Here is a 54,553-nt window from a genome sequence, read left to right as displayed (position 1 = left end):
GCCTGCGGCGCCTTGCCGCTGGACGCGGGGGGCCACTGGTTGCTGATGTTCTTGTCGCCGGTTCGGGGGCGCCCCGGCCGCGCGGCGGGACCCGCCGCGCGCCGGGCGCCGGCCCCCAGGGCACCTGGTGCTTAGGAAACCAGTCCCATGTGCGCCAGGGCCTGTCGCATCAGCACGCTGTGCCCGCCGGGCATCTCGCTCAGCACGCCGGGCGACAGCGCCTCCTGCGGGGTGAGCCACACCAGGTCCAGTGCGTCCTGCCGGGGCCGGCAGTCACCGGCCACCGGCACGATGTACGCCAGCGACACCGCGTGCTGCCGCGGGTCGTGGTACGGCGTGACGCCCGGCGTCGGGAAGTACTCCGCGACCGTGAACGGCTGGAGCGCGGCCGGCACCCGGGGCAGTGCCACCGGGCCCAGGTCCTTCTCCAGGTGCCGCAGCAGCGCGTCCCGGACCCGTTCGTGGTGCAGGACGCGGCCGGAGACCAGGGTCCGGCTGACCGTCCCGTCCGGGCCGATGCGCAGCAGCAGGCCGATGCTGGTGACTTCGCCGTTGTCGTCGACCCGTACGGGCACGGCCTCGACGTACAGGATCGGCATCCGTTCGCGGGCCAGCTCCAGCTCGTCGCGACTGAGCCAGCCGGGCGTGGTTTCCGTCATGTCAGACATCGTTGGATCATACTTTCAGGAGATGGCGGAAAGGCGGTCCTGTGCCCGGCCGGGCCGCGCGGCCCCGGGCGGCGGGTCAGGGTTTCACGGCCACCGCGCCCAGCTGAGGCACCACGGCGGCACCGTCCGCGGCGCGCCACTGCGAGCAGGGCACCAGGCCGGGCTCCAGCAGCTCGAGACCGTCCAGGAAGGCGGCGATCTCGTCACGGGTGCGGGCGGTGATCGGCGGGGTGGCGTTCTCGTTCCAGAACCTCATCGCCGCCGCGTTGCCCTCGCCGCCGTACTCGGCGTCGACGGTGGGGTGGGTCAGCACCAGATGGCTGCCGGACGGCATCGCCGCCATGATCCGGCGCACGATGTCCAGGGCCTCGTCCCGGTCCAGGACGAAGTTGAGGATGCCCAGCATCATCACGGCGACCGGCCGGTCCAGGTCCAGGGTCCTGCCGGCCCGCTCCACGATGGCGCCGGGATCGCGCACATCGGCGTCGATGTAGTCGGTGACGCCCTCCCGGGTGCTGGTCAGCAGGGAGCGGGCGTGCGCGAGGACGATCGGGTCGTTGTCGACGTACACGATCCGCGCGTCGGGGGCGATCCGCTGGGCGATCTCGTGCGTGTTGTCCACGGTCGGCAGCCCGGTGCCGACGTCGAGGAACTGCCGCACCCCGAGGCCGTCCGCCAGCAGCGTCACCGCCCGGCCGAGGAAGTCGCGGTCGGCGCGGGCCACGTCCCTGATCACCGGGAACATCGTCGCCACGTGCTCGCCGACCTGCTGGTCGACCTCGTAGTTGTCCTTGCCGCCGATCCAGTAGTTCCACACGCGCGCGTTGTGCGCCACGGAGGTGTTCAGTCTCGGCGAACCGCCCGCCGGGGAGTGGCTGTCCGTCATGTCGTCGCCCTTCGTCGCGTCCGGGGCCCGTTCGGCCTCATTGTGCCCAAAGATGATCAGCGCTGTCCGGTGAACGGGCGCGCCGAGCCGGGTCGGACCGGCGGCCGCCGGTGGCGTGCGGTGGTGTCCGGTGGGCGGACATGCGGAACACATACGGAAGAATGGTGTGCGCAACCACCCCCTACCGGAAGCAGGACATGCCGTACTCCTCCGCGCCCGGCCCGGTCACGGCCGACGCCTCCGCCGCACCCGGGACACCCGGGGAACCCGCCGACATACGCCTGATCGTCAGCGACATGGACGGCACGCTCCTGGACGACGACAAGCGGATCCCGCCCGGCCTGTGGGACACCCTCGCCCTGCTGGGCGAGCGGGGCGTCGTGTTCAGCCCGGCCAGCGGACGTCAATATCACACGCTGGTAAGGCAGTTCGCCGAGGCCGCGGACGGCATGGCGTTCATCGCGGAGAACGGCGCCTACGTCATGCGCGACGGCGTGGAACTCCACTCCGACCCGCTCGACCCCGCCGTCGCCGCCGGGATCGTCCGGACCGTACGGCGGCTCGTCGCGGACGGGGCCCGGGTGGGCGCCGTCGTCTGCGGCAAGCGGGCAGCGTACGTCGAGAGCGACGACGAGGAGTTCCTCGCCCAGGTGCGCCGGTACTACGCCGAGAACCGGGTCGTCGAGGACGCCGCCGCCGTGGCCGACGAGATGCTCAAGGTCGCGCTGTACGACTTCGGGTCCGCCGAGCACGGCGTCGCCCGGGCGTCCCTCGCCGATCTCGCCCGCACCCACCAGGTCGTCGTCTCGGGCGAGCACTGGATCGACGTGATGAACGCGGGCGCGAACAAGGGGTCCGCCCTGCGCGGCCTCCAGCGGGACCTGGGCGTCACCCCCGCGCAGACCCTGGTGTTCGGCGACTACCTCAACGACCTGGAGATGCTGGACGCCGCCGACTGGTCCTTCGCCATGGCCAACGCCCACCCGGCGGTGCGCGCCCGCGCCCGCCACCTCGCGCCCGCCAACAACGACAACGGTGTCCTGCGCACCATCGCCCGGCTGCTGCACCTGCCGTCCGCGGCGGACGGCCGCTGAACCGTCGCCCGACCGCGCCCGCGCCCGGCCGGACCACGCGGGCGGCGGGCGGCGGTCGGCGGGCGGTGGGCGGTGGGCGCGTTCGGGGCAGGGGCAGGGCAGGGCCGGGCCGGCGGAGCGTCGTGTGCGGGCTCCGGGGCGCGGGCGGACGCCTCCGGCAGCGGCTTCGCGCCGGCGGTCCGGACTGTTCTGCTCCCGCGCAGCGGTTCGGTTCGGATCGGTTCGCCGGGATCTTCCCAGAGTGACCCGGGGCGGTCTATAGTCCAAAACTAGCAGTGCTAATTAAATGTTCACCGTGCCCGCGTCCCGGTCAGGAGTCCTCCACGTGCGTCCCGTCCACTTCGCCGCCGCCCGCCGCACCCCCATCGGCAAGCTGCGCGGAGCCCTGTCCGCCGTGCGGCCCGACGACCTCGCCGCGAGCGTGATCCGCGCCCTGCTGGCCGACGCACCCGCCCTCGACCCGGCCAGGATCGACGACGTCTACTGGGGCGCCGCGAACCAGTCCGGCGAGGACAACCGCAACGTCGCCCGGATGGCCGTCCTGCTCGCCGGGCTGCCCGAATCGGTGCCCGGAGCCACCGTCAACCGGCTGTGCGCCTCCGGCCTCGAGGCGGTCACCACCGCGGCCCGGGCCATCGCGTCCGGCGAGGCGGACATCGTGCTCGCGGGCGGCTCCGAGTCGATGAGCCGCGCCCCCTTCGTGCTGCCCCGGCCCGACGAGGCGCTGCCGCACCGCATCGAGACCGCCGACACCCGGCTCGGCTGGCGCCTGGTCAACCCGGCCATGAAGGACCTGCACGGCGTGCTGTCCATGGGCGAGACCGCCGAGGAGGTCGCCGCGCGGTACGGCGTCTCGCGCGAACGGCAGGACGAGTTCGCGCTGCGCAGCCACCGCAACGCCGCCGAGGCCCGCAAGAACGGCCACTTCGACGGGGAACTGCTGCCCGTGGAGCGCGCGGACGGCGTCGTCGTGGACGCCGACGAATGCGTCCGGGAGGACACCTCGCTGGAGAAGCTGGCCCGGCTCAAGCCGGTCTTCCGGCAAGGCGGCACGGTCACCGCGGGCAACGCCTCCCCGATGAACGACGGCGCGGCGGGACTGCTGCTGGTCAGCGAGGAGGCCCTGAACGAGCTGGGGCTCGAGTCCCTCGGCCGCTACGCCGCCGGGGCCTCGGCGGGCGTGAGCCCCGATGTCATGGGCATCGGCCCCGTCCCCGCCACCCGCAGGGCGCTGAGCCGCGCCGGATGGAGCATCGGCGACCTCGAGGAGGCCGAGTTCAACGAGGCGTTCGCCGCCCAGGCCCTCGCCTGCGTCGACCAGCTCGGCATCGACCCCGGCCTGGTCAACCCCAGCGGCGGCGCCATCGCCCTCGGCCACCCGCTCGGCTGCTCGGGCGCCCGTATCCTCACCACCCTGCTGCACCGCATGCGCCGCACCGGCGCCGGACGCGGCCTGGCCACCATGTGCGTGGGCGTGGGACAGGGCACGGCGGTGCTGGTCGAGCGGCACTGAGCGGTTCCCCGAGCAGTTCCCCGAGCGGTCCCGCCGGAGGACGAGCGGCGGCAGACGGCGGTGGCCGACTGGCGAGACGCGCCTTACGCGGCCCGATGCGTGCGCATAGCATCGGTCTCCGCATGAACACGACGACGCTCTGGCACCTCACCGGCTGGGAGTTCGCGGCGCTCGCCTCCGCCGCGCTCCTCGTCGGCTTCTCGAAGACCGCGGTGAGCGGCGCCAACACCATCAGCCTCGCGATCTTCGCGGCCGTACTGCCCGCCCGGGCCAGCACCGGGGTACTGCTCCCGCTGCTGATCTGCGGTGACGTGCTGGCCGTCGCCACCTACCGGCGGCACGCCCACTGGCCCACCCTGTGGCGGCTGTTCCCGGCGGTCGCGGCCGGAGTGGTGGCCGGGACGCTGTTCCTGGTGTGGGCCGACGACGGCGCCGTCCGCACCTCGATCGGCGCGATCCTGCTGCTGATGGCCGCCGTCACCGTGTGGCGCCGCCGCACCGCCGAGCGGGAACCCGACCCCGACGAGGTCACCAGTCGCTCGGGCCGCGTGAAAGCCGGCTCCTACGGGGTGCTCGGCGGCTTCACCACCATGGTCGCCAACGCCGGCGGCCCCGTGATGTCGATGTATCTCCTCTCGGCGGGCTTCCGGAAACTCGGTTTCCTCGGCACCTCGGCCTTCTTCTTCCTCATCGTCAACCTCTCCAAGGTGCCGTTCAGCGCGGGCCTCGGCCTGATCGACGGCCGCTCGCTGCTGCTCGACGCCGCGCTCGCCGTGTTCGTCGTGCCGGGAGCGCTGATCGGCAGATGGGCCGTGCACCGCATCAACCAGCGGCTGTTCGAACAGCTGGTGATCGCGGCGACGGTGGTGGGCGGCCTGCAACTGCTGCTGCGGTAGCCGCGCGCCGACCGGTCCCGCCCCGATACGCCTCGTACGCCCTTGTACGGCAGCCGCCGCCCGCCGCCCGCGGCCCGGTGCCGCCGCCGTAGGCTCGGCCCATGTCTTCCGACGGTCCCGGCGGCCTCTTTCCGCACGTCCTGGTGCTCGGCGGCACCGCCGAGGCGCGCGTGCTCGCCGCCGGGCTGGCCACCCGACCCGGAGTCCGGGTGACCACCTCGCTCGCGGGCCGCGTGGCCCGGCCCGGCCCGCTCGACGGGGACGTCCGCGTCGGAGGCTTCGGCGGGGCGGACGGCCTCACCGCCTGGCTGCGCGAGCGGCGGGTGACGGCGGTCGTCGACGCCACGCACCCCTTCGCCGCGGCCATCACCGCGCACGCCGCCCGCGCCGCCACGGCGACCGGACTGCCCCTGGTGGTGCTGCGCCGCCCCGGCTGGCGGCCCGGCCCCGGCGACCGCTGGCACCCGGCGGAGTCCCTCACCGCCGCCGCGGACCTCCTGGGCGCGCTCACCGCCCGCCGGGTGTTCCTCACCACCGGCCGCCTCGGCCTCGCCGCCTTCGCCCACCTCACCGGCCGCCACTTCGTCGTACGGTCCGTCGAACCCCCCGAGCCGCCCCTGCCGCCGGACCACACCGTGCTCCTCGCCCGGGGCCCGTTCACCGTCCCCGGCGAGACGGCGCTGCTGCGCGAGCACCGCATCGACACCCTCGTCACCAAGGACAGCGGGGGAGCGGCGACGGCGGCGAAACTCACCGCGGCCAGGGACCTGGGCCTGCCCGTCGTCATGGTCCGCAGGCCCCCGCTCCCGGCGGGCGTCACGGCCGTACCGGATGCCGCCTCCGCACTGCGCCTGCTGGGCCTGACCGGCCCGGCCGCATCCCTCAGCCCGCCGTACCCGGACCCCGGTCCCCCGCACCCGGCCCCCGGTCCGCCGGACGTCTCCGCAGCAGATACGTGTCCATGATCCACCCCTTGCGCTCCCGCGCCTCGGCCCGCAGCCGCTCGATCCGCGGACCGGCCTCCCCGATCGGACCGGAGACCAGCAACTCGTCCGGCGTGCCGAGGTAGGCGCCCCAGTAGATGTCGATGTCCTGGTCCGCGTACCGCGTGAACGCCTGGTGCGCGTCCAGCATCACCACCACGTCGTCCACCCCCTCCGGCAGCCCCTCGGCCAGCCGCCGCCCGGTGGTGATCTGCACCGGCCGGCCCACCCGGTTCAGCCCGGTCCGGTGCCGTGCGACCAGCGTGGAGACACTGCTGATGCCCGGCACGACGTCGTACTCGAACGCGACCCGGCCCCGCTCCAGGACCTCCTCCAGCACCCCGATCGTGCTGTCGTACAGCGCGGGATCGCCCCACACCAGGAACGCCCCGCACCCGTCGGGACCGAGTTCCTCCGCCATCAGCCGCTCACAGACACCGGCGCGCGCACTGCGCCAGTCCCCGACGGCCGGCGGGTACGCCGCCCCGTCCGCGCCCCGGTCCCGCTCCGGGTCGCGTGCCTCGACCAGCCGGTACGACCCCGGCGGCAGATGCGTGTCGAGCAGGTCACGGCGCAGCCGCGTCAGATCGGACTTCACCTCGCCCTTGTCCAGGACGAAGAACACGTCCGTGCCGCGCATCGCCCCGACCGCCTGCAGGGTCAACTGCTCGGGGTCGCCCGCGCCGATACCGATGACATGAATCTTTCGCACGCCCCGAGTCTGACGCATGCCACCGACAACGCCCCCACCGCACCCGCCCCCCGCACCCGTCGGGGCGTCGTCAGACGCCCTCGCCGTCCAGCCGGGGGGCACACCGCGCCGCGTCCACGGCCTCCCCGCGCTCCACCCGCGCCGCCAGCGCCCCGGCCCAGTCCGCCAGCCCGGCGAGATCCATCCCGTACGGCCGCTCCCGCCCGTTCCCCGCGGCCCACTCCGTCACCCCGCCCGCCCCGCGCCGCAGCAGCCGGGCCCCGCCGGTGCGGTTGCCGCGCGCTGCGTGGGTCAGCCCCACCGCCAGCTGCGCCAGCGCACGCCACAGGCCCCGCTCGGCGTCCGGACGGGACTTCCAGGCGTCCTCGAACACCTCGTGCGCGTGGAACGGCCGCCCCGCCGCCAGCAGCTCCTGCGCCTCCGCCACGGTCCGCTCCGGGGCGCGCACCACCCCCTCGGGCTGCCGCGCCACCCCCTGCGCCCCGTACGGCAGGGGCCGCCCGAGGCCGTCCCTCGGCCGGGCACTGCGGGCCCGTCCCGCACCGTCCCGGTCCCGTCCGCCACCGCCGTCCCGGCCCTGCCCGCCCGTGATCACGTCGCCCATACCCCCGATTGTCCCGCCCCGCCACCGGCTTCGGCGCACCCGGGCAGGTGCGGTAAAGTGCTGTCCGCGCGTTCCGGGAGTTCACCCGCGGGCCGCGCACCGGGACGTGGCGCAGCTTGGTAGCGCACTTGACTGGGGGTCAAGGGGTCGCAGGTTCAAATCCTGTCGTCCCGACTTTACGAAGTCGCAGGTCAGAGGTCGTTTCAGAGAGGATCTGGAGCGGCCTTTCGATCGTTTTCGGGGACCGGTCGGGCACCGCCCTGCTCGAACACGGCCGAAGCCACCTTGATTCAGTCAAGGTGGCTCAATGGATACGAGAGGCAGGGCTGGAAGGCGTCCGATCTTCGCATCGCGGCGCTTCGCCCGGTCCGGCAGCGGCCCTGCATCTGCCTCGAGTCGGGTTTCGGCCGCCTGCGCGCGAGGCTCCTGGGGACCGGGGTGCCCGGCCTCTGCCGATGCCGACATGCCGTAGCGGGTTCGTTCGTCGCCTTGGGCGTCGAGAACGGGCGAGGAGGCTTCGGCAACGACACCGTCTGAGGTCATGGGGCGGCCCGCATATGCGGACCGCCCCCAGCGGCGTTGTCAGGTAGTCAGGTTCAGGGGATGCTTTGGTACAGCGCAGTGACCTGATTGGCCGTCAGGGCGTAGTCGTACGCCTGGACGCTGCTCAAGGAACCGTTCACCCAGTCGTTCTGGCTGCCGTTGTACAGGCCCTGGCCGAGGGCCAGGTTTCCGGTGGCCGCCCACGGGGTGACGCCGGTGGCGGTGCCGGCCAGGGTGCCGTTCACGTACAGCTGGGCTGTCTTGGTGGCGGCGTTGTAGACGCCGACCAGGTGGGTCCAGGTGTTGGCCGAGGCACCCGCGGCGTAGGCGTAGGAGAAGGCCGGGGTCGGGGTGTCGGTGCTGGTGAAGCCGAGGGCCCAGCCGGGGCTGCCGGTGTGGGAGTGGTTGTATTGCAGGTAGAACGGGCTGTTCTGGGTGCCCTCCTCCGAGAGGACGGTCTGGTTGGCGGTGCCGACGGCGTTGAGTTTTACCCACGCGGAGAGGGTGAAACTACCGGTGGTGTTCACCACTTGGGGGTTGGGGCTGACGGCGTAGCCGGTGCTGCCGTCCAGGCTCAGCACGGTGCCCCGGGTTGCGTCGGTGGCCCAGGTCGCGCCGCCGGTCAGGGTGAGCGGGTTGTTGCCGAGGTTCGGGTTGGCGCCCGCCGCGTTGAGGGTGTTGAGGGTGTCGGTGGCGGCGGTGTCGGTGGCCACCGGCATGCTGTCGCCGTCGTTCAGGTTCCAGGTGTCGATGGGGGAGAGCAGGGCTGTGGTGAGTGAGCCGAAGGCGGGGTTGGACAGGTTGACGTGGTCGCCGCTGTCGGCTGCCGTCGCCAGTTTCTCCTCACCGGTGGCCGAGTCCGTCACGGCCACGGCAGCGTCGAGGTCGGCGAAGTAGACGGCCGGGGTGGCCCAGGGGTTGCCCAGGTTCATGCCGCCGAGGAAGGCGTTGGCGTCGGTTCGGTTGGTGTCCGTGGTGCTGGTGCAGGGGTCGTTGGGCGTGGCGCCGTCACCGGTGAAGCCCTCGCAGGGCGTCAGTGAGGTGAGCACTACGTTGATGCCCCAGCCCTGGAGCTGCTGCACGAGCGCGGTGTAGCCGTTGGCGTCCAGGTCGTCGCTGGTGGCCCCGGCCAGCAGGTCTTCGAGGCCGTCGTCCACGATGACGGTGGAGATGCCGGGCTGGTCCAGGATGTCGCGGTCGAGGCGGGAGAGCACCGACGGCCCTCCGATGACACTGCCGTTGTACGTCTCCGGGTTGTCGGCCATGAGCTGGTTGGACTCGATGCCCTCGGCGATCACGCCGTAGGGGGTAGGCGTCGAGGGCTCGGCGGCGGTCAGTCCGTCGGCCACCCGGTACCCATTGGAGTTGGGCAGCGTGGTGCCGGGCTGGAACGGGTCGATGAGGTGGTCGCCCAGCACGGCCTCGGTGGGCATGCTCGCCGACTGCACGTCCAGGTCGGTGACCAGGTCGGTGAAGTTGCCGTAGGCGACCGCGTTGGTGGTGAACGGCGTGGCGCTGGTGCTCGTGGTCAGGTCGCCGGTGCCGCTGGCGGTGATGTACTCGTAGGAACCGCCCGCGTAGGTCATGCAGCGCACCAACTGGGCCCAGGCAGCCCTCGGAGTCGGTGAGCTGATCCTGGGCGCGGCTGCCGACACGGGCGGCACGGCGCTCATGGCGACGGGCATCGGCGCTCCGCTCGGCGCGGCGCTCGACGTCGCGGGCACGGGGCTGGCCGTCGCCGGGGCCGCGACCGTCGTCGGGGCGGTGGCGGCCCCGAACATCGCGTACGCGGTGCAGAACGGCGACGGCGGGGGCGGTGGCGATCCGACATCCGAGGGTGCGTCGAGTGCACGGGACGCGGGCGCCGAGAAACTCCGCAGGGAACACCTGGGCTCTAAGAAGCAGCAGTTGCTGACCGAGGAGAACTCGTACAAGTCGCTGGAGGGTGGCCCGGACGGCACGACGGCCGAGGTCAACCCGGAGGCGAACGGAAAGAACGAGCAGGGCGAGACGAATCCGGACATCAAGCTTCTGGACCGTCAGGGGAACGTGGTCGGCTATCGCGAGGTCAAGACGATCGAGAACTCCAATCAGAACGCCTTCATGAGGCAGTTGTCGAAAGCCACCCGGCAACTCAGGGCAAAGGGAACGAAGATCAATGAGATCTTCTTCCAGGTGCCCAAGACATCGGATGCCTACGAATGGCTGAAGGCATGGCAAAAGCAGCCTGAACGCGACGTCTCCCACTGGCGTGGGTACACGGTTCGCATCGTGGACGACACCGGCGAGGAACTCGGCACCTACGACCTGGGGGATCCCGACCCCCAAAACGGGGGCAAGGGCGGCGGCGGAGGCGGCTCGGGGGACGATGCGATGAGGCAGGGGATGCTGAGCAAGGAGAGGGCGATGGAAAGGGAGGGTTTCTGAGTGTCCTCCCCGGCAGGAGGCGCGGTGCGGTGCCTCCTGCCGGGCTGTTTCACCAGCCAAGCAGAAACCATGTCGGACTCCGCGAGCCTCATCGGCTGGGATTGTCCCCTGATGCTGAACCCAGGCAAGTTCCGGCGATCCGCCGCCCGGGGGAATCGTTACGGAGTCCGTTCCTGCCGAGTCCGATCCGGGCGCGCCGTGGCGGTCTCCGCCACAGACGGAACGGCGATGGCGTGGGCTCACCCAGCCGTTACTGTGAGTGATCGATGTCGGCGGACGCAGTCCGCGCCGGCAAGACTGGAGAAAAACATGGCCGAACCCGTCGACGCGGTGTGCCACGCATGCCGAGTCGTACTGCCCCTGCTCGATTTCCCGGCCGGCCAAGCGGCCTGGTGGAGGTTCCTGGACGAGCACGCCTATCACCCCGTGGAGTTGATGTGGGAGCACTCCGAGGCCCAGGAGAGGATCGACATCGACTACATCGAGGTGGGCAGCGACATCGACAGTGACCCCTCGTTCACCGAGTACGCCGGCGACTGGCCGGGCCGCCCGCTGGCCCTGCATCCCCGGCCGATCGCCCGCGCGGTCGCCGAGATCGTCCAGAGCGCCCAGTACGCCCTGGACGCCCACGAGTGGCGAGCCTCGCCGGGCGACGCGGCCACGGGAGAACGGCTCCTGCAATTCATGGACTTCGCACCGCCGCCCGGTGAGGCCGTCGACGATGCCGCCGTACTCGCCCGGCTGGCCGCGGTGGAAGCCGCGCTGGAACAACTGCGTCTGGCAGCCGCCGAGCCCCTTGGAGAGCACCTCGCCTCGCTGCTGAACGATTTGCTGCGTGTCCTCCCCGCCAAAGCGGATCTTCCACCGGACGAACTCTGCGCCGAGAGCGGTCCCCTGGCCTCCCCCCGGCTGTGGGACACCGAGCGGGCACTACGACTGATCCGACACCTCGTCTTCTCCGTCACACTCCGCAAGCCGTCTTCCGACGCGGACTCCTGAGCGGGAACCGGCGATCCGCCAGGCTCCGTAGCCTCCGTGATCGCCTTCCGTCGGGCCGTTCCCGCGGCCTCTGGCGCCGTCACGACACGGGACGCGCCGGACCGTGGTGCCGGTGCCGGGGAAGAGGCTGTCATCGGCACCGTCGTCTCTGCCCCGGCCGACCGTGAACGGCCCGGTGGCACTCCATGACGTTCCGGGAGTCGGAAGGTGGCCTTTGCCGTCTCCGTATGCCGAGGGCGGGACGGCTCGTCGCCATGGTCAGCGGGAACGGTGGTAGACAGGCGGGTATGAGCATCGAGATCCACTTCCGCCGGCCCGCCCGGGACGTCCGATGACCGCGGGCGCCGACACCCCCGACCGCCGCGGCCGCACCGGGCTCGACCGCACCGGCCTCGAGCTGACCGGCAACCCCCGGGTCCGGGTGCGGGACGTGCGGCTGCTGTCCAGTCACTGGTACGTCGAGCGCACCACCACCTTCGACTTCCGCCACTCCGACGGCACCTGGAGCACCCAGGAGCGCGAGACGCACGACCGGGGCAACGGCGCCACGCTGCTGCTCTACGACGCCGAGCGCGAAACCGTGCTGCTCATCCGCCAGTTCCGCTACCCGGCGTACGTCAACGGCCACGCCGACGGGATGCTGGTCGAGACGCCCGGCGGGCTTCTCGACGCCGAGGACGAGCACCCCGAACTCGCCGTGCGCCGCGAGGCGGTGGAGGAGACCGGGCACACCGTGGGCGAGGTGCAGCACGTCTTCGACGTCTATATGAGTCCCGGCTCCGTCACCGAACGCATCAGCTTCTTCGCCGCCTCCTATGGTGCGTCGACCCACACCCACGAGGGCGGCGGTCTGGAGGAGGAGGGCGAGGACATCGAGGTCCTCGAACTGCCCTTCCGTACCGCCCTCGGCATGATCCGCACCGGTGAGATCAGCGACGCCAAGACCATCATGCTGCTCCAGTGGGCGGCGCTGGAGGGCCCGTTCGCGAAGTGAGCGGCCGGGGCCCTGCGGTGCCCCGCCCTCCGCCGGCCGCCCTGCGCTACGCGGCCAGGAAGCGGTCCAGCAACGCGTCGAGTCCGGCCGCCAGGGCCTCGGGGCCGCCCCGTCCGGCCAGGGACGGAACCCGCTCGCGCAGGGTGGGCAGGTCCCGGGGCGGCATCCGGTGCAGCCCGAGACGGAAGGCGGGGTCGGACTCCTCCGGGTTGTCCACCATCGGCCGCAGTTCCACCGAGACGTACCCGAGCAGCCAGGCGGTCACCGCGCGGAACAGGGCGGCGGTGCGGGCCTCGTCCGCCCCCGCACCGGACAGCAGCACGAGCAGGCGTTCGTGCTCCCGCAGCACGGCCGCCGGCCGCCGGGCCAGCGGCACCGCCAGCATGCGGGTGGACAGCAGCGGGACCACCTGGGGATGCGCGACGCAGACGTCGTACAGCGCGCGGGCCGCCCGGTGCAGCTCCGTCCGCCACGGCGGCACCGTACCCGGGTCCGCCGCGGCCGGTTCCCGCGCGAGCCGCTCGTCCAGTTCGAGGTACAGCGCCTCCACGAGGCCGTCCAGCAGGCCGTCCTTGCCGTCCGCGTAGCGGTACAGCGCCATGGCCTCCACACCCAGTTCGGCCCCCAGGCGCCGCATGCTCAACGCCGACAGACCGTCCCGGTCGACCAGTCGCAGGGCGCAGGCCAGCACACGCTCACGGCTCAGCCGGCCGTAGCGGCCGCGGTCGCTGGCCCGGCGCGCGGGACCGTCCCCGGACCCCGCCCGCTTCTCCCGTGCGGCCCGTCCGCCCGCCCCGGTCCGGTCTCCGGCCATGCCCCGCCTCCTGACGGTCGGTCCTGCCACGTCATGTCCTGCCGTTCCCCGTACTGCCCGTTCCCCGTACTGCCCGTCTGCCGTACTGCCCGTCTCCCGTTTGACTCTACGCACCCCCGGGGCGAGTGTGTACGTATACGTCGTAAATATACGCACACTAGTGCCGCGGGACGGCGACCATGGATGCACTGACCCCGCCCATCGAGGACCACGCCCTCCTCGGCGATCTGGAGACCGCCGCCCTCGTCGGCCGGGACGGCTGTGTCGACTGGCTCTGTCTGCCGCGCTTCGACTCGCCGGCCTGCCTCGCCGCGCTGCTCGGCACGCCGGACAACGGCTTCTGGCGACTCGCGCCCGTCGAGGCCCGCGACACCGGGGGCCGCCGGTGCGCAGGGCGGTCGTACCGCCCCGGCACGCTCGTCCTGGACACGCTCTGGCACACCGCCACCGGCACCGCGCGGGTCACCGACTTCATGCCGCCGCTCTCCCGACTGCCCTGTCTGGTCCGGCTGGTCGAGGGGCTGACCGGCGGGGTACGGATGCGCAGCGAACTGCGGCTGCGGTTCCAGCACGGGAAAGTCGTTCCCTGGATCCGGGCCGTGGACCACTGCACGGTCGCGGTCGCGGGGCCGGACGCCGTCTGGCTCGCCGCCGACGGCCCGCTGGGGGAGCCGTACCCGCGAGCGGCCACGGGCGCCCACGGCGTCGCCGACGTCACCGGCGGCCCGGACCTGCCGCAGTCCACGGTCCTCGACTTCACCGTCCCGGCCGGCCGCCGTCTGGCGCTGATGCTCGCGTGGGCGCCGTCGCACCTGCCCGAGCGGCCCCTGCCGCTGTGGCTGCCCGCCGAGACGATGCTCAAGGAGACGTGCGGCTTCTGGCGCCGCTGGGTGGCCGGGTGCCGTTACGACGGACCCTGGGCCGGGGCGGTCGAGCGGTCCCTGATCACCCTCAAGGCCCTCACCTCCGTCTCCACCGGGGGAATCGTCGCCGCTCCCACCGCCTCGCTGCCCGGCTGTGTCGGCGGCGTCCGTAACTGGGACCAGCGTCACTGCTGGCTGCGCGACTCCGCCCGTACCGTCCGCTGCCTGCTGCGCGCCGGACACCGCGAGGAGGCCGCCGCCTGGCTCGACTGGCTGGTGCGTGCCGTCGCGGGCGACCCCGCCGAACTGCAGGCCGTGTACGGCGTCGAGGGACGGCGGCTGCTGCCCGAGACGGAGGCGCCCTGGCTCAGCGGTCACCGCGGCTCGCGGCCCGTCCGGTTCGGCAGCCTCGCAGCCGGGCCGCCCCCGCCCGACGTCTACGGTGAGGTCATGGCCGCCGCCCACGAGGCGCTGAGAGCCGGGATCCCGCTGCCCGAGCACGCGTGGCGGCTGGTGGAGTCGTTGATGGCCCACCTCGCGCGGCACTGGCGCGAACCGGACCGGGGCCCCTGGCAGGTGCGCGGCCCGGACCGCCGGTTCACCCACTCCGGGGTGATGACCTGGGCCGCCGCCGACCGCGCCCTGGCCATGGCGCGACTGCTCGCCGCGGACGCCCCCGTCGGCGCCTGGGAGCGGCTGCGGGCGCGGGCGCACCGCGAGGTGTGCCAACGGGGCTGGGACCCGGATCAGCGCTCCTTCGTCCAGTCCTCCGGCTGCCGCGGCCTGGACGCCACCGCCCTGCTGATGCCCCGGCTGGGCTTCCTGCCCGCCCGCGACCCCCGGGTGCGCGGCACCGTCCTGGCCGTCGGGCGGGAGCTGGAGCACGGCGGCCTCCTGCACCGCTACGCGCCCGCCCGCCACGGGACGGGAACGCATCCGGTGGACGGCCTGCCGGGCCCCGAGGGCGTCCATCCGGCCTGCACCCTCTGGTACGCCGACGCCCTCGCCGCGACCGGCAGCGCCGCCGAGGCCCGGGAGGCCTTCGAGCGGGTCCTCGCGGTCCGCAACGACGTGGGCCTGCTGGCGGAGCAGTGGGACCCCGGCACCGGCCGGCAGCTGGGCAACATTCCGCACGCGGTCAGCCACGCGGCCCTGGCCGACACCGCGTTCACCCTGTCGCGGGCACCGTCCCCGGGGCGCGAGAGCCGTCATGGCCCGGCGGCGTGACGGTCCCGGGGCGGGGCCCGGCCGGCGGGACGTGCGGCCGCCGCCTCAGCCGCGGTGCCGCAGGACGCCGCGCTCGTCGAGGGCGCTCAGCGTGACGTTGAGCCGGTCGATGTCGGCGTCCGAGTTCAGCGCCGTGACCTGGACGCGGAAGCCCACCCGGTCCCGGGGGACCAGGGGGTGGGCGGCGAGGGTGACGTAGATGCCGTGCTCCCACAGCAGGGCGCCCACCGTGTCCAGGTCCTCGGGGTCGGAGAGCGGGATCTCCACGATCGGCAGCTCGTCGTGGCACGGGACGTCCAGCTCCAGACGGTGGACGTGGTCGAGCAGCCGCAGGGTCCTGCGGTGCAGCACGGCGCGGATCTCGTCGCCGCGGCGGTCGTTGACGTCCAGCCCGGCCCTCGCGGTGGCGAGCGAGGCGGTGGGGGACGGTCCGGAGTACAGGTAGGGGCCCGCGGCGGTCTTCAGCCGGTTCTTGAGCGCGGTGGGCAGCGCGAGAAAGGCGAGCAGCGAGGAGTACGCCTTGGAGAAGCCGCCCACGAGCACGATGCCGTCGTACGACTCGCCGGTGTGCCGTACGACGCTGTTGCCGCGCGAGCCGTACCGGCACGGTTCGTCCGGCCGGCGTTCACCGATGACGCCGAAGCCGTGCGCGTCGTCGACGTAGAGGGTCGCGCCGTGGCCGCGGCAGACGGCGGCCAGGGCGGGCAGATCGGGGATGTTGCCGGTCATGCTGTCGACGCCGTCCAGGCACACCAGCCGGGGGCCGCCGGACGGCGTGTCGCGCAACTGGGCGTCCAGCTGGTCGGGACGGTCGGTGTGGCAGCGGTGCAGGGCCGCGCCCTGGGCGCGGGCGGCCACGCAGCCGTCGTAGACGGTCTTGTGCGCGGTGGCGTCGACGAAGACGTGTCCCTCACCCGCCAGGACGGGGATCACCGCCGCGTGGATCAGGGTGATCGTCGGCAGCAGCAGGGTGTCCTCGGCGCCGAGCAGTCCGGTGAGCCGTTCCTCGAGGTCCGGGTAGAGCCGGGGGCTGCCCAGCAGCCGCGACCAGCTGGGGTGGGTGCCCCAGCGCCGTACCGCGGGCTCGACCGCGGCGATGACGTCGTGGTCCCAGTCCAGGCCCAGATAGTTGCAGGAGGCGAAGTCGATCAGCCAGTGGTCGCCGCAGCGGATGTGCCGCCCGCGCACCTCGTCCAGCACGGCGTCGCTCATCGGGCTGCCGCGCCGCAGCCGTTCGAGTCCGGGGCCGGCCGGGGCGGGCAGCCCGCCCGGGCGCGCGGCGGGACGGGACGGGCCGCCGGGGGCGTTCCCCGCCGCGCCCGGCCGGCCGGCCGGTTCGGAACCGCTGTCCTTCATCCGTACCTCCTCCTGACCGCCGTCCGGCCGCCGCGTGGCTCCCCGTTCCCCGTTCGCCGGGCCGGCCGTGCCGGACCGGGGGGCTTTCCGGCCACCGTCCGCGACCCGGCCCCCCTGCCCGTCCTGGCGCAGCAGGGCCTCCTCGCTCTGCCGCGCCGTCATCGGCCGTGCGAACAGATAGCCCTGGCCGAAGCCGCAGCCCATGCCGGCCAGCAGGTCCCGCTGGGCCGGTTCCTCGATGCCCTCGGCGATCACCTGGAGGCCGATGGCGTCCGCCATGTGCACGATGCCCTGGACGAGGGCCACCTGCCGGGGGTCGCCGGGCAGGCCGTCGATGAAGGACTTGTCGATCTTCAACACGTCGAGCGGGAACTCCCGCAGATACCGCAGCGACGAGTAGCCGGTGCCGAAGTCGTCCACCGCGATGCGGACCCCGAGATCCTTGAGCTCCTTGATCAGCCGGTCGAGGTGCGCGTCCCGCTCCATGAGCACCGACTCGGTGAGCTCGAGCTGGAGAGAGCTCCGCGGCAGCCCCGACACGTCGAGCGCCCGGCGCACCTCGTCCACGAACCCCGCCTCGAGCCACTGCCGGCCCGACACGTTCACGCTGACGTACGGCGGCTCGGCCTGGGCGACGTGCTGCTGGAGGCGGGCCATGTCGGCGGTGGCGCTGCGCAGCACCCATGCGCCCAGCGAGGCGATGTGGCCCGTCTCCTCGGCGAGCGGGATGAACCGGCCGGGCGGTACCGGGCCGCGCCGGGCGTGCGGCCAGCGGGCCAGTGCCTCGAAGCCCACGATGTCCGTCCCGGAGCTCCGGGTGAGGTCGACGACGGGCTGGTAGCGCACGGCGAACTCCTCCCGGGCGATCGCGCGGTCCAGCCGGGCCCGCAGATCGTGCCGTTCCACCATGCGCGAGCGCAGTCCCGGTTCGAACCGCCGCCACTGGAGCTTGCCGGCCTCCTTGGCGGCGTACAGCGCGAGATCGGCGAGGACCAGCAGCTCCTCGGGGTCCGAGCTGTCCTGCGCGGTGGCGATGCCCACGCTCGCGGTGACGTTGACGTAGGTGTCGCCGCCCAGCAGGAACGGCCGGTTGAGGCTCTGCAGCAGCTGCGCCGCCAGCAGTTCGGCGTCCACGGGCCGGTGGGCGTCCTCCATCAGCACCGCGAACTCGTCACCGCCGAGCCGGGCGGCGGTGTCGGAGCGGCGCAGCGTGTCCGACAGACGCTCGGCGACGGCCTTGAGGAGGTGGTCGCCCACGGGGTGGCCCAGCGAGTCGTTGACGATCTTGAAGTCGTCGAGGTCGATGAAGAGCAGACAGGTCAGCACGGACTCCCGCCGTCCGCGCAGCAGGGCGCGCCCGGTCCGCTCCAGCAGCAGGCTCCGGTTGGGCAGACCGGTCAGCGGGTCGTGGAAGGCCCGCTGGGTGAGCTCCTGCTCCAGCTGGCGCTGCTCGGTGACGTCCCGCAGGGTGACGACGAGACCGCCGATCGTCTCGTCGTGGCGCAGGTCGCGGCAGCGCACCTCCACCTCGATGCGCTCACCGTCCCGCAGCACCCACCAGTGGTCGTGGCTCTCCTGCCGCCGGGGCCGGCCGAGGGCGGCAAGGGTACGGTCCACCCGGTTCCGGTCGCGGGGGTCCACCAGCCTGCTCAGCGGGGTCCCGGTGAGGGCGGCGCTTCCGAAGAGGGCCCGCGCGGAGGGGCTGGCGTAGCGCACGGTGCCGTCGTCGCGGACGATCAGGATGACGTCCGAGGCGTTGCTCACCAGGGTGCGGAAGTACGCCTCGCTCTGTCTGCGGGTGACCTCCTGACGCAGTGCGATGCGGTCGCGCGCCAGACTCGCGTGGGAGGCGAGGATGTCCAGGGAGTCGCGCATCTCGGCGAGTCTGCGCTCGGGTCCTGCCGCCAGCAGCGTGCCCGAGGGGGTGCCTCCGGGATGCGGGGGCCTGCCCAGGGGGCAGACCAGCGCGGTCGGCAGGGGGCCCAGCCGGGCTCCGAGGTCCGGGCCGAGACGGACGACGGGCGTGATCAGACTGCCGGACGGCACGGTGTCGTCCGGTCCGGCGAGCCGCCGGTACAGCTGCTGGGCGTCCGGGGCCGTGAGCAGCAGGGTGCGGTGCGGGATCTCCGGGCCGAGCAGCTCGCCGACCGCGCGTGCGCAGGACCGCGTGATCTCGTCGGTGCTCACCGCGGACACCAGGGAGGCGGTCGCGGTGCCGAGCGCCTGTTCCCGGGCGAGCGCCTTGCGGTGCGCGACCATCATGGCGGCCAGCCGGAGGATGACCAGCAGGATCAGCACCGTGGAGAACACCGCGAGCACCGCCGTGTCGTGCACCGTGCCCCGGGCCTCGTCCAGGAGCAGCAGGCCCGGCGCGATCAGCGTGGCCCCGGCCAGCAGCGCCAGGCGCCGGGCCGGGGGCAGCACGGTCTGCGGGCGCGGTTCCGGACGGGTCAGGCGCACCATGTCGGGGTGCAGGGCGGCGAGTCCCCAGGCGGCGTAGAAGACGATCCAGCCCGTGTCCAGGAGGGTGCCGTGCTGCCAGGTGCCGTTCAGCTGCAGGATCCCGTAGACGATGTCGATGCCCAGCAGTGTCGCGGTGCCCAGGACGAGCAGCCGTACGGAACGGTTGCGCCCCTGGCCGGGGCTGGGGGCGAGCAGCCTGAGCAGCATGGCCAGCACCAGCACGTCACCCAGCGGGTACGCGACGCCGAGGGCACGCTGCTGCCAGGTCAGGTCGTCCGCCACGGCCAGCGGGTGCACCACGTAGACCCAGGCCGGAAGGGCGAGGGCCGTGGTCACGATCAGGGCGTCCAGGAGGCTCGGTACGTCGTGGTCCGCCCAGCGGTGCCGGACGAACCCGAACAGCCCGGCGGCGAACAGCGGGTAGACCGCGAGATAGCAGACGTCGGCGGGGGAGGGGTACGGGTTCACGGCCTGGAAGTACGACTCGGCGACGTTGTAGTAGGTGTCGCCCACGGCGAAGAGCAGCAGCCCGGCGGCGAGCGCCAGCCAGGGCCAGGGGTGGTCGGGCCGGTGCACACGGATCCCGGCGAGCACGGCGGCGACGCCGCTGACCCCGATCACCGCCCACAGCGGCGTCCCCAGGACCGGGACCGTCATGTACAGAGCGGTGACGATTCCGACCGTCGCGAGAAAGGCGGCTCTCAGCCGCCGGGCGGAGGACACGGTCGAGCGCCTCCCCCTGTTTCCGGAGGAGCGCAGCCGGGCGATCGGAAGGGCCCGGCCCGGGCGTTTCATCCCCCGATCGTAGGCACACCCCGTGGGGCACGCATCCCGGCACGGGCCCGGCGGCCCGGAGCGCCGGGGTGTCCGGAGCGGTGCCGGCGGCGTCCCGCCGTTCGTCCCCTGGCCGGGGCCGTCCGCCGGCCCGTCCGCCCCGCGGACGTCGTTAACCTGGGATCATGCCGTCCCCGCGCCGTACCGCCCGCCAGTCCGATCTGCTCCAGCGCCTGGTCGCCCTGCTGACGGCGGAGGGGTTCGCCGGTCTGACGCTGGACGACCTGGCGGAACGGCTGCACTGCTCCAAGACGACGCTGTACCAGCTGGCCCGCAGCAAGCAGGGCCTGGTCGTGGAGGCCGTCAAGCACTACTTCCGCGGGGCGACCGAGGCCGTGGAGAAACGGGTCGCCGCGACCTCGGACCCCGCCGAGCGGGTGCGGTCCTATCTCACCGCCGTCGCCGAACAGCTGCGCCCGCTGTCCCGGCGGTTCCTCGACGACGTGGCGCTGTTCCCGCCCGCGCGCGAGGTCTACGAGGCGAACACCCGGATGGCCGCCGAGCGGGTGCGGCAGCTGATCGCCGAGGGGGTGTCCGGCGGTGTCTTCCGCGAGGTGCACGCCGCGTTCGTGGGGGAGGTCGCGGCGGCCACCATGCGGCAGATCCAGCAGGGGGAGCTGGGGGCGCGCACCGGGCTGAGCGACGCGGAGGCGTACGAGCAGCTCGCGTCGCTGATCGTGCACGCGGTGGCGACCTGACCCGCGGGGGATCGCCCCCGCCGCCCCTTCCCTCTCCCGTCCCCGGGGGCCGCGCCCCCGGACCCCCTTGCACGCCCTTGCCGCTCGTCCTCCGGACCCCGCCCTGGGACCCCGCCCGTGGTCCGTTGCCCCCGCGTGCCGTACGCTGAACGATACTGACGTACCTCTCTCAGTATCGTTCCGCGGAGGCCGCCATGCCTGCCACTCGCATCCTCCCGACCGAGGAAGCCGTCGACCTCGTCGAGCTCACCCGCACCCTCGCCGCCAAGGAACTCGCGCCCCGGGTCGCCGAGGCGGAGGCCGACGCCGCCTTCCCGCGCGAGGTGTTCCGCACCCTCGGCCGCAGCGGGCTGCTCGGGCTGCCCTTCGCCGAGAAGGACGGCGGCGCGGGCCAGCCGTACGAGGTCTATCTCCAGGTCCTGGAGGAGATCGCCGCCGTCTGGTCCAGCGTCGCGGTCGGCATCTCCGTGCACGCCCTGTCCTGTCTGCCGCTGGCCCGCTTCGGCACCGACGAGCAGCGCGGCGCCTGGCTGCCGGAGATGCTCGCCGGTGAGCTGCTGGGCGCCTACTGCCTCTCCGAGCCGCACGCCGGATCCGACCCGTCCGCCCTGCGCACCCGCGCGGTCCGCGACGGCGACGACTACGTCATCAACGGCACCAAGGCGTGGACCACGCACGGCGGCTACGCGGACTTCTACACCGTCATGGCCCGCACCTCCGACGACGGCGGCCACGGCATCTCCTGCTTCTTCGTGCCCGCCTGCACCCCGGGCCTGACCGCCGACCCGCCCGAGCGCAAGATGGGCCTGACCGGCTCGGCCACCGCCACCATGCGCTTCGAGGACGTCCGGGTGCCCGCCGAGCGCCGGATCGGCGCCGAGGGGCAGGGACTGAAGATCGCGCTCGCCTCCCTGGACTGCGGACGCCTCGGCATCGCCGCCGTCGCCACCGGGCTCGCCCAGGGCGCCCTCGACCACGCCGTGCGCTACGCCCGCGAGCGGGAGACCTTCGGCAAGCCGATCATCGAGCACCAGGGTCTCGCCTTCGTCCTCGCCGACATGAGCGCCGCCCTCGAGTCGGCCCGCGCCACCGCGCTGTCCGCCGCCCGGCTGAAGGACCGCGACCTGCCCTTCACACGCGAGGCGTCCATCGCCAAACTCGTCGCCACGGACAACGCCATGAAGGTGACCACGGACGCCGTCCAGGTCCTCGGCGGGTACGGGTACACGCGTGACTTCCCCGTCGAGCGCTATATGCGCGAGGCCAAGGTCATGCAGATCTTCGAAGGCACCAACCAGATCCAGCGCCTGGTCATCTCCCGGGCGCTCGACCGGAACGACGGCGGTGCGCTGACCGTCGTCGGCAAGGAGTGAGGATGCAGCTCGACAACACCGCCGCCCTCGTCACCGGCGGTGCGTCCGGCCTGGGCGCGGCCACCGCGAAGGCCCTCGCCGGGCACGGCGCCAGGGTCTTCGCCGTGGACCTCGAGGACGCCGTCGGCAAGGCGCCCGAGGTGACCGGGGTGAGCTACCTGGCCGCCGACGTCACGGACCCCGGGCAGGTGCGCGCCGCGGTGGGGGCGGCCGCCGGGGCCGGGGTGCCGCTGCGGACGGTGGTCAACTGCGCCGGGATCGGCCCCTCGATGCGGATCCTCGGCAAGAAGGGCGTGCACGACCTCGCCCTGTACGCCAAGGTCGTCCAGGTCAATCTGATCGGTACCTTCAACGTCCTCGCGCTCGCCGCCGAGGCCGTCGCGGAGACCGACGCCGACGAGCACGGGCAGCGCGGTGTCGTCGTCAACACCGCGTCCATCGCCGCCTACGACGGCCAGATCGGCCAGGCCGCCTACTCCTCCTCCAAGGGCGGCGTCGTCGGCCTGACCCTGCCGGCCGCCCGCGATCTCGCGCAGTACGGCATCCGGGTGTGCACCATCGCCCCCGGCATCGTGGAGACACCGATGCTGGCCACGGTCTCCGAGGACTTCCGCGCCTCGCTCGCCGCCGGGGTGCCCTTCCCGCAGCGCCTGGCCCGGCCCGAGGAGTACGCCCAGCTGGTCCTGACGATCGTCGGCCACGACTACCTCAACGGCGAGACGATCCGCATGGACGGCGCCCTGCGGATGGCCCCCCGCTGAGCCCGGCGCGGCTCACGACCGGATCACGACCGGATCATGACCGGCACTCATGGCCTGACCAGCAGCTGGAAGTCGAACGCGTACCGGGACGCACGGTAGAGGTGCGTCCCGTACTCGACCGGGCGGCCCGAGTCGTCGTAGGCGGTGCGCTGCATGGTCAGCAGTGCCGCGCCCTCCTTCTCGTCGAGCAGCGCCGCCTCCTCGGCGGTGGCGTTGCGCGCGCCGACGCTCTGCCGCGCGCTGTGCAGGGTGATCCCGGCCCCGCGCATCAGCCGGTACAGACCCGCCGACTCCAGCCGGTCGGTGGCCGGTTCGAGCAGGGCCGCCGGGAGGTAGTTGGTCAGGAACGCCACCGGCCGGCCGTGTGCCGAGCGCAGCCGCTCCAGCACCGTCACCTCCGCGCCCTCCGCGAGACAGAGCGCGGCGGCCACCTCGGCGGGGGGCACCGCGCGTTCGTTGCGCAGCACCCGGGTCGCCGGGTCCTGCCCGGCCGCTTCCAGGTCGTCGTGGAGGCTGCTGAGTTCCAGCGGCCGCCGGACCTGGCTGTGCACGACCTGGGTGCCCACCCCGCGGCGGCGCACCAGCAGCCCCTTGTCGACCAGGGACCGGATCGCCTGCCGCACCGTGGGGCGGGACAGCCCGAGCCGGTCCGACAGATCGACCTCGTTGCCCAGCAGGTCGCCCGGAGCAAGCACACCGTGCTCGATCGCCGCCTCCAGTTGCAGGGCGAGCTGGTGGTACAGCGGCACCGGACTGCCCCGGTCCAGCGTGAACCGGACCGGGTCCAGGGCCGCGACGGCCGCGGCACGGGTCCGGCCTCCCGGGGTTCTCGCCACCGGGCACCTCCTTCCGATCGGCAACGACGTTGCCGCGCAAGCGATATGACGGCCTGTCAATGTCCTTCTGTCATCAGGGTGTTCACAGGTGGCGGCGGCGTGCGGTGACGCTCCGGTCGTAGCGTTCGCGCGCCGCGACGGCGGCCTCGCGGGAGGCGGTCTCGGCGACCGGGACGTCCCACCAGGCCTCGGCCGGGGGAGCCGTCGGGGCCGGGTCGGTCTCGACGTAGACGCAGGTCGGCCGGTTCGAGGCGCGTGCCGCGGCGAGCGCCTCGCGCAGTTCCCGCACCGTCCCGGCGCGCAGTACGTCCATGCCGAGGCTGCCGGCGTTGGCGGCGAGGTCGACGGGCAGCGGGGCGCCGGTGAAGGTGCCGTCGGCGGCCCGGTAGCGGTAGGCGGTGCCGAACCGCTCGCCGCCCACCGACTCCGACAGGCCGCCGATGGAGGCGTACCCGTGGTTCTGGAGGAGGACCAGGTTGACGGGCAGGCCCTCCTGGACGGCGGTGACGATCTCGGTCGGCATCATCAGATAGGTGCCGTCGCCGACCAGCGCCCACACGGCGGTGTCCGGTGCGGCCTGCTGGACGCCGACCGCGGCCGGGATCTCGTAGCCCATGCAGGAGTAGCCGTACTCCAGGTGGTACTGGCGCGGGGAGCGCGCCCGCCACAGTTTGTGCAGGTCACCGGGGAGCGAACCGGCCGCGTTGATGACGACGTCGGTGTCCTGGACGACGGCGTCGAGCGCGCCGAGCACCTGCGTCTGGGTGGGTACGGCGTTCTCGTCGGCGGCCCGGTAGGCGGCCTCGACGACCTGCTCCCAGCGCTCCTTCCCGGCCCGGTACTCCGCCTCGTAGGCCGCGTCCACCCGGTGCCCGGCCAGCGCCCCGGTGAGCGCCGTGAGTCCGGCGCGGGCGTCGGCGACGACGGTGCGCGCGGACAGCTTGTGGGCGTCGAAGGCGGTGATGTTGAGGTTGACGAACCGGACGTCCGGATGCTGGAAGAGGGTGCCGGAGGCGGTGGTGAAGTCGCTGTAGCGGGTGCCGACGCCGATCACCAGGTCGGCGGTGCGGGCGAGTTCGTCGGCGACGGCGGTACCGGTGTGGCCGATGCCGCCGAGGTCGGCGGGGTGGTCGTGGCGCAGGGCGCCCTTGCCCGCCTGGGTGGAGGCGACCGGGATGCCGGTGGCGTCGGCCAGCGCCCGCAGGGCGTCCTCGGCCTCGCTGTGGTGCACCCCGCCGCCCGCGACGATCAGCGGGCGGGCGGCGGCCCGGACCGCGCGGGCGGCCTCCTCCAGCTCGCAGGGGTCGGGCACGGGCCGCCGGACGTGCCAGACGCGCTCGGCGAAGAACTCCCCGGGCCAGTCGTACGCCTCCGCCTGCACGTCCTGCGGCAGGGCGAGGGTGACGGCGCCGGTCTCGGCGGGGTCGGCCAGTACCCGCATCGCGTGCAGCGCGGACGGGATCAGCTGCTCGGGGCGGGTGACGCGGTCGAAGTACCGGGAGACCGGGCGCAGGGTGTCGTTGACCGACACGTCGGCCTCGACGGGGTGCTCCAGCTGCTGGAGCAGCGGGTCGGCCGCGTGGCCGGCGAAGTAGTCGCCGGGCAGCAGCAGCACCGGGAGGCGGTTGATCGTGGCGAGGGCGGCACCGGTGACGAGGTTGGTGGCGCCCGGCCCGATGGAGGTGGTGACCGCCTGCGCGGAGAGCCGGTTGAGCTGCCGGGCGTGGCCGACCGCCGCGTGCACCATCGCCTGCTCGTTGCGCCCCTGGTGGTACGGCATCACGTCGCCGTACTCCAGGAGCGCCTGGCCGACGCCGGCGACGTTGCCGTGGCCGAAGATGCCCCAGGTGCCGGCGATCAGCCGGTGCCGTGTGCCGTCGCGTTCGGTGTACTGCGCGGCCAGGAACCGCACCAGGGCCTGGGCGACGGTCAGACGGCTCGGGGAAGGGCTCATCAGGGCGGACCTCACTGGGACGGGGCGGTGGAGAGGGGCAGGCGGGGGTCGACGGGCCGGTCCGGCCAGGTCCCCCGGATCCAGGCGTGGTCGGGGTGGTCGCGGATCAGCCAGGCGCGGTCGGGATCCGGGCCCGCCATGACGTTGAGGTAGTACATGGCGTGGCCCGGCACCGCCATGGACGGCCCGTGCCAGCCGTCGGGGATGAGGACCACGTCGCCGGAGCGGACCTCGGCGAGCACATCGGTGTCCCGGCCCGGACCGGAGGGCGTGACCCGCTGGTAGCCGAGGCCGGGCGTGCCGTCGTGGGCGGCGAACTCGAAGTAGTACACCTCCTCGAGGACGGACTCCTCGCCGGGCCGGTGCTCGTCGTGCTTGTGGGGCGGGAACGACGACCAGTTGCCGCCCGGGGTGAGCACCTCGACGGCGATCAGCCGGTCGCACTCGAAGACCCCGGCGGCGCCGAAGTTGTTGACCTGGCGCGAGCAGCCGCCGGTGCCGCGCAGTTCGACGGGTACGGCGGAGGCGGGGCCGTAGCGGGCGGGCAGCCGCCGGGTGCAGCGGGCGCCGGTGAGCGCGAACCGCCCGCCGTCCGCGGAGGTGACGGTCACGCGGGCGTCGCGGGGGACGTAGGCGAAGTCACTGACCGCGCTGAACACATCGGCGCGGCCGTGCAGGGCGAAGGTGTCCCGGCCGAAGTCGTCGGTGGACGTCACGGTGCAGGCGCCGGACAGCGGCAGCACGATCCACTCGCTCCCGTCGGTGGCGAAGGTGTGCGAGCCGCCGGCCGGCAGCTCCAGCACCCGCAGGCTCGAGAAGCCCCAGCCGGCCTTCTCGGGGGTGACGTCGACGGCGTAGGGACCGTCGGCGGCCCGGCCTGCGGGCAGGTGGTGCGTACTCAGGGGCATGGGACGCGTCTCCGTTTCACAGCGGGCACAGGTACAGGCAGTCGCGGGCCGTGGCGGGCCGTCGCGGGCGTTTCACCGCACGCTGGTCCAACGCGGGCCGTCTCACTGCGGACGGTCTCACCGCGGGCGGTCTCACAGCAGGCCGACGGCCGTGTCGACCGCCTGCGCGACGGTGCCCTCGGCCGGGTAGAGCAGGGACCGGCCGACGACCATGCCCTGCACGGTGGGGAGTCTGAGGGCCTTGCGCCAGCGCTCGTAGGCCGCCGCCTGGACGTCCGGGCCCTCGCCGATCTCGCCGCCGAGCAGGACCACGGGCAGGGTGGAGGTCCCCAGGACCTCCGCCATGTCGTCGGGGTCGTCGGTGACGGGCAGCTTCAGCCAGGTGTAGGCCGAGGTGCCGCCGAGACCTGAGGCGATGGCGACCGACCTGGTGACCGCCCCGGCGGACAGGTCGTTGCGCACCCGTCCGTCGACGCGGCGCGATACGAACGGCTCGACGAACAGCGGCAGCCGGCGGGCCGCCATGTCGTCGACGGCGCGGGCGGCCGACTCCATGGTGGTGAGGGAGCCCGGGTCGTCGTAGTCGATGCGCAGCAGCAGCTTGCCCGCGTCCAGGCGCAGCCGTTCGATGTCCCGGGCGCGGTGGCCGGTGAAGCGGTCGTCCAGCTCGAACGCGGCGCCGGCGAGGCCCCCGCGGTTCATCGAGCCCATGACGACCTTGTTCTCCAGCACGCCGAGCAGCAGCAGGTCCTCCAGGACGTCGGCGGTGGCGAGCACACCGTCGACGCCCGGCCTCGACAGCGCGACGCAGAGACGCTCCAGCAGGTCGGCGCGGTTGGCCATGGCCAGCGGGCGGTCACCCACGGCGAGTGAGCCGCGGGCCGGGTGGTCGGCGGCCACGATCATCAGACGGCCCCCGGTGCCGATCAGCGGGCGCCGGGCGCGGCGGGCCCAGGCCTCGGCGACGGCCTCGGGGTGCCTGGCCCGGAGCGCGGGGAGATCGGGGATGGTGATGGTCAAGGAAGGCTCCGGTGGTTCGGGGTGGCCGGGCGGGCCGGGCGAGCCGGTGGCCGTGCGGTGGCCGAGGCGTCCGCGGCATCTCCGGCATCTGTGGCATCTGTGATATCTGCGGCGGCCGCGGTCTGTGCAGTGTCTGTGGTGTTTGCCACATCCGTGGCGCCTGTGAGGCTTGTGACATCTGTGACGGCCGTGGCATCTGCGACAGTCGCGCCGTCTGTGACCGCCTGCGACTGTGGGACACCCGGGGCATTTGTGACGCCTGTGACGGTGTCACCTCCCGCGGCGGACCGCTCCAGCAGGGCGTCCACCTCCGCCGGGGCCGGCATCGCGGAGGAGCAGGCGAGCCGGGAGGCGACGAGGGCGCCGGCCGCGTTGGCGTACCGCATGATCCGCTCCAGGTCCCAGCCGGACAGCAGCCCGTGGCAGAGCGAGCCGCCGAACGCGTCGCCCGCGCCGAGGCCGTTGACCACCTCGACGGGCACCGGCGGCACCTCCGCCGACCGGCCGTCGCGGTGCACGGCGAGCACGCCCCGGGGCCCCTGTTTGACCACGGCCAGCTCGACACCCGCCGCGAGCAGCGCCTCCGCGCAGGCGCGCGGCTCGCGCACCCCGGTGGCGATCTCGCACTCGTCGAGGTTGCCGACGGCGACCGTGGCGTGCCGCAGGGCCGCGGCGTAGTGGGGGCGGGCGGCATCGGGATCACGCCAGAACATGGGGCGCCAGTCGAGGTCGAAGACCGTGGTCCCGGCCTTGGCGCGGGCCTGGAGGGCGGCGAGGGTGGCGGAGCGGCTGGGCTCCTCGCTGAGGCCGGTGCCGGTCATCCAGAAGATCCGGGCGGCGCGGATCGCGGCGAGGTCCAGTTCGCCGGCGTGGATCTCCAGGTCGGGAGCCTTGGGGCGGCGGTAGAAGTACAGCGGGAAGTCGTCCGGCGGGAAGATCTCGCAGAACGTCACGGGCGTCGGATACTCCGCGACGGGGGTGACCCAGCGGTCGTCGACGCCGAACTCCTTGAGCGCCTGGTGCAGATAGGCGCCGAAGGGGTCGTCGCCGGTTCGGGTGACGACGGCGGTCGCGCGGCCGAGCCGGGCGGCCGCGACGGCGACGTTGGCGGCCGATCCGCCGAGGAACTTCCCGAATGTCTCGACCTGGGCCAGCGGCACGCCGGTCTGCAGCGGGTAGAGGTCGACTCCGATGCGGCCCATGGTGATCAGGTCGAAGGGGTGGGCGGTTTCGGCCATGTGCGACGCCTCTCGAGCTGCGGGGGATGCGGGCCGTGGGGGATGCTGCGGACCGGGGACCGACCGCCGGTCCGGGGGTCCTGCCGCTCTCCAGGTGTAGGTCCCGGGAGGCGGTCGTGTCAATACTTTGTATTTACATTCGGACCTATTTCGACATGATGTCTTAACAAAGTATTGACAGCGGTTGTCTCAGGGGCTTTGATCCGGTGCCAGCACAGCAGCCGGTTCCACGGCATACGATCCGGTGGTCGAGGATCACGGATTTCCGGGATCTTCGCGTTACCGATCACTACAGCCCAAAGCACAGTGAGGTGCAGGAAAGAATGGACCGCTCTTCTCGCTCCCGCAGATTCGCCCCCGTCGTGGCTGTCGCCGCCGCGGCAGCCCTGACCCTCGCGGGCTGCTCGAGCAGTTCCGGCGGCAAGAAGTCCGAAGAGGGCGGGACCAATGCCTCCGCGGGCAAGGCCACCACGCCCCGGATGACCGTCGCCCTGGTGACGCACCAGGCACCGGGCGACACCTTCTGGGACATCGTCCGCAAGGGCGCCGAGGCCGCTGCCGCGAAGGACAACATCAAGCTCGTCTACTCCGCCGACCCCAACGCGGGCAACCAGGCCACCCTGGTCCAGAACGCGGTGGACCAGAAGGTCGACGGCATAGCCCTGACCCTGGCCAAGCCCGACGCCATGAAGGACGTCATCGGCAAGGCCACGGCGGCGAAGATACCCGTCGTCGGCCTGAACTCCGGTGTGAGCGACTGGCAGAAGCTCGGGCTCACGGAATTCTTCGGCCAGGACGAGTCCGTCGCCGGTGAGGCGCTCGGCAAGAAGCTCAACGAGATCGGCGCCAAGCACACCGTGTGCGTCATCCACGAGCAGGGCAACGTCGGCCTGACCCAGCGCTGCTCCGGAGTGAAGAAGACCTTCTCCGGCAAGACCGACATCCTCTACGTCAACGGCGCGGACATGCCGTCCGTGAAGTCGACGATCACCGCCAAGCTCAAGCAGGACAGCTCCATCGACTACATCACCACCCTGGGGGCGCCCTTCGCGCTGACCGCGGTGCAGTCCGTGGGCGACGCCGGCAGCAAGGCGAAGATCGCCACCTTCGACCTCAACAAGCAGCTGACCGGCGCCATCAAGAAGGGCACCATCCAGTTCGCCGTGGACCAGCAGCCGTATCTGCAGGGCTACCTCGCGGTCGACTCGCTGTGGCTCTACAAGAACAACGGCAACTACATGGGCGGCGGTGAGCAGCCGGTGCTGACCGGTCCGGCCTTCGTCGACAAGAGCAACGTCGATGCCGTCGCGCAGTACGCGGCGAAGGGCACCCGGTGATGACGATGACCCAGCATGCCGAGCCGGCGGTGTCCACACCGCCGGCCTCCGGCCCCGAGGAAAGCGACGGCCGCACCCTCCAGCGCTCCCTGGCGCTCAGGATGCTGGCCCGCCCCGAAGTCGGCGTCTTCCTCGGCGCCGTGGCCGTGTACGTGTTCTTCCTCGTCACCGCCCCGCCGGTGCGCGACGGCAGCTCCATGGCCAACATCCTCTACCAGTCGTCGACCATCGGCATCATGGCCCTGCCGGTCGCCCTGCTGATGATCGGCGGCGAGTTCGACCTCTCGTCCGGTGTCGCCGTGATCAGCTCGGCGCTCACCGCGAGCATGCTCAGCTACCAGCTCACCATGAACGTATGGGTGGGCGTGCTGCTGTCGCTGGTCCTGTCACTGGCCGTCGGTTTCTTCAACGGCTGGATGGTCGTGAAGACCGGGCTGCCGAGCTTCCTGGTCACCCTGGCCACGTTCCTGGTCCTGCAGGGCGTCAACCTCGCCGTCACCAAGCTCGTCACCGGCAACGTCGCCACCGACGACATCAGCGACATGGACGGCTTCGACCAGGCGAAGAAGGTCTTCGCCTCGTCCTTCGACGTCGCCGGCGTCCAGGTGAAGATCACCATCGTGTGGTGGCTGGTCTTCGCGGCCCTCGCCACCTGGGTCCTGCTGCGCACCACCTACGGCAACTGGATCTTCGCCGTCGGCGGCAACCAGGACAGTGCCCGTGCCGTCGGCGTCCCGGTGGGTCTCACCAAGATCTCCCTGTTCATGACCGTCGGCTTCGGCGCCTGGTTCATCGGCATGCACCAGCTGTTCTCCTTCAACACCGTGCAGTCCGGCGAGGGGGTCGGCCAGGAGCTGATCTACATCTCCGCCGCGGTGATCGGCGGCTGCCTGCTGACCGGCGGCGCCGGCTCGGCGATCGGGCCGGTCTTCGGTGCCTTCATGTTCGGCATGGTGCAGCAGGGCATCGTCTACGCGGGCTGGAACCCCGACTGGTTCAAGGCATTCCTCGGCGTGATGCTGCTCGGCGCCGTACTGATCAATCTGTGGGTCCAGCGCGCGGCGACCCGAAGGTGACCGACATGACGAACAACGAAGCCGGAACCCACGGCGCCGTCCTCCAGGACGCCGCGCCGGGCGACGCGGACCAGCCGCTCGTCGAGCTCCGCAACGCCGGCAAGTCCTACGGCAACATACGCGCCCTGCACGGCGTCGACCTCACCGTCCACGCGGGCAGGGTCACCTGTGTGCTCGGTGACAACGGTGCCGGCAAGTCCACCCTCATCAAGATCATTTCCGGGCTCCACCAGCACACCGAGGGCGACTTCCTCGTCGACGGCGCGCCGGTGCGGTTCTCCAGCCCCCGTGAGGCCCTCGCCAAGGGCATCGCCGCGGTCTACCAGGACCTCGCCACGGTGCCGCTGATGCCGGTGTGGCGGAACTTCTTCCTCGGCTCCGAGATCACCAAGGGGCCCTGGCCCGTGCGGCATCTCGACATCCCCCGGATGAAGAAGACCGCGGACCGGGAACTGCGCAACATGGGCATCGTCCTGGACGACCTGGAGCAGCCCCTCGGCACGCTCTCCGGCGGTCAGCGCCAGTGCGTCGCCATCGCCCGCGCCGTCTACTTCGGCGCCCGCGTCCTCATCCTCGACGAGCCCACCGCCGCCCTCGGCGTCAAGCAGTCCGGAGTGGTGCTCAAGTACGTCGCCGCCGCCCGCGACCGCGGTCTCGGCGTGATCTTCATCACCCACAACCCGCACCACGCGTACATGGTCGGCGACCACTTCAGCGTGCTGCGGCTGGGCACCCTCGAACTGTCCGCATCCCGCGCCGAGGTCACCCTCGAGGAACTGACCAACCACATGGCGGGCGGCGCCGAACTGGACACGCTCCGCCACGAGCTGGCGCAGGTGCGCGGCGTGGACGTCGAGGAACTCCCCGAGAAGGGGGACCGGCCCGTCCCCGCTCCCGCCCCAGAGTCCGTCCCGTCAACGGAAGGATCCTCCTGACATGACCCCTGCCCTGGACCGCATCCGGGTCGGCTCGGCACCCGACTCCTGGGGAGTCTGGTTCCCCGACGACCCGCAGCAGGTGCCCTGGGAACGCTTCCTCGACGAGGTCGCCGAGGCCGGCTACTCCTGGATCGAGCTGGGCCCCTACGGCTACCTGCCCACCGACCCGGCACGGCTCACCGACGAGACGGACCGGCGCGGCCTCAGGGTCTCCGCGGGCACGGTCTTCACCGGCCTGCACCGCGGCCCGGCGGTCTGGGAGTCCACCTGGGAGCACGTCGGCCAGGTCGCGGAGCTCACCAGGGCGATGGGCGCGACGCATCTCGTGGTGATCCCCTCCTTCTGGCGCGACGACAAGACCGCCGAGATCATCGAGCCGCCGGAGCTCACCACCGAGCAGTGGGGTCATCTCACCCAGGGCATGGAGCGGCTCGGCCGCCGGGTGAAGGAGACGTACGGGCTGGACATCGTCGTCCACCCGCACGCCGACACCCACATCGACACCGAGGTCCACGTCGAGCGCTTCCTCGACTCGACCGACCCCGACCTGGTCAGCCTGTGCCTCGACACCGGGCACTACGCCTACTGCGGCGGCGACAGCGTCAAGCTGATCGAGACCTACGGCGAGCGCATCGGCTATCTGCACCTCAAGCAGGTCGACCCGGAGATCCTCGCGGACGTCGTCAAGAACGAGATCCCCTTCGGCCCCGCGGTCCAGCGCGGCGTGATGTGCGAACCGCCGGCCGGCGTCCCGGAACTCGGCCCGGTCCTGACGGCGGCCCAGAAACTGGGCGTGGACCTGTTCGCGATCGTGGAGCAGGACATGTACCCCTGCCCCCCGGACAAGCCCCTCCCGATCGCGGTCCGCACCCGCGCGTTCCTCCGCTCCTGCGGAGCGTGAGCGCCGCCGCGGACACGGCACGACCGACGGGGCGCGCCGACGACGCCGCGCCCCCGTCCCCCTGCCGGGCCGGGGCACGCCGTACGACCCGGCGCCGGCAGCCCACCGCCCGCACCCACCCGTGCCGCCCCGCGGCACGACTGCCCGCGGCTGAGACGGCCCGGCCCCGGCCCCTTGGCCGGGCGGAGCCGAGCCCCGCGGCTGACGCGGACCGCAACTCCCCAGGGGCGCGGGGAACTGCGCGACCGGCCACGACGCGTCCGCAGTCGAACTCGGCGACGGGCCGCGACGAACCCCTGGTCGAAGAACCACCGAGCCGCGCGCAGCGCTAAAGTCGGCGGCATGACCACACCGCGGGATCTGTTCGTCGTCACCCTGGACGTGGCGTCGAGCCACCCCGCGCCCGGCGACCTGTCGCTCGCCCTCGCCGGCGCCGAGCTGATCGACCTCCTGCGCCTGGAGGCCGCCGTGCTCGACGGCGAACGCATCGTCCCGGCGACCCCGCGGGACGTCCCCGACCCGATGCTGGCCCAGGCCGCCGCGTCCCTCAGGCCGCAGGTTCCCCACGAGACGGTGGAGGACTGGCTGTGGCGCCGCGGCCGCGGCCTGTCCGTGGCGTACCGGGACGCCTTCGAGGCGGAGGGACTGCTCACCCTGCGCCGCCGCCGCTGGCTGCCCGCCTGGATCGGGCAGACCGCCCTGGTCGACTCACCCACCCGTACCCGTGCCGGGCACCGCTGGGCCGCCGAGGATCCCGTGCTCGCCGCCCTCGCCACGGCCGCCGGCGTCTCCGACCGGCCCGCCGCCGACCTGCGCGACGTCACCGACGAGTCGGTGGTCACGATCCTCGCCGCCGTCGACGACGCCGTCACGGAACTGGTCGGCGTCCGCCACCGCAAGTCCATCGAGGACGCGGCGTTCTCCAACGTATGGCGCGGCGCCTGACGGCTCGCCCGGCCCCGCGCCGCTCTCACCGCCGCCCCGGCGTCCGGCCGCCCCCGGTCGCCCGCGCCGGGCTCAGGCGCCCCCGCCCCGTACCTCCGCGATCGTCACCGGCCGGTGCTCCCGCAGGGACAGCGTGCACGCCTCCGCGATCCAGCCGGACTCCAGGGCGTCGGCGATCGTGCAGGGGGAGGGGCGGGTGCCCGCGACGACCTCGGTGAACGCGGTCAGCTCGGCGCGGTAGGCGGCCGTGAAGCGGTCCATGAAGAAGTCGTGCGGCGTGCCCGCCGGGAAGGTCGTACCCGGCTCCACCGAACGCAGCGGCAGCTTGTCCTCCAGGCCCACCGCGATGGAGTCCGCGAAGCCGTGCAGCTCCATGCGGACGTCGTAACCCCGGGCGTTGTGGCGGCTGTTGGACACCACCGCGATCGTGCCGTCGTCCAGGGTGAGGATCGCGCCGGTGGTGTCGGCGTCGCCCGCCTCCCTGATGTAGTCGGCGCCCCGGTTGCCGCCGACCGCGTACACCTCGGTCACCTCGCGGCCGGTCACCCAGCGGATGATGTCGAAGTCGTGCACCGAGCAGTCGCGGAAGATCCCGCCCGACGACGCGATGTACGCGGCCGGCGGCGGCGCCGGGTCCAGGGTCGTCGAGCGGACCGTGTGCAGCTTGCCCAGCTCACCGCTCCGCACGGCCTCCCGGGCGGCCGTGAAGCCGGCGTCGAAGCGGCGGTTGAAGCCGATCTGGATCGGCACGTCGCTGCCCTCGACGGCCTTGAGGACCTCCGCACCCTCCGCCATCGTGCGCGCCACGGGCTTCTCGCAGAAGACCGGGACACCCGCCTCCACACCGGCCAGGATCAGCGTCGGATGGGCGTCCGTGGCCGCCGCGACGACCAGGCCGTCCACCCCTGCGGCCAGCAGCGCCTCCGGAGAGTCCGCGACCTCGGCGCCGAACCGCTCCGCGGCGGACTTGGCCGCGTCCGCGAACGGGTCGGCGACGACGAGGGACTCGACGGCGTCCAGCGCGGACAGGGTCTCGGCGTGGAAGGCGCCGATACGGCCGAGGCCGAGGATTCCGATACGCATGGGGGTACAGCTCCTTGGTGCGGTGCGGTGGAGAAGCGGGGGAAAGGGAGGATATGGCGCGGCCTAGTCCAGGCCGCCGAGTACGTTCTGGTCCCAGTCGATCACCGAGCCGGTGACCACGCCGGACCGGTCGGACAGCAGCAGGACCACGAAGTCGGCGATCTCGTCCGGCTGGCCGAGCCTGCCCATCGGCAGCCGGGCCGCGGCCTGTTCACGCCAGTCGTCCCCGGCACCGTGGAAGGTGCGCTGGGTGGCGTCCTCACCCTCGGTCTCCGTCCAGCCGATGTTCAGGCCGTTGATCCGGATCCGGTCCCAGCGGTGGGCGTGCGCCGTGTTGCGGGTCAGACCGATCAGCCCCGCCTTGGCCGCGACGTACGGCGCCAGGAACGGCTGCCCGCCGTGGGCGGAGGACGTGATGATGTTGACGATCGTGCCGGCCGCCTCCCGCGCCACCATGTCCGCCACCGCCGCCTGCATCGCGAAGAACGGCGCCCGGAGATTGATCGCGACGTGCGCGTCGAACAGCTCCGGCGTGGTGCTCAGCAGGCTGCCGCGGGAGGTGAGCCCGGCGGAGTTCACCAGGCAGTCGACCCGGCCGTACGCGGCGACCACGTCCAGTACGGCGGACTTGGCCTGCTCGGCGTCCGACAGGTCGGCCTGGACGAACATCGCTTTGCCGCCCGCCTCCGACAGCTCGGTCACCAGGGACCCGCCCGGTCCGGCCCGCCGCCCGGTGACGGCGACCACGGCGCCCTCCCGGCTGGCGGCGCGCGCGACGGCGGCACCGACGCCCAGCGTGCCGCCGTTGATGAGGACGATCTTGTCGTCGAGAAGTCCCATACTGTCCTCAGCCCTCGCTCTTCACCTGTCGCACGGCGTCCCGGAGCCCCGGCCGCGACCCACCGGTCACGTCCCCACCGCTCAGGCCCCTGCCGGTCACGCTCCTGCCGGTCACGCTCCCGCAGGTCACGTCCCCTCCGGCCGGACCCACGTCCCGCTCTCGGCGGACCGCGCCATCGCGTCCAGGACGGCGGCGGCGTGCACGGCGTCCGGCAGCGTGGCGCCGTACGGCGTGCCCTCGGCGACGGAACGCAGGAACCGGTGCGCCTCGATCACCTTCAGGTCGTCGTACCCCATGGCGTTGGCCGCGCCGGGCTGGAACGCGGCGAAGTCACCGGCGCCGGGACCGACGTACACCGTGCTGACGGGCTGGTCCTGGTACGCCGTGCCCCGGCTGACGCCCAGCTCGCCCATGCGGCGGAAGTCCCACAGCACCGCACCCCGGGTGCCGTGCACCTCGAAGCCGTAGTTGTTCTGCTCGCCGACCGACACCCGGCACGCCTCCAGGACCCCCCGGGCGCCCGAGGCGAAGCGCAGCAGACAGCTGACGTAGTCCTCGTTCTCCACGGGCCCGAGCTCGCCGCCGGCGGCCCGGGTGTGACCGGCGGTGGCGCCCGTCGGACGCGCCCGCTCCGGCACGAACACCGAGGTGTCGGCGACCAGCGCCTCGATGTCGCCCAGCAGGTACCGGGCCAGGTCGGCGCCGTGCGAGGCCAGGTCGCCCAGCACTCCGCTGCCGCCCCGCGCCCGCTCGTAGCGCCAGGTCAGCGCGCCCTCGGGATGGGCGGCGTAGTCGCTGAACAACCGGACGCGGACATGGGTGACCGTGCCGATCTCCCCGGCGGCGATCAGCTCGCGCGCGGCCTCGACGGCGGGCGCGTTGCGGTAGTTGAAGCCGACCGCGCCCTGCACACCCGCCTTGGCGACCGCGTCGGCGACGGCCCGCGCGTCCCCGGCGGCCAGACCGACCGGCTTCTCGATCCAGATGTGCTTGCCCGCCTCGGCCATGGCCACGCCGATCTCGCGGTGCAGGAAGTTCGGCGCGGTGATGCTGACCGCCCGGACACGCGGATCGGCGGCCACCGCACGCCAGTCGCGGGTCGCCGAGGCGAACCCGTACCGCTCGGCCGCCTCCTCGGCGCGCCCCGGCACCTCCTCGGCGACCGTCACCAGCCGCGGCCGCAGTCCGAGCTGCGGGAAGTGATGCGCGACCCGGGAGTACGCCTGGGTGTGCACCCGGCCCATCCAGCCGAACCCGACGACGGCGACACCGAGCGATTCCACTTTGACAGCCCTTCTTTGGACCGGTCCATCCACTGTCCGTTCTCCACTCAGGGCCACCTTGGGTGTGGTTTCCAACGATGTCAAGCCGTCGCACCCGCCCGCGGACACTCCGTCCGGCTGCCGCCTTGCCCTCTTTGTGACCTTTGACAAGCCGGAGGTCTCATGGAACGGTCCATCCCATGAGACCGCCGACGATCCGTGACGTGGCCGACCGGGCCGGGGTGTCCAAGTCGCTGGTCTCACTGGTGCTGCGCGGCTCGGACCAGGTGCGCACCGAGAAGCGGGAGGCGGTCCTGCGGGCGGTGCGTGAGCTCGGCTACCGGCCCAACGCCGTCGCCCGCAGCCTCAGCGAACAGCGCACCAGAACGGTCGGCGTCCTCCTCAACGACCTGCGCAACCCCTGGTTCGTCGACCTCCTCGACGGCCTGAACTCCCTGCTCCACGACAACGGCCTGCACATGCTGCTCGCCGACGCCCGCCTCAACCGCCGCATCGGCCACGACCTCACCGGCCCCTTCCTGGACCTCCAGGCCGACGGCCTCGTCGTGGTCGGCACCCTGCCGGACCCGGCCGCCCTCGGCACCGTGGCCGAGCGCATCCCGGTCGTCGTCGCCGGGGCCCGGGAGCCCGCGCCGCCCGGCGTGGACACCGTCGCCAACGACGACGAGCACGGCGCCCGCCTCGTCACCGAGCACCTCCTGGGACTCGGCCACCGTCGGATCGCGCACATCGCGGGCTACGGCGCGGTCGGCGAGCTGCGCAGGCGCAGCTTCGAGGCGGTGATGCGCGCGCACGGCCCGGCCGCCGAGGCGCTGGTCGAGCCGAGCGACATGACCGAGGAGGGCGGCTACCGCGCCACCGTACGGCTGCTCAGCCGCCCCGACCGGCCGACGGCCCTGTTCGCCGTCAACGACATCGCCGGGGTCGGCGCGCTGTCGGCGGCCGAGGAGCTGGGACTGCGGGTGCCGCGGGACGTCTCGGTCGCGGGGTACGACGACACGAGCATCTCCCGGCTGCGGCACGTGTGGCTGACCACCGTCGACGCGGCCGGGCACGAGGTCGGCCGCCGAGCCGCCCGCTGCCTGCTCGACCGTCTCGACCGTGCCGACAGCCGTGACGGCCCTGACAGCCTCGGCCGCCTCGGTCGTCCCGGGGGAGAGGGCCGCGTGCATCTCGCGGCACCGACGCTGGAGATCAGGGGGACGACGGGTCCGCCCCCGCGGTGAGTGGCGGCGCCGCACGCGCCGGGTGATCGTGGGCGCATGACGGATGAGCCCGGAGGTACGGTTCCGCACCCGGCGGCCGTCGGCGAGCGGACCCACCACGACACACCCGAGGCGATCCTCTTCGGCGGGGTCTACGGTGCCGTCCTCGCCAGCTCGATGGTCGCCGCGCTCAGCCAGTACGGCTACACCTCACCCGCCCGCCGCGGCTACGACGCCGTATGGGTGCTGGTCACGGCCCTCGCCTCCGCCCTGGCGCACGGTTACGCCCACTACATCGCCGAGCGCGCACCGCACCGCCGCTGGGACGTCCTGCGCACCCTGGCCGAGGAGTGGCCGCTGGTGGCGGCCGTACTGCCGACGGTGGTGGTGCTCGCGGGGGCGTACTGGGGCTGGTGGTCGGCCGAGGGCGTGGAGTATCCGGCTTTCGTGATGAACATCGTGCTGCTGTTCGGGCTCGGCGTGGTCACGTCCCGCCGGTCGGGGCGCGGCTGGGGCGTTGCCGGGCTGATCGGAACGGCGGACGCGCTGTTCGGGGTGGTGGTCGTGCTGGTCAACGCGCTCATCAAATAGCGCGTGCCCCGGGAGCCCGCCGGGTCACCGGCCGGCGGCGCGCACCCCGTCGAGGGCGATGCCCAGGACGCGGTCGCGCTGGGCGTCGTCGTCGAAGACCGTCGCGGTGATCCCGGCGACCATCCGCAGCAGATCGCTGAAGTCCATGTCCTTCCGCGCCTCTCCGGCCTCCTGCGCCCGTTCGAACAGCGGGCCGCCGGCCGCGTACAGCGAGTCCCGGCAGGCCTGGAAGATGTCCGACTCGTCGTTGAGCGCCTCGCGCACGGCGCGCTTGGTGACCATGTAGCCGGTGAACCGGCGCAGCCATGCCGACAGCGCCTCCCAGGGCTCCAGGGCGGCGACCTCGACGGCCACCTGGCACAGGGCGTTGACCTCGTCGGCGTAGACGCTCTCGAAGAGGTCGCGGCGGGTCGGGAAGTTGCGGTAGAGGGTGCCGATGCCGACGCCCGCGCGCCGGGCGATGTCCTCCAGTGACGCCTCCGCGCCGTGCTCCGCGAACGCCTCGCGTGCGGCGTCGAGGAGGGCGTCGTAGTTGCGTGCGGCGTCCTTGCGGTGCGGTCGCCGGGCGGCGGCGATCTCGCTGACGGGGTACGGCTGGGCCGTCACGTGGTGCCTCCCGGGCGGGACGAGTTGAACCGGAGGTATCCCTCCGTTACAGTGGAGGGGTACCTCCACTTTAGCAGTGCGGGGTCGACGCGCCGCGGGCAGACGTGCCCGCAGAGCCGCACCCCACTGCTGACCTCTCGCTTCTTCCCTCCTCCCTCCTCCCCCTCCTCCCTCCGCGTCCAGATTCGGAGAGGCATCCCCATGCCCCGGAAGTCCACCCGCCTCACCTTCGCGGTCCTCGCGACCGGTGCCGGCGTGTTCTCCATGCTGCAGTCGCTGATCGCACCGGCCCTGCCGACCGTCCAGCACGCGCTGCACACCTCGCAGTCCACCGCGACCTGGGTGATGACGGCGTACCTGCTGTCCGCCTCGGTCTTCACCCCGATCCTCGGCAGGGTCGGCGACCTCGTGGGCCGCAGACGCACCCTCGTCGCGGTGCTCGTCGCCGTCCTGGCCGGCTGTCTGGTCGCCGCGCTGGCGCCGGACATCGGGGTGCTGATCGTCGCCCGGGTGGTGCAGGGCGCGGGCGGTGCGCTGTTCCCGCTGTCCTTCGGCATCATCCGTGACGAGTTCGCCCCGTCCGAGGTGAGCGGCAGCATCAGCAACCTGTCCGCCGTGATCGCCGCCGGCGGTGGCGTCGGCATGGTCGCCGCCGGTCCCATCGTCAGCGCCCTCGACTACCGCTGGCTGTTCTGGATCCCGGTCGCGGTCGTCGCCGTGACCGTCCTCATCGCACTGCGCTACGTCCCCGAGTCGCGCGACCGGGCCGAGGGCAAGGTGAGCTGGCTCGGTGCCGTGCTGCTGTCCGGCTGGCTCGTGGCGCTGCTGCTGCCGCTGAGCCAGGCCACGCGCTGGGGCTGGGGCTCGGCCCGGGTGCTCGGTCTCCTCGCCGCCGCCGCCGTGCTGTTCGCCCTCTGGCTGTCCGGTGAGTCCCGCTCCCGCAACCCGCTGATCGACCTGCGCGTCATGCGGCTGCCCGTGGTGCGGACGACCAACGCCGCCGCGCTGCTGTTCGGCGCGGGCATGTACGCGATCTGGTCGTTCCTGCCCGGCTTCGTCCAGACGCCGAGCGCCGCCGGATACGGCTTCGGCGCCAGTGTCACCGCCTCCGGACTGCTCATGCTGCCGATGCTGGTGGCGATGTTCCTCTCCGGTGTGGTGGGCGGCCGTCTCGAACCCGTACTGGGCGCCAAGCCGCTGCTCGCCACGGGCGCCGCGCTCGGCGCGCTGGCCCTCGGCATCCTCGCCCTGTGGCACGACGCGCAGTGGCAGGTCGCGGTGGTGTCGGGCATCTTCGGCCTCGGTATCGGCCTCGCCTTCGCCTCCATGGCCAACCTGATCGTCGGCGCCGTCCCGCCCGAGCAGACCGGCGCCGCCACCGGCATGAACGCCAACATCCGCACCATCGGCGGCTCCGTCGGCGCCGCGGTGACCGGCGTCCTGGTGACCGGCCGGCTCCAGCCCACGGGCCTGCCGTACGAGACCGGCTACACCCACGCCTTCGCCCTGCTCGCCGTCCTCTGCCTGGCCGCCGCCCTGGCCGCCCTCCTGGTCCCGGCGCGCCGCACCGCCCTGGTTGCCGTCGCCAGCTCCGCCGCCACCGCGGACAGCGGGACGGAAGCACCCGTACGCGTACGGTAGGGTCTACGTACGCGATCACACGGCACACCATCGTGCGAACCGCGTCGGGACGTGGCGCAGCTTGGTAGCGCACTTGACTGGGGGTCAAGGGGTCGCAGGTTCAAATCCTGTCGTCCCGACTTTACGAAGTCGCAGGTCAGGGGTCGTTTCAGAGGAGATCTGAAGCGGCCCCTCGATCATTCCTGGGGACCGCTTGGGGACCTGCGCATGGTGAAGGGGTTGTGGCGCACTTTGACCCGGTCAAGGTGCGCCACGGATGGCAGGCCGCGGCGTCCGAAGCGCAGGCCGCGAGGACCGGCTCGATCAACTCCCGGCGGGCATCGGCCGGATCACTCGGATGCGGACGTCGCGTCAGCCCCGCAGCCCCGCAGCACGCGAACCAGGGAAAGACGCGGCCCTGGGGATGAAAGCGACCTTTCAGGAGCCCTCCCCGAGGACCCGCTCGACCAGTCGGAGCTGGCCCTCGGTCAGTCCGGGGTCGGTGAACTCGACCGGGGGCCGGTCGTCCACGGTCAGCCGGTAGTGGTAGGCGTCGGGCACGCCCGGCCCGGCCCGGGGCCGGGCGTCCTGCTCGGTGAGGACCTCGTGGGCGAGCCGCTCCAGCTCCGTCCCGTCGGGCCGTCCGAGGGTGTCCACGTCGGCCTCGTGGGACCTGCCGAGCAGGCCGCCGTCTCTGATCAGCCGGATGCGCATGGCGCGGGGGCTCACAGAACGCCGACGGCCCGCCAGGCGTCCTCCACCGCCGCCAGTTCACTCCCGGTGTCGTAGAGCCGTTTCGCCGTGTTCCCCGTGACATCGGCGAACTCCTGGAAGGTGCAGTTCTCGGCGAGCTGCCCGGAGGTCATCGTCTCGTACCAGATACGTCCCGCCTTCTCCCAGGCGAAGCCGCCGATGGCGGTCGCGACCAGGTAGAAGGCGTGGTTGGGGATGCCGGAGTTGGCGTGGACGCCGCCGTTGTCCGCCGAGGTGTGGATGTAGCCGCTCATGTGCTTCGGCTGGTCGTCCTTGCCGCCCAGCTGCGGGTCGTCGAACGCCGAACCCGGGTCCTTCAGGGACCGCAGGGCCTGCCCCCGCACCGCCGGGGTGAACAGGCCCGCCCCGATCAGCCAGTCGGCCTGATCGGCCGTCTGGTGCCGGTCGTACTGCTTCACGAGTGAGCCGAAGACGTCCGAGACCGACTCGTTGAGGGCGCCCGACTGATCCTGGTAGACCAGGCCGGCGGTGTACTGCGTGACTCCGTGGAAGAGTTCGTGGGCGGCGATGTCGTGGGAGATGGTGAAGTCGTTGAAGACGACTCCGTCACCGTCTCCGAAAACCATCTGGCTGCCGTTCCAGAGGGCGTTGTTGAACCGGCGACGATAGTGGGCCGTGGCGTCCAGCGGCAGGTTGGCGTCGTCGATGGAGTGGCGCCCGTAGATGTTCTGGAAGAACATGAAGGTGAGGCCGAGGCTTTCGTAGGCGCGGTTGACGGTGCCGTCCAGCGTGGGCGGATCACCTTCTCCCCTGACCTCGTGGCCGGGCAGCACCGCGCTGTGGTCGGCGTCGTAGATCGTCCGCGTCAGGACGAACTGCGTGGGCGGGGCGGGTGCCGCCAGGCTCGGTGTGTCGATCCGGTTCTGCCGGAAGTCGGCGCCGACGGTGAGCGTTTCCCGGGCGGCCTCGCGGGCGTCGGGATGGTCGGCCGCCTCGGCCAGCTTCTCGAGGATGTACGGCGGGAGGATGCCGCAGACGGGGCGCATGGGGGGTCCCTCCTTCTGGAGAGGGGTGTTGGAGGAGAGTCACGAGTCCCCTGCGCCGGGGACTCGGAGAGGGGGCCGTGTGCGTTCACGGCCGGACAAGTCCCATATGTTCCATTCTGCGCCGGTGGGCGGCATCGCGCATACGGAGCGCAGGTCCGGCGTACACCGCCTGCCCGGTGCCCCAACTGCGTCTTTCCCGGGCCATGTTTGCGGCTCTCGCGGCGCCGACGCCCCCCCTCGTTCCGGTTTTGCCGGGCGCCCCGGTGATTGAGTCCCGCCGGATGGTGCAGCCGATCAGGTCGCAGCGCAGGCCGGCGGCGGTGACTCGGCACAACCGGGCGCTCGACTCGCCCTGGCGGGCCGCCTCGTGGACCGTCCACCCGGTGAAGATCACCTGGAGCCGCCTACCGGAACGCCTGACGGTTGATCCTCTGCACCACGACGCGGGACGCGACCGACCCGGTCGGCTCCGGCCCGGCAGGGAAGGCGCCGACGGCGGATCTCCTCCGCCGTCGGCGCCCGTGTGCGTACGGGATCAGCCGTCCCGCTTGACCGCCAGGAAGCTCGCCGTCTGACCGGCGAGTGCCAGGTCGGGACCGCTGCCGTGGTTCGCCGCGCGCAGCAGGGTCCCGGCCAGGGTCTGCCGCTGGTCCACCCCCGTCGGCCAGTGGGGGAGGAGGACGCCGTCGTACTCGTAGTGGAAGTCCGAGATGGGTGTGTCCGGCTGCCCCCTGCCGGTCAGGGTGAAGTGGACGAGGGATCCGTTCGTGGCCTTCCCGGTGATGTCCATCCCGAGGAAGCCGTCAGGCGTGTCGGAGAAGACCAGCGCTCCGCTGATCGCGCCGCCGGGCTCGACCGACAGTCTCAGCTCCAGCTGGGCGAACCGCAGCCGGTTGAAGTCGTCCACCGGATCGGGCAGATCGAGGAAGCTCCGGTAGGTGTAGGTACCGGCCAGGTCTGCTGTGTCCATCGCTGTCACCGGGCCTCGGTCAGGTGGTGCTCAGGGAGATGCTGCCGATGCGGGGGCGCGAGTCCGGTGGTGGCGTCGGAACGGCGGCGAGGGCGCGCGCCTCCTCCCCGGCGTCGGGGGGCGGCGGGCCGAGCGGGGCCGGTGTCACCACGACGGGCGGAATGCCCTCGCCGTCCCACACACCCAGCTGGCGCAGCTCCGTGAGGTGGTCGGTGATGTCGAACTTGAAGGTCAGCCCCGCATCACCGTGGTGGTGGGTGTTGGCGCCGACGGCGCCGAAGAAGTGCAGGTGGCCGATGAAGTACGGGCCCTCGGGGTCGAGGTCCTCCTCATGGTCGGGGCGCGCGCCGACGAACACGCGGTAGTTCGTCTGGGGCGGCGCGTCGGCCCGTACGTCGTCCATGGTGAGGATGGCCCGGTTCGGCGTCTGCGGTGAGGCGGCCTCCGGCAGGGCCCCTTCGCGGGCGCCGGGCTCGGGAGTCAGCGGGACGGCGAACGTGTCCGGGCCCAGGCCGGTCGGACCCGAGGTGGCCGCCACCTGTTCCGGCGGCTGGTCGGCACCGGCCGCCACCAGGGCGACCAGCCGCTCGGGAGGCTTCAGCCCGATTCCGTCCGTCAGCGACTCGTAGACGTACCCGAGTGCCTCCTCGGACTGGAGGTCCTCGGACGTGAACCCGACCTTGTTCCCCTGTGCGTCGCGGAAGGTGTGGGTGAAGCCGAGCCAGTCCGCGTCCGCCGGGTTCTTGTGCCCGGGGTCGCTCGCGGTCCAAGCGGCCCACAGGCGGTCGATGTTGGCGTGGTGCAGCCAGAAGATGGGGTCCCGGGGCGAGAAGAACTGCGACATCACCCCGCCCACGTAACCGTGGATGAGGTTGTGCGGCTGCATCTCCAGGAGGCCGGACTGCCCGTTGCTGTGGATCAGATGGCTGTCGGTGTACTCGCTGCCGAACTGTGTCACGCCGGTGAAGTCCGGTGCCTGCATGGCCTTGTGCGGGTTGGCCTCGGTCCACCCGATGGGAGCGCCCAGGGCGGCCCCCGGGCTGCGGTCGGGCTCCGCCAGGTACAGCGGGTTGTCGCCCCCGTCGTCGGGCCAGCCCGGACTGCGGAACGCACCTGGCAGGCGGCGGCATTCCTGGGATTCCGGGCTGTCCGGGTTGCCGTTCGTCACCCGGGTGTAGTTCCAGTACGGCAGTGTCCAGTCGTCGGGGCCGCCCAGTTCGTTCTGGACGACGTCGCGCACGATCTCCTCGAAGCAGAGGATGTAGGCGCGGTGCCAGGGCAGGAAGAACCAGCCACCGTGGGGACAGTTGTTCCATTCCGGGTTGGGGCCGGGGACATCCGCCTTCTCGCCGTGGATGTTGGCCTGCCAGCCCCAGCTGGTCGGATCGCTCTCCGGCCTGCTCTGCATCTTCCGTACCGCTCGGGCGTACCAGAGGAGCTGGTTGTCCCAGATGTCCGTCATCTTCGTCGTGTCACGACGCACTCGAGCCGCTTGGGCCATGGTTCTGCCCTTCCGGTGAAGAGGGTGGCTGCCGCCGCGCGCCACTCGGTTCCGTCCGAGGCGCGAAGGGGAAGGCCGGACAGGGAATGGGGGTGGGCAGCGGATGCGGGGCGTGCCGCGCATGCCCCGAGAGGGGTGACCACTTCCAGGATCGCACCGGGTCACGGGCACGCAACTCAGCGGCGCGCGGCCCGTGGTCAGCGCAGGACCAGCACAGCTGCCGTGGTGACGGCGGTGGCCGAGCCGAGCACGAGCAGCACGGGCGCCGGTGGCAGTTCCCCGGCCAGGTGCCGGCGCCGGGCCAGGGCCAGGGCGGTGCCCGCGTTCCGCAGCAGCATACCCGCGACGACGGCGAGCAGCAGCGCGTGGGTCCACTCCGGCACGGGTGCCACCAGTGTGATCCAGCCCCCCACGAGCGGGCTGACGCAGACGGCGACCAGCCATGGCGTCAGGGGCCGTCGGCCGCGTGCGTCGAGGACCGCCGTCAGCGCGAGTCCTTCGCTGACGGAGTGCACGGTCAGCGCCGCCACCACGGGGACCGAGGCCAGCAGAGCCACCGTCATGCCCTCGACGAGCCGGTGCAGTACGAGGGCGACGGCCGTTCCGATTTCCAGGAGCCGGCCCGGCTCACCCCGTCCGCGCAGGATGTGCCACGCCGGTGCGAGGGCGAAGACCGCGACGACGACCGGCACGATCCAGCTTGCGAGGCCCTGCTCCTCGGCCTCGCGCAGGGCGTGCGGCACGATGTCGGCGCCGGCCACCGCCAGCAGCACCCCGGACGCGGCGCCGAGCAGCATCGTCGAACGGTGCGACCACCGGCGCCCCAGCCAGGCGCCGACCAGCGTCCCGACCGCGATCAGGATCAGCCCCAGGTACTGGCCGAGGCTGAATTCCCCCCAGGACAGCGCGAATCGAGCCCCCGTCTCAGGAACCGCAGCAACCACTGTTGGCCCTTCCTCCATGAGCGGCGGGGAATGGGGATCGGTCACTCTCGACGCTTCCACAGCTCCCGCCCGGCCGCATGTGCCCGGCCCGCTCCCCGGACCGTCGGCGTGACGGCTCCATCTGGAGGGGCCTGCGTACATGACCCGTTCCTGCCACGTCGCCGCTCTCATCGAGTGGATGATGTCCGTACGGGCGAGGCCTGTTGCCCGAGGCTGAGCGGAGCGAGTCGAGGAGCTGGTCGGAGCGGTGGGTGGAACCGGATGGCTGCGGGTGCCGGTCGGGGTGGATGTCGGGCGGTGGGTGACCCGGGAGGGTGCCTGCGGGTGCTGCTGGTCGTGCACGACGTGACGTCCGCGACGCGGTTGCCGGATGTGCTGCCGCTGCAGGCTGCACTGGCCGAATTGACGGGACGACGAGTTCGGCGTTCTGCTGCTGCGACGTGACCGGCTCGCGGCTCGGCAGGTTCTCTCTGGCCGGCAGTGCTGGGCACGAACGACGGGCCCGCGCTCCTGCCGGTGTCCCGGACCGTGGACGCACTCTTGACGAGGGCCGGAGCGGACTCGACACTTGAGGAATCCTAGTGAATAGGTAGGGAATGGTGACGGGGTCTGCTGAGCCGGTCGTGGGCGCGGTGTGCCGCCGCGGCTCCCGGCCGTCGCCGCCCGCGCCCCCGCCGCCGTCATCACCGCTGCTGACGTCCCGCCGTCACATCGATCTGCTGCGGGTCTGCAGCGCCATCGGGCACCTGGCCTGAGCCGGGGCCGGCCGCCCCACCGGGCCGGCACGGTTCAGCACTCCCGCACGCCCCCGTGCGGCTCCCGCGCACTCCCGCGCACCTTCCGCGTCGCTTCCGCCGTGCCGCGCGTACCGCCGCGCGCCCTCACCCGGGGAGACCCATGTCCGTCGTACCGCTCGCCGCCCATCCGTCCCCGCGGTCCGCCCCGGCGTTCCGCGGGCGGATCGGGCGGGACGCGCGCAGCGGCCACTACGCCGTGCCGCGCCGCTACCGCCTCCACCTCTCGACGTCGTGTCCGGACGGTCTCCGGATCGCCGTCACCCACAGCCTGCTCCGCCTGGACGACAGCTGTCCCGTGACCCTCCTGCCCGCCGTCCCCGATCTCCCCGGCGGCGGCCACTCCGCGCTGCTGCCGCTCTACGAGGCGAGCGCGCACCGCCATCCCGGACCCGCCCTGGCGCCGGTGCTCAGCGACGGCTGGTCCGGCCGCATCGTCAGCACCCACGCCCCGGACATCATGCGCGACCTCGCCCGGCGCTTCGGCGGCGACCGCACGGCGCTGTACCCGTGCGGCGCGGAGTCGGAGACCGAGGCCGTCGAGCGGATGTGCGTCCAGGGCATCGAGGGGGCCGCGCAGCAGGCGGGCGCGGCCGGTGCCGGGCCGGCGGAGCGGGAGGCGGCGCTCGCCACGCTGTTCGGGACGCTGGGCGCGCTGGAGCGGTGGCTCGACGGGCAGACGTATGTGAGAGGTGATCAGATCAGTTCGGCCGACGTGGAGTTGTGGGTCGCGCTGGTGTACCTGGACATCGTGCACCGGGTGCATCTCGACGCCGGTGCCGTCGAGCGGGTCGCCGCGCATCCCGCGCTGTGGGCCTACGCCCGCCGTCTCACCGCCCACCCGGCCTTCGGCGGGCACCTCGACCTCGACGGCATCGAGCGGCGCCACCGGGCCCGCTGCCGGGGTCTCGAGGCCGCCGGGGCGGCCGTACGGATCCTCGACTGGGCCGCCCACACGGCGGTCGCCCCGGGCTGACCTGCGCCTCGTCCGTCCGTCGCACGGTGGCGGGCCGAGGACGCCTCCCTCCCCCGAAGGCTGCGTCCTCGGCCGTTCCCCCCGCGCCGGACAGTGGTCCGTGTTCCCGGGCGGCGCGGCCGGTGCCGTCACCAGCACATGACCGCGCTCCCGCCCGAACCCCAGGCGGAGTACAGGCGCACCCGGACGACATAGCGCCGCCCCCTGACGAGGCGTACGCCGAACGTGGCGTTGTGCGGCGTGCCCCCGTCGTCGCGGCCCGCGAGGAAGCGCGGCTCGCCGTCGCGCTCCTCGAAGACCACGGCCACCGTGTCGCACGCCCCGAACGTGCCCACCGTGTACGTACGCGTCTCCGGCGGCTCGATCGTGAAGTCGGCCTGTCCGCCCGGCCCGAGCCGCAGCGGCACCGAACGGAACGGCTCCAGCAGGGCCGGCTCCCGGCGCCCGGCCGGCGGATACCAGCGCAGCACGAACTCCTTGTCGGCAGGGGACAGCGACCCGGGCGGATGCACACCCCCGCGGTACTCCTCCGGCTCCAGGATCAGCCCGGCCGCGAACGGGTACTCCATGACGGACAGCGGGTCCCAGACCGAGCCGTTCACCTCGTCGGGGTCCAGCTTGCGCAGGATGTTGAAGTGCGTCCTGTCCCGGCTCCAGTGGTTCGGCGGCCCCGCCAGATCCGCGTACACGGCCTCGTCGTCCCAGTGGATCCCGGCGAACGGGCTCTGGTGCTCGTGCAGCATGCCGAGCGCGTGCCCGATCTGGTGCAGCGCCGTCCCGCGCTGCCCCGGCGCCGTGAGGTCCCAGCCGAGGTTCATGGTGCGCTCGGCCGTCCCGACCGACAGGGCGTCCCTGCCCACCGCCGACCAGGAGCCGTCACCCCCCTGGAAGCCGATCCGCAGCTCGGCCTCCGAGCGGACGCCGGTCTCGGCGAACGACACGCCGATGCCCAGCCCCTGCCACTCCCGGAAGCACTCCCGCACCACCTCCCGCTGCTCCTCGGCACCCACCCACGACACCCGGCGGGTCTCCCCGGTGCCGGGCACGGGGATGGCGGAGGCGTCGGAGTCGCCGTCGAAGAAGCAGTAGTGCAGGACCGTCCCGTTGACCCACATCCGGCGTCCGGCCATGAGCGCGCCCAGCCGCTCCGCGGCCAGCCCCGGCGGATAGGAAGGGGCCGGCTGCTGCGGGAGCGAGCAGTACCGGGCGGTCATGCGGCAAGCCTGCCGCCGCCCGCCCCCGGACGCCTGAGTCGGGGGCTGCTCAAGTCACCGTGTATCAGGGCTGAGTAGGGCCGCTCATCCTTCCGTGAGGCTTTTCGAGCAGGACACGACGACCCCCGGGGCGCCCTGGCCGTTCACCGGACGGGAGAAGGAACTCGACCTGGTCCGCCGGGCGCTGACCGCGGGCCGCCCCGGCGCCGTGATCACGGGACCGGCGGGCCGTGGCAAGACCAGGCTGGCCGCCGAGGTCCTGCGCGGCACCGGCTGCGCGCGGGTCACCGGGACCCCGCAGGCCCGTGACATCCCCTTCGCCGCGTTCGCCCACCTCCTGCCCGGGCCCGTGACCCTGCACGGCGCGGTCCGCCACCTGTCCGGCCCGGCGGCCGGTTCCGGCGCCGGTGCCGCTCCCGGCTCCGGTACGGGGGTGAAGGTGCTGCTGGTCGACGACGCCCACCTGCTCGACGACTCCTCCGCCGCCCTCGTCCACCAGCTCGCCGTGCACGGCCGCGTCCGCCTCCTCGTCGTCGTGGCCGACGACGGCCCCGTACCCCCGCCCGCGGTGTCCCGCCTGTGGACGGGCGAGCTGCTGCCCCGCCTGCCCCTGGAGCCCCTCTCCTGCGAGGACACGGCCGCGCTCCTCACGGCGGCCACCGGCGCCGTCCCCGAAGCCCTCACCACGACCCGCCTGCACCGCCTGTGCCGGGGCGACCTGCGTCTGCTGCGCACCCTGGTGACGGCGGTACGCGACGGCGGCCCGGCGGGGGCGGACACCGCTCCGCGCGACGGGGACCCGGTCCCGGGTGAGGACGGCGCTCCGGGGGCGGGGGAGTGGACCTGGCGCGGTCCCGTCCCCGTCACCGGCGCCGTCCGCGAGCGCGCCGCCGCGGTTCTGTCCCACCCGCACCCCGCCGCCCGCGACACCCTCGAACGGCTGGCCTTCGCCGAACCCCTGCCCCTGCCCCTGCGGCTGCGCCCGCGCGTGGACGACGGCCTCGAGGACGACCCGAACCCACAGCCCGGCCCCGGCCCCGGGCTCGACCCAGGTTCCGACCCCGGTCTCCTCGGCCTGCTGGAACAGCTGGAGGCCGACGCCCTGATCCGTGTGGACGACCACGGCGCCGTACGCCTCGCCCACCCCCTGCACGGGCCGGTGCTGCGGGCCGCGGCCGGCCGGTTGCGGGCTGCACGGCTGACCCGGAAGCCCGCGCGGTGCGCCGCCGCCCTCGACGCCGAGGCGGCCGCTCTGCTGCGGCGGATCGAGGTGGCGGACGTACGGGCCCTGCCGACGCCCGTGGGGGACTGGCTGGCCGAGGAGGGCGAACCGGTCCCCGCCGGGTACGCGGCGCTGCGGGCGCGGTTCAGCCGGCTGCGCGGCGAGCTGCGGGACGCCGTCGCCTGGGCCCGCGAGGGCCTGCGCGGCGCGCCCGACGACGCCGCCTGCCGACTCGAACTCGCCCTGTCCGCGGCCCAGTCCGGCGACCTCGCCACCGCGCACGCGGCCTTCCCGGGCCGTCCCGTCCCGGCCCGCGCCGCCACCTGGCTCGCGGCCGCCCGCGCCGATGTGACCGACGCTCTGCGCGCGGTCGACGACACGGACCCGCACTCCCGCTACGACGCCGTACGCATCGGCGCGGCCGGGCGGCTCACCGGGGTGCCGCTGCCGGCCGGCGAGCCGTTCGCGCAGCACGCCCTCGCCCTCGCCCAGGCCGACGGCCCCAGCCTGGACCGCGCGGCCCGCGCCCTGGAGGAACGCGGCTTCCTGCTGTTCGCGGCGGAGGCGCACGCCCAGGCCGTCCGCGCCCACCGCGACCCGCGCGCCGCCCGCCTGTCCCGTACCCGGGCGACGGCGCTGGCCCGCCGCTGCCAGGGCGCCCGCACCCCCGCGCTGTCCGGCCTGGCCCTAGGTGAGCTGACCGCCCGGCAGCGCCAGATCGTCACCCTCGCCGCCGCGGGGCTGAGCAACCGCCGGATCGCCGAGCAGCTCACCCTGTCGGTGCGTACCGTCGGCAACCATCTGCACGCCGCCTACACGCGCCTCGGCGCCTCCGACCGGGGCGCGCTGCCCTGGCTGACGGACCTGCCGGGCGCGGCGGGGGACGGCACGGCGCGGGCGGTACCGGCACTGCCGGAGCCGTCGGTCTGAGCCGGGGCGACCGGGGCGGCGCCGGGCGGCCCCACGGCGGTACGGGCGTCGGGCGGCTACCCCTCGCCGTCGGTCCAGTCGTACGGGCCGCCACCGCGCCACTCGATCAGCTCGGGGTCGTCGACGGCCGTGTCGTGGGTGGGCAGTCCGGCGGCGTGGAGATACTCCAGCACGTCGAACAGGCTGTACGCGGTGCCCATCCGTCTGCCGTTGATCGTCACCCGGCGCCCGCCGTCCGGCGCAGGCGGAAGCACGACCGCGGGAGGGCGCTCGTCCATACCCCCACCATGCTCCGGAACCGCGCGGAGCGCAGCCCCGCGGGGGCGAAACGGGTGGACATCCGTCTCCGGCGGGACGTCACCCGGCCGCACCCCGCCCCCTCCCGGCCCGTCACCGGCTCCCTGCCCCCATAGGGCGCCCCGTCCCGGGACGCCCAGGGAGGAACCCTCACGCCCTCCGGCCGTCGCCCTACGCGCGGTGACGCCGCCCCCGACCCCGCCCCGCGGACTCCGGCACCGTGCCGACCGCCGCGTCACGGGCCGTCGCGCCGTGCCGGACGGCTGCGCCGTGGGCCGTGACACCGGCCCGGACACCGGGCCGTGGGCTGTTGCACAGCGCCGGACCCCGCCCTGCGGCCTCTGGCGCAGCGCCGGACGCCGTCCCGGACGCTCAGCCGCCCCTGACGCCGCCCCGCGGGCCGTGGTGCCGTCCCCGACGGTCACGCCGCGCCGAAGGCCGCGAACGCCCAGCCCGTCGCCAGGTGCACCGCGTCCCGGGGTACGGCGGCCCGGGCGTCGCGCAGGGCCTCCGCCAGGGTGAGCCCCGCGGCCAGGCCCTTGTGCAGCGCCAGCATCAGCGGCACCACCGCCGCGTCGTTGACCGGCGCGCTCGACGCCACCACCCCGGCCGTGCCCAGCGGCAGCAGGGCGGTGACCAGGCCGAGCAGCTCGTCCGCGCCCACCGAAGCCAGCCGGGCCGTGTCGCAGCTGGAGAGGATGATGCGGTAGGGGCTGCGGGCGAGCCGCTCGAAGTCGTGCACGATCAGCGGGCCGTCGGCCATCCGCAGCGAGGAGAACAGCGGGCTGTCCGCACGGAACGTACCGTGCGCGGCCAGATGCGCCAGCGCCGCCCCGTCCAGCGCCTCCAGCACGCGGGGCACCCGCGCGTCGTCGTACTCCAGGACCGTCGTACGGCCGTAACGGTGCACCAGCTCGGTCAGTTCGGCCAGTTCCGGCACCTCCGCGCCGCCGGACGCCAGACCGGGACCGCGCACCAGCACATGGCGCCCGCGCCGCGGCGGCTCCGTCTCGCGCGCCCGCAGCCAGCTGCTCGCCGACGGGGACACGCTGAGCACCCGCTCCCGCAGCGACGGCAGCAGCGCCCACGTCACCCGGTGCAGCGCCCCCGGCGGGACGACGACGACCGGGCCGGAGCCGAGATGCCGGGCCGCGGCGCCCAGCAGCAGCTCCTCCAGGCGCCGCCCGGCCGCCTCCACCAGCGGCAGCCTGGCCTCCGCGCCCGGGTGGGCCAGCCGCCGCAGCGCCGCCTGGATGTACTCCGCCTCCGCGACGGCCTCCGTCAGCGGGCCCGCCTCGAAGCGCCGTACCCGGCCCTCCCCGCACAGCAGCACCTGCACCCGCCCGTCGAGCACGGCGAGCTCCACCAGCCGCGCCTCGCCGTCGCCATGGCCGTCGCCCAGCCGCTCCAGCAGGCGGGCGGGATCGAAGCGGTGCCCGTCGCCGCCCGCCTCGCCGCGCAGATGCAGGGTGCGGGAGCGGATCTCCCTTTCCAGACGCCGCTGTTCACGCTCCAGGGCCAGCAGCGGGCGGCCCTCCGTACGGGCGTCCTCGGCCTGCGCGGCGCTCACCCGGAAGGCGGTGAGCGCGCTGAGCAGCGCCGGGTCGGCGGGCGGCCGGGTGGGCGGCGCCGTCAGCACCGTGGCCCGCCAGCGTTCGCTCCACACCAGCAGCCGGCGCGGGCCGCCGGTGGCGAGGCTGGCCTGCTGGGCCATCGCGGCGAGTTCGGCGCCCTGCGCGGTGGCGCGGGCCCGCAGTTCGGGGGCGCCGAGGGTCATCCGGTGGTCGTCGAGGACGTCCAGACCGCGCCGGCACGCCTCCAGGACGCCCCGGCTGGAGCCGGCGGCCCGGTGCCGCAGCGCCTGTGCGGCCCAGCCGGTCATCCGGGCCAGCGGCGGCCCGCCGTGCCGGCTGCGGGCGGCGGCCGACAGGTGCCGTTCCGCGTCCTCCGTCCAGCCCAGCGTGAGCGCGATCCGGCCCGCCAGCAGCGACGCCTCGGGTGCGCTGGGCGAACCGAGGGCGGTCAGCCTCTGGGCCGTCGCGACGGCGTCCGCGACCAGCCGCCCGGTGCTGCGGCCCGCGGTGAAACGCGCCTCCGTCGCCACCAGCCGGGCGTGCGTCTCCCACCAGGTGCGCCGCTGGGCCGCGAACAGCTTCTCGGCGACCGCCGCGCGGGCTATCGCGGTGTGCGGATCGTCCGCGAGCCGCGCCGCGCGGGCGGCGGCCAGCAGGAGTTCCGCCTTGCGGGTGGACTGGCCGCCGATCTCGTCGAGGACCCGGATCGCCGCGTCGGCCTCGGCGAGCGCCTCCGGGGCGAGCCCGGCCGCCATCAGCACGTCGCAGCGGCGGATGCTGAGCATGAACGTGGGGGTGCCCAGCTTGGCGTACCGCTCCTCGGCCTCGTCGAGCAGCCGCAGCGCGGCCGGGATGTCGCCCGCGCGGAACGCCGCGAGGCCCCGGCTCTCCACCGCGTCCGCCTTGTCGTGCTCCTGCCCCGTGGTCTCCCACAGCAGCTCGGCGGCGCCGAAGTCCGCCTCGGCCCGGTCCACCGAGCCGAGCGCCAGATGCACGGTGGCCCGCAGGGTCAGCGCCCGCGCCGTCCAGATGACGTCGCCGGCCTGCCGCAGCACCGGGATGGCCTTGCGGACGTCGTCCAGGGCCTCCCGGTGGTGCCCCAGCACCCACCAGACGTACGCCCGCCGGAACAGCACGCGCGCGCGGGTGTGTCCCACCCCGCGTGCGACCCCGCGCTCGAAAGCCTCCAGACCCTGCCGAGTGCGCCCCGCGTGCACCAAGGCGACCCCCAGCGTGGCGAGGACGTCCGCCTCCCGCTCCGCGGAGTCCGCGCGCGCGGCC

The 54,553-nt window shown here is 73.2% G+C and carries 45 protein-coding genes, 2 tRNA genes and 1 pseudogene (1 of these 48 only partly in view); 24 read left to right on the top strand and 24 right to left on the bottom strand.

Features of this window, described 5'->3' with window-relative positions:
* Positions 1-131 precede the first annotated feature (131 nt).
* Both ABZ862_RS18860 and ABZ862_RS18855 read right to left on the bottom strand, forming a co-directional pair.
* Complete coding sequence (locus ABZ862_RS18860; RefSeq protein ID WP_360959360.1) at positions 132-668, bottom strand: NUDIX hydrolase family protein; 537 nt, start codon at positions 666-668, stop codon at positions 132-134.
* Between the two features lie 76 nt (positions 669-744).
* Positions 745-1,554, bottom strand: a complete 810-nt coding sequence (locus tag ABZ862_RS18855; RefSeq protein WP_360959359.1) for an SAM-dependent methyltransferase — start codon at positions 1,552-1,554, stop codon at positions 745-747.
* A 197-nt stretch (positions 1,555-1,751) separates the two neighbouring features.
* Here ABZ862_RS18855 and ABZ862_RS18850 point away from each other — a divergent pair, with 197 nt between their 5' ends.
* The 4 genes from ABZ862_RS18850 (at position 1,752) to ABZ862_RS18835 (ending at position 6,022) form a co-directional block, all read left to right on the top strand.
* A complete protein-coding gene (locus ABZ862_RS18850; protein ID WP_360959389.1) occupies positions 1,752-2,648 on the top strand; it encodes a Cof-type HAD-IIB family hydrolase in 897 nt (298 codons plus the stop codon).
* A gap of 325 nt (positions 2,649-2,973) precedes the next feature.
* A complete protein-coding gene (locus tag ABZ862_RS18845) occupies positions 2,974-4,161 on the top strand; it encodes a thiolase family protein (RefSeq protein WP_360959357.1) in 1,188 nt (395 codons plus the stop codon).
* Positions 4,162-4,283: 122 nt separating this feature from the next.
* Entirely contained in the window at positions 4,284-5,057 is a 774-nt protein-coding gene (locus ABZ862_RS18840) for a sulfite exporter TauE/SafE family protein (protein ID WP_360959355.1), read from the top strand.
* 101 nt (positions 5,058-5,158) lie between these two features.
* Positions 5,159-6,022 carry a cobalt-precorrin-6A reductase gene (locus tag ABZ862_RS18835; protein WP_360959353.1) on the top strand — a complete coding sequence of 288 codons (864 nt, stop codon included), beginning with the start codon at positions 5,159-5,161 and terminating at the stop codon, positions 6,020-6,022.
* Here the strand turns inward: ABZ862_RS18835 and cobF are convergent.
* Positions 5,940-6,752: a precorrin-6A synthase (deacetylating) gene (gene cobF / locus ABZ862_RS18830; protein ID WP_360959351.1), complete on the bottom strand. Its 813-nt coding sequence runs from the start codon at positions 6,750-6,752 to the stop codon at positions 5,940-5,942. The genes ABZ862_RS18835 and cobF overlap by 83 nt on opposite strands.
* A 70-nt stretch (positions 6,753-6,822) precedes the next feature.
* Positions 6,823-7,356 (bottom strand): DUF309 domain-containing protein, encoded by a 534-nt coding sequence (locus ABZ862_RS18825; protein ID WP_360959349.1) that lies wholly within the window; start codon positions 7,354-7,356, stop codon positions 6,823-6,825.
* 100 nt (positions 7,357-7,456) lie between these two features.
* Between ABZ862_RS18825 and ABZ862_RS18820 the strand changes: the two genes are divergently transcribed.
* Positions 7,457-7,530, top strand: a tRNA-Pro gene (locus tag ABZ862_RS18820).
* Positions 7,531-7,952: 422 nt separating this feature from the next.
* Here the strand turns inward: ABZ862_RS18820 and ABZ862_RS18815 are convergent.
* Positions 7,953-9,485 carry a LamG-like jellyroll fold domain-containing protein gene (locus ABZ862_RS18815; RefSeq protein WP_360959347.1) on the bottom strand — a complete coding sequence of 511 codons (1,533 nt, stop codon included), beginning with the start codon at positions 9,483-9,485 and terminating at the stop codon, positions 7,953-7,955.
* On the opposite strand from ABZ862_RS18815, the gene ABZ862_RS18810 reads away from it, so the two are divergent.
* From ABZ862_RS18810 to ABZ862_RS18800, 3 genes are all read left to right on the top strand, one after another.
* A complete protein-coding gene (locus tag ABZ862_RS18810; RefSeq protein WP_360959345.1) occupies positions 9,484-10,326 on the top strand; it encodes a hypothetical protein in 843 nt (280 codons plus the stop codon). The two genes, ABZ862_RS18815 and ABZ862_RS18810, sit on opposite strands and share 2 nt — an antisense overlap.
* 309 nt (positions 10,327-10,635) lie before the next feature.
* Positions 10,636-11,325 carry a hypothetical protein gene (locus ABZ862_RS18805; protein WP_360959343.1) on the top strand — a complete coding sequence of 230 codons (690 nt, stop codon included), beginning with the start codon at positions 10,636-10,638 and terminating at the stop codon, positions 11,323-11,325.
* 331 nt (positions 11,326-11,656) lie between these two features.
* The gene (locus ABZ862_RS18800) at positions 11,657-12,319 is read left to right on the top strand and encodes an NUDIX domain-containing protein (RefSeq protein ID WP_360959341.1); all 663 of its coding nucleotides are present in this window, start codon (positions 11,657-11,659) and stop codon (positions 12,317-12,319) included.
* Positions 12,320-12,365: 46 nt separating this feature from the next.
* On the opposite strand, the gene ABZ862_RS18795 is transcribed toward ABZ862_RS18800, so the two are convergent.
* The gene (locus ABZ862_RS18795) at positions 12,366-13,133 is read right to left on the bottom strand and encodes a TetR/AcrR family transcriptional regulator (protein WP_360959340.1); all 768 of its coding nucleotides are present in this window, start codon (positions 13,131-13,133) and stop codon (positions 12,366-12,368) included.
* 188 nt (positions 13,134-13,321) lie between these two features.
* On the opposite strand from ABZ862_RS18795, the gene ABZ862_RS18790 reads away from it, so the two are divergent.
* Complete coding sequence (locus tag ABZ862_RS18790; protein ID WP_360959387.1) at positions 13,322-15,223, top strand: glycoside hydrolase family 15 protein; 1,902 nt, start codon at positions 13,322-13,324, stop codon at positions 15,221-15,223.
* Positions 15,224-15,268: 45 nt separating this feature from the next.
* Here ABZ862_RS18790 and ABZ862_RS18785 read toward each other — a convergent pair whose 3' ends face one another.
* Positions 15,269-19,699, bottom strand: coding sequence for an aminotransferase class I/II-fold pyridoxal phosphate-dependent enzyme (locus ABZ862_RS18785; protein WP_360959338.1), 4,431 nt, complete (start codon positions 19,697-19,699; stop codon positions 15,269-15,271).
* A 302-nt stretch (positions 19,700-20,001) separates the two neighbouring features.
* Between ABZ862_RS18785 and ABZ862_RS18780 the strand changes: the two genes are divergently transcribed.
* From ABZ862_RS18780 to ABZ862_RS18770, 3 genes are all read left to right on the top strand, one after another.
* Positions 20,002-20,574 (top strand): TetR/AcrR family transcriptional regulator, encoded by a 573-nt coding sequence (locus tag ABZ862_RS18780; RefSeq protein ID WP_360959336.1) that lies wholly within the window; start codon positions 20,002-20,004, stop codon positions 20,572-20,574.
* Positions 20,575-20,768: 194 nt separating this feature from the next.
* Positions 20,769-21,947: an acyl-CoA dehydrogenase family protein gene (locus tag ABZ862_RS18775; protein WP_360959334.1), complete on the top strand. Its 1,179-nt coding sequence runs from the start codon at positions 20,769-20,771 to the stop codon at positions 21,945-21,947.
* A 2-nt stretch (positions 21,948-21,949) separates the two neighbouring features.
* On the top strand, positions 21,950-22,708 hold the full coding sequence (locus tag ABZ862_RS18770) for an SDR family NAD(P)-dependent oxidoreductase (protein WP_360959332.1): 759 nt from the start codon (positions 21,950-21,952) through the stop codon (positions 22,706-22,708).
* A gap of 47 nt (positions 22,709-22,755) precedes the next feature.
* Here ABZ862_RS18770 and ABZ862_RS18765 read toward each other — a convergent pair whose 3' ends face one another.
* From ABZ862_RS18765 to iolC, 5 genes and pseudogenes are all read right to left on the bottom strand, one after another.
* Positions 22,756-23,544 (bottom strand): GntR family transcriptional regulator, encoded by a 789-nt coding sequence (locus ABZ862_RS18765; protein WP_360959330.1) that lies wholly within the window; start codon positions 23,542-23,544, stop codon positions 22,756-22,758.
* 82 nt (positions 23,545-23,626) lie between these two features.
* A complete protein-coding gene (iolD, locus tag ABZ862_RS18760) occupies positions 23,627-25,498 on the bottom strand; it encodes a 3D-(3,5/4)-trihydroxycyclohexane-1,2-dione acylhydrolase (decyclizing) (protein WP_360959328.1) in 1,872 nt (623 codons plus the stop codon).
* A gap of 11 nt (positions 25,499-25,509) precedes the next feature.
* Positions 25,510-26,406, bottom strand: a complete 897-nt coding sequence (gene iolB, locus ABZ862_RS18755) for a 5-deoxy-glucuronate isomerase (protein WP_360959326.1) — start codon at positions 26,404-26,406, stop codon at positions 25,510-25,512.
* A 132-nt stretch (positions 26,407-26,538) separates the two neighbouring features.
* Positions 26,539-27,426: a deoxyribose-phosphate aldolase gene (locus tag ABZ862_RS18750; protein WP_360959324.1), complete on the bottom strand. Its 888-nt coding sequence runs from the start codon at positions 27,424-27,426 to the stop codon at positions 26,539-26,541.
* 284 nt (positions 27,427-27,710) lie between these two features.
* Positions 27,711-28,664, bottom strand: a pseudogene (gene iolC, locus ABZ862_RS18745) (5-dehydro-2-deoxygluconokinase); the annotation flags it as partial.
* A 323-nt stretch (positions 28,665-28,987) separates the two neighbouring features.
* On the opposite strand from iolC, the gene ABZ862_RS18740 reads away from it, so the two are divergent.
* The 5 genes from ABZ862_RS18740 (at position 28,988) to ABZ862_RS18720 (ending at position 33,861) form a co-directional block, all read left to right on the top strand.
* Positions 28,988-30,001, top strand: coding sequence for a sugar ABC transporter substrate-binding protein (locus tag ABZ862_RS18740; protein WP_360959323.1), 1,014 nt, complete (start codon positions 28,988-28,990; stop codon positions 29,999-30,001).
* Positions 30,001-31,077, top strand: coding sequence for an ABC transporter permease (locus tag ABZ862_RS18735; RefSeq protein WP_360959321.1), 1,077 nt, complete (start codon positions 30,001-30,003; stop codon positions 31,075-31,077). The genes ABZ862_RS18740 and ABZ862_RS18735 overlap by 1 nt, the downstream gene beginning before the upstream one ends.
* A 5-nt stretch (positions 31,078-31,082) precedes the next feature.
* Positions 31,083-32,012 (top strand): ATP-binding cassette domain-containing protein, encoded by a 930-nt coding sequence (locus ABZ862_RS18730; protein ID WP_360959319.1) that lies wholly within the window; start codon positions 31,083-31,085, stop codon positions 32,010-32,012.
* Position 32,013: 1 nt separating this feature from the next.
* Positions 32,014-32,916, top strand: coding sequence for a sugar phosphate isomerase/epimerase (locus ABZ862_RS18725; protein WP_360959317.1), 903 nt, complete (start codon positions 32,014-32,016; stop codon positions 32,914-32,916).
* Between the two features lie 342 nt (positions 32,917-33,258).
* Positions 33,259-33,861, top strand: a complete 603-nt coding sequence (locus ABZ862_RS18720) for a GPP34 family phosphoprotein (protein ID WP_360959315.1) — start codon at positions 33,259-33,261, stop codon at positions 33,859-33,861.
* 72 nt (positions 33,862-33,933) lie between these two features.
* Here ABZ862_RS18720 and ABZ862_RS18715 read toward each other — a convergent pair whose 3' ends face one another.
* From ABZ862_RS18715 to ABZ862_RS18705, 3 genes are all read right to left on the bottom strand, one after another.
* On the bottom strand, positions 33,934-34,944 hold the full coding sequence (locus ABZ862_RS18715) for a Gfo/Idh/MocA family oxidoreductase (protein WP_360959313.1): 1,011 nt from the start codon (positions 34,942-34,944) through the stop codon (positions 33,934-33,936).
* 63 nt (positions 34,945-35,007) lie between these two features.
* Positions 35,008-35,784: an SDR family oxidoreductase gene (locus tag ABZ862_RS18710; RefSeq protein ID WP_360959311.1), complete on the bottom strand. Its 777-nt coding sequence runs from the start codon at positions 35,782-35,784 to the stop codon at positions 35,008-35,010.
* Positions 35,785-35,910: 126 nt separating this feature from the next.
* Entirely contained in the window at positions 35,911-37,068 is a 1,158-nt protein-coding gene (locus ABZ862_RS18705) for a Gfo/Idh/MocA family oxidoreductase (protein WP_360959309.1), read from the bottom strand.
* A 179-nt stretch (positions 37,069-37,247) separates the two neighbouring features.
* On the opposite strand from ABZ862_RS18705, the gene ABZ862_RS18700 reads away from it, so the two are divergent.
* Both ABZ862_RS18700 and ABZ862_RS18695 read left to right on the top strand, forming a co-directional pair.
* A complete protein-coding gene (locus ABZ862_RS18700; protein WP_360959307.1) occupies positions 37,248-38,294 on the top strand; it encodes a LacI family DNA-binding transcriptional regulator in 1,047 nt (348 codons plus the stop codon).
* A gap of 36 nt (positions 38,295-38,330) precedes the next feature.
* On the top strand, positions 38,331-38,864 hold the full coding sequence (locus ABZ862_RS18695) for a hypothetical protein (RefSeq protein ID WP_360959305.1): 534 nt from the start codon (positions 38,331-38,333) through the stop codon (positions 38,862-38,864).
* Between the two features lie 24 nt (positions 38,865-38,888).
* Here ABZ862_RS18695 and ABZ862_RS18690 read toward each other — a convergent pair whose 3' ends face one another.
* Complete coding sequence (locus ABZ862_RS18690) at positions 38,889-39,470, bottom strand: helix-turn-helix domain-containing protein (RefSeq protein WP_360959303.1); 582 nt, start codon at positions 39,468-39,470, stop codon at positions 38,889-38,891.
* Positions 39,471-39,671: 201 nt separating this feature from the next.
* Between ABZ862_RS18690 and ABZ862_RS18685 the strand changes: the two genes are divergently transcribed.
* A complete protein-coding gene (locus tag ABZ862_RS18685; protein WP_360959301.1) occupies positions 39,672-41,111 on the top strand; it encodes an MFS transporter in 1,440 nt (479 codons plus the stop codon).
* A 45-nt stretch (positions 41,112-41,156) separates the two neighbouring features.
* Positions 41,157-41,230: transfer RNA gene (locus tag ABZ862_RS18680), tRNA-Pro, on the top strand.
* 298 nt (positions 41,231-41,528) lie between these two features.
* Here ABZ862_RS18680 and ABZ862_RS18675 read toward each other — a convergent pair.
* The 5 genes from ABZ862_RS18675 to ABZ862_RS18655 form a co-directional block, all read right to left on the bottom strand.
* Entirely contained in the window at positions 41,529-41,804 is a 276-nt protein-coding gene (locus tag ABZ862_RS18675; protein WP_360959299.1) for a protealysin inhibitor emfourin, read from the bottom strand.
* Between the two features lie 11 nt (positions 41,805-41,815).
* Positions 41,816-42,850, bottom strand: a complete 1,035-nt coding sequence (locus ABZ862_RS18670; RefSeq protein ID WP_360959297.1) for a M4 family metallopeptidase — start codon at positions 42,848-42,850, stop codon at positions 41,816-41,818.
* Between the two features lie 535 nt (positions 42,851-43,385).
* Complete coding sequence (locus tag ABZ862_RS18665; RefSeq protein ID WP_360959296.1) at positions 43,386-43,820, bottom strand: hypothetical protein; 435 nt, start codon at positions 43,818-43,820, stop codon at positions 43,386-43,388.
* 19 nt (positions 43,821-43,839) lie between these two features.
* Complete coding sequence (locus ABZ862_RS18660; protein ID WP_360959295.1) at positions 43,840-45,282, bottom strand: tyrosinase family protein; 1,443 nt, start codon at positions 45,280-45,282, stop codon at positions 43,840-43,842.
* A gap of 236 nt (positions 45,283-45,518) precedes the next feature.
* The gene (locus ABZ862_RS18655) at positions 45,519-46,265 is read right to left on the bottom strand and encodes a hypothetical protein (protein WP_360959294.1); all 747 of its coding nucleotides are present in this window, start codon (positions 46,263-46,265) and stop codon (positions 45,519-45,521) included.
* A gap of 596 nt (positions 46,266-46,861) precedes the next feature.
* On the opposite strand from ABZ862_RS18655, the gene ABZ862_RS18650 reads away from it, so the two are divergent.
* Complete coding sequence (locus ABZ862_RS18650) at positions 46,862-47,020, top strand: putative leader peptide (RefSeq protein ID WP_360959292.1); 159 nt, start codon at positions 46,862-46,864, stop codon at positions 47,018-47,020.
* Positions 47,021-47,162: 142 nt separating this feature from the next.
* A complete protein-coding gene (locus ABZ862_RS18645; RefSeq protein ID WP_360959290.1) occupies positions 47,163-48,035 on the top strand; it encodes a glutathione S-transferase C-terminal domain-containing protein in 873 nt (290 codons plus the stop codon).
* A 128-nt stretch (positions 48,036-48,163) separates the two neighbouring features.
* Here ABZ862_RS18645 and ABZ862_RS18640 read toward each other — a convergent pair whose 3' ends face one another.
* Entirely contained in the window at positions 48,164-49,249 is a 1,086-nt protein-coding gene (locus tag ABZ862_RS18640) for a M12 family metallopeptidase (protein ID WP_360959289.1), read from the bottom strand.
* Positions 49,250-49,343: 94 nt separating this feature from the next.
* Here ABZ862_RS18640 and ABZ862_RS18635 point away from each other — a divergent pair, with 94 nt between their 5' ends.
* Entirely contained in the window at positions 49,344-51,401 is a 2,058-nt protein-coding gene (locus ABZ862_RS18635) for a LuxR C-terminal-related transcriptional regulator (RefSeq protein ID WP_360959287.1), read from the top strand.
* A 56-nt stretch (positions 51,402-51,457) separates the two neighbouring features.
* On the opposite strand, the gene ABZ862_RS18630 is transcribed toward ABZ862_RS18635, so the two are convergent.
* Together ABZ862_RS18630 and ABZ862_RS18625 are read right to left on the bottom strand one after the other, a co-directional pair.
* A complete protein-coding gene (locus tag ABZ862_RS18630; RefSeq protein ID WP_360959286.1) occupies positions 51,458-51,679 on the bottom strand; it encodes a hypothetical protein in 222 nt (73 codons plus the stop codon).
* A 440-nt stretch (positions 51,680-52,119) separates the two neighbouring features.
* Positions 52,120-54,553: the 3' portion of a CHAT domain-containing protein gene (locus ABZ862_RS18625; protein ID WP_360959284.1), read on the bottom strand. Its footprint extends 239 nt past the window's final position; only the last 2,434 of its 2,673 coding nucleotides appear in the window; the start codon falls outside the window, past its right edge; its stop codon occupies positions 52,120-52,122.

Source organism: Streptomyces sp. NPDC047000, assembly GCF_040644295.1.
Classification (GTDB): domain Bacteria; phylum Actinomycetota; class Actinomycetes; order Streptomycetales; family Streptomycetaceae; genus Streptomyces.
This window is presented reverse-complemented; position numbering and strand designations above follow the sequence as displayed.

Coding starts and splice junctions, on each gene's coding strand:
- ABZ862_RS18860 (WP_360959360.1), bottom strand. CDS start 668: ATGTCTGACATGACGGAAACCACGCCCGGCTGGCTCAGTCGCGACGAG.
- ABZ862_RS18855 (WP_360959359.1), bottom strand. CDS start 1,554: ATGACGGACAGCCACTCCCCGGCGGGCGGTTCGCCGAGACTGAACACC.
- ABZ862_RS18850 (WP_360959389.1), top strand. CDS start 1,752: ATGCCGTACTCCTCCGCGCCCGGCCCGGTCACGGCCGACGCCTCCGCC.
- ABZ862_RS18840 (WP_360959355.1), top strand. CDS start 4,284: ATGAACACGACGACGCTCTGGCACCTCACCGGCTGGGAGTTCGCGGCG.
- ABZ862_RS18835 (WP_360959353.1), top strand. CDS start 5,159: ATGTCTTCCGACGGTCCCGGCGGCCTCTTTCCGCACGTCCTGGTGCTC.
- ABZ862_RS18825 (WP_360959349.1), bottom strand. CDS start 7,356: ATGGGCGACGTGATCACGGGCGGGCAGGGCCGGGACGGCGGTGGCGGA.
- ABZ862_RS18810 (WP_360959345.1), top strand. CDS start 9,484: ATGCAGCGCACCAACTGGGCCCAGGCAGCCCTCGGAGTCGGTGAGCTG.
- ABZ862_RS18815 (WP_360959347.1), bottom strand. CDS start 9,485: ATGACCTACGCGGGCGGTTCCTACGAGTACATCACCGCCAGCGGCACC.
- ABZ862_RS18805 (WP_360959343.1), top strand. CDS start 10,636: ATGGCCGAACCCGTCGACGCGGTGTGCCACGCATGCCGAGTCGTACTG.
- ABZ862_RS18800 (WP_360959341.1), top strand. CDS start 11,657: ATGACCGCGGGCGCCGACACCCCCGACCGCCGCGGCCGCACCGGGCTC.
- ABZ862_RS18795 (WP_360959340.1), bottom strand. CDS start 13,133: ATGGCCGGAGACCGGACCGGGGCGGGCGGACGGGCCGCACGGGAGAAG.
- ABZ862_RS18785 (WP_360959338.1), bottom strand. CDS start 19,699: ATGACGGTCCCGGTCCTGGGGACGCCGCTGTGGGCGGTGATCGGGGTC.
- ABZ862_RS18780 (WP_360959336.1), top strand. CDS start 20,002: ATGCCGTCCCCGCGCCGTACCGCCCGCCAGTCCGATCTGCTCCAGCGC.
- ABZ862_RS18775 (WP_360959334.1), top strand. CDS start 20,769: ATGCCTGCCACTCGCATCCTCCCGACCGAGGAAGCCGTCGACCTCGTC.
- ABZ862_RS18770 (WP_360959332.1), top strand. CDS start 21,950: ATGCAGCTCGACAACACCGCCGCCCTCGTCACCGGCGGTGCGTCCGGC.
- iolD (WP_360959328.1), bottom strand. CDS start 25,498: ATGAGCCCTTCCCCGAGCCGTCTGACCGTCGCCCAGGCCCTGGTGCGG.
- iolB (WP_360959326.1), bottom strand. CDS start 26,406: ATGCCCCTGAGTACGCACCACCTGCCCGCAGGCCGGGCCGCCGACGGT.
- ABZ862_RS18740 (WP_360959323.1), top strand. CDS start 28,988: ATGGACCGCTCTTCTCGCTCCCGCAGATTCGCCCCCGTCGTGGCTGTC.
- ABZ862_RS18735 (WP_360959321.1), top strand. CDS start 30,001: ATGACGATGACCCAGCATGCCGAGCCGGCGGTGTCCACACCGCCGGCC.
- ABZ862_RS18730 (WP_360959319.1), top strand. CDS start 31,083: ATGACGAACAACGAAGCCGGAACCCACGGCGCCGTCCTCCAGGACGCC.
- ABZ862_RS18725 (WP_360959317.1), top strand. CDS start 32,014: ATGACCCCTGCCCTGGACCGCATCCGGGTCGGCTCGGCACCCGACTCC.
- ABZ862_RS18720 (WP_360959315.1), top strand. CDS start 33,259: ATGACCACACCGCGGGATCTGTTCGTCGTCACCCTGGACGTGGCGTCG.
- ABZ862_RS18715 (WP_360959313.1), bottom strand. CDS start 34,944: ATGCGTATCGGAATCCTCGGCCTCGGCCGTATCGGCGCCTTCCACGCC.
- ABZ862_RS18710 (WP_360959311.1), bottom strand. CDS start 35,784: ATGGGACTTCTCGACGACAAGATCGTCCTCATCAACGGCGGCACGCTG.
- ABZ862_RS18700 (WP_360959307.1), top strand. CDS start 37,248: ATGAGACCGCCGACGATCCGTGACGTGGCCGACCGGGCCGGGGTGTCC.
- ABZ862_RS18695 (WP_360959305.1), top strand. CDS start 38,331: ATGACGGATGAGCCCGGAGGTACGGTTCCGCACCCGGCGGCCGTCGGC.
- ABZ862_RS18685 (WP_360959301.1), top strand. CDS start 39,672: ATGCCCCGGAAGTCCACCCGCCTCACCTTCGCGGTCCTCGCGACCGGT.
- ABZ862_RS18675 (WP_360959299.1), bottom strand. CDS start 41,804: ATGCGCATCCGGCTGATCAGAGACGGCGGCCTGCTCGGCAGGTCCCAC.
- ABZ862_RS18670 (WP_360959297.1), bottom strand. CDS start 42,850: ATGCGCCCCGTCTGCGGCATCCTCCCGCCGTACATCCTCGAGAAGCTG.
- ABZ862_RS18665 (WP_360959296.1), bottom strand. CDS start 43,820: ATGGACACAGCAGACCTGGCCGGTACCTACACCTACCGGAGCTTCCTC.
- ABZ862_RS18660 (WP_360959295.1), bottom strand. CDS start 45,282: ATGACGGACATCTGGGACAACCAGCTCCTCTGGTACGCCCGAGCGGTA.
- ABZ862_RS18650 (WP_360959292.1), top strand. CDS start 46,862: ATGGTGACGGGGTCTGCTGAGCCGGTCGTGGGCGCGGTGTGCCGCCGC.
- ABZ862_RS18645 (WP_360959290.1), top strand. CDS start 47,163: ATGTCCGTCGTACCGCTCGCCGCCCATCCGTCCCCGCGGTCCGCCCCG.
- ABZ862_RS18640 (WP_360959289.1), bottom strand. CDS start 49,249: ATGACCGCCCGGTACTGCTCGCTCCCGCAGCAGCCGGCCCCTTCCTAT.
- ABZ862_RS18630 (WP_360959286.1), bottom strand. CDS start 51,679: ATGGACGAGCGCCCTCCCGCGGTCGTGCTTCCGCCTGCGCCGGACGGC.